At 71.6% G+C, this 57,304-nt stretch carries 50 protein-coding genes and 1 tRNA gene (2 of these 51 running past the window's edge); 33 read left to right on the top strand and 18 right to left on the bottom strand.

Annotation, left to right across the window (positions count from 1 at the left end):
* The 7 genes from ACFZBU_RS22095 to sucD form a co-directional block, all read left to right on the top strand.
* Window positions 1-433: the 3' portion of an AAA family ATPase gene (locus tag ACFZBU_RS22095; RefSeq protein ID WP_391585529.1), read on the top strand. The gene continues 644 nt to the left of window position 1, outside the view; only the last 433 of its 1,077 coding nucleotides appear in the window; its start codon lies off the left edge, out of view; it ends in the stop codon at window positions 431-433.
* Entirely contained in the window at window positions 433-2,736 is a 2,304-nt protein-coding gene (locus tag ACFZBU_RS22090; RefSeq protein WP_391585337.1) for a DUF5682 family protein, read from the top strand. The genes ACFZBU_RS22095 and ACFZBU_RS22090 overlap by 1 nt, the downstream gene beginning before the upstream one ends.
* Window positions 2,733-3,896, top strand: coding sequence for a VWA domain-containing protein (locus ACFZBU_RS22085; RefSeq protein WP_391585336.1), 1,164 nt, complete (start codon window positions 2,733-2,735; stop codon window positions 3,894-3,896). Before ACFZBU_RS22090 ends, ACFZBU_RS22085 begins: the two co-directional genes overlap by 4 nt.
* Window positions 3,897-3,936: 40 nt before the next feature.
* Entirely contained in the window at window positions 3,937-4,191 is a 255-nt protein-coding gene (locus ACFZBU_RS22080) for a hypothetical protein (protein ID WP_391585335.1), read from the top strand.
* On the top strand, window positions 4,188-4,538 hold the full coding sequence (locus ACFZBU_RS22075) for a type II toxin-antitoxin system PemK/MazF family toxin (protein WP_391585334.1): 351 nt from the start codon (window positions 4,188-4,190) through the stop codon (window positions 4,536-4,538). The genes ACFZBU_RS22080 and ACFZBU_RS22075 overlap by 4 nt, the downstream gene beginning before the upstream one ends.
* Before the next feature lie 326 nt (window positions 4,539-4,864).
* Window positions 4,865-6,040 (top strand): ADP-forming succinate--CoA ligase subunit beta, encoded by a 1,176-nt coding sequence (gene sucC / locus ACFZBU_RS22070; RefSeq protein WP_078975664.1) that lies wholly within the window; start codon window positions 4,865-4,867, stop codon window positions 6,038-6,040.
* A gap of 16 nt (window positions 6,041-6,056) precedes the next feature.
* Window positions 6,057-6,941: a succinate--CoA ligase subunit alpha gene (gene sucD / locus ACFZBU_RS22065; RefSeq protein WP_078975663.1), complete on the top strand. Its 885-nt coding sequence runs from the start codon at window positions 6,057-6,059 to the stop codon at window positions 6,939-6,941.
* A gap of 102 nt (window positions 6,942-7,043) precedes the next feature.
* Here sucD and ACFZBU_RS22060 read toward each other — a convergent pair whose 3' ends face one another.
* Complete coding sequence (locus ACFZBU_RS22060) at window positions 7,044-8,195, bottom strand: sigma factor-like helix-turn-helix DNA-binding protein (RefSeq protein WP_391585333.1); 1,152 nt, start codon at window positions 8,193-8,195, stop codon at window positions 7,044-7,046.
* Window positions 8,196-8,227: 32 nt separating this feature from the next.
* On the opposite strand from ACFZBU_RS22060, the gene ACFZBU_RS22055 reads away from it, so the two are divergent.
* A complete protein-coding gene (locus tag ACFZBU_RS22055; protein ID WP_391585332.1) occupies window positions 8,228-10,165 on the top strand; it encodes a DUF6350 family protein in 1,938 nt (645 codons plus the stop codon).
* A gap of 96 nt (window positions 10,166-10,261) precedes the next feature.
* On the opposite strand, the gene ACFZBU_RS22050 is transcribed toward ACFZBU_RS22055, so the two are convergent.
* Entirely contained in the window at window positions 10,262-10,924 is a 663-nt protein-coding gene (locus ACFZBU_RS22050) for a hypothetical protein (protein ID WP_391585331.1), read from the bottom strand.
* 311 nt (window positions 10,925-11,235) lie between these two features.
* Here ACFZBU_RS22050 and purN point away from each other — a divergent pair, with 311 nt between their 5' ends.
* Window positions 11,236-11,880: a phosphoribosylglycinamide formyltransferase gene (gene purN / locus ACFZBU_RS22045; RefSeq protein WP_391585330.1), complete on the top strand. Its 645-nt coding sequence runs from the start codon at window positions 11,236-11,238 to the stop codon at window positions 11,878-11,880.
* On the top strand, window positions 11,877-13,466 hold the full coding sequence (gene purH / locus ACFZBU_RS22040) for a bifunctional phosphoribosylaminoimidazolecarboxamide formyltransferase/IMP cyclohydrolase (RefSeq protein ID WP_391585329.1): 1,590 nt from the start codon (window positions 11,877-11,879) through the stop codon (window positions 13,464-13,466). The genes purN and purH overlap by 4 nt, the downstream gene beginning before the upstream one ends.
* Window positions 13,467-13,565: 99 nt before the next feature.
* Here purH and ACFZBU_RS22035 read toward each other — a convergent pair whose 3' ends face one another.
* Window positions 13,566-14,183: an RDD family protein gene (locus ACFZBU_RS22035; RefSeq protein ID WP_391585328.1), complete on the bottom strand. Its 618-nt coding sequence runs from the start codon at window positions 14,181-14,183 to the stop codon at window positions 13,566-13,568.
* Window positions 14,184-14,418: 235 nt separating this feature from the next.
* On the opposite strand from ACFZBU_RS22035, the gene ACFZBU_RS22030 reads away from it, so the two are divergent.
* The 3 genes from ACFZBU_RS22030 (at window position 14,419) to ACFZBU_RS22020 (ending at window position 17,979) form a co-directional block, all read left to right on the top strand.
* A complete protein-coding gene (locus tag ACFZBU_RS22030; protein ID WP_391585327.1) occupies window positions 14,419-16,608 on the top strand; it encodes an FUSC family protein in 2,190 nt (729 codons plus the stop codon).
* Window positions 16,605-17,462, top strand: coding sequence for a bifunctional methylenetetrahydrofolate dehydrogenase/methenyltetrahydrofolate cyclohydrolase (locus ACFZBU_RS22025; RefSeq protein WP_020554613.1), 858 nt, complete (start codon window positions 16,605-16,607; stop codon window positions 17,460-17,462). Before ACFZBU_RS22030 ends, ACFZBU_RS22025 begins: the two co-directional genes overlap by 4 nt.
* Window positions 17,463-17,583: 121 nt before the next feature.
* On the top strand, window positions 17,584-17,979 hold the full coding sequence (locus ACFZBU_RS22020; RefSeq protein WP_391585326.1) for a DUF3017 domain-containing protein: 396 nt from the start codon (window positions 17,584-17,586) through the stop codon (window positions 17,977-17,979).
* Between the two features lie 80 nt (window positions 17,980-18,059).
* Here ACFZBU_RS22020 and ACFZBU_RS22015 read toward each other — a convergent pair whose 3' ends face one another.
* Window positions 18,060-19,439, bottom strand: coding sequence for a glutamine synthetase (locus ACFZBU_RS22015; protein WP_391585325.1), 1,380 nt, complete (start codon window positions 19,437-19,439; stop codon window positions 18,060-18,062).
* A gap of 232 nt (window positions 19,440-19,671) precedes the next feature.
* Between ACFZBU_RS22015 and ACFZBU_RS22010 the strand changes: the two genes are divergently transcribed.
* Window positions 19,672-20,661, top strand: a complete 990-nt coding sequence (locus ACFZBU_RS22010) for a malate dehydrogenase (RefSeq protein WP_391585324.1) — start codon at window positions 19,672-19,674, stop codon at window positions 20,659-20,661.
* A gap of 214 nt (window positions 20,662-20,875) precedes the next feature.
* Here ACFZBU_RS22010 and ACFZBU_RS22005 read toward each other — a convergent pair whose 3' ends face one another.
* Window positions 20,876-21,835, bottom strand: coding sequence for an ADP-ribosylglycohydrolase family protein (locus ACFZBU_RS22005; protein ID WP_391585323.1), 960 nt, complete (start codon window positions 21,833-21,835; stop codon window positions 20,876-20,878).
* Between the two features lie 179 nt (window positions 21,836-22,014).
* Between ACFZBU_RS22005 and ACFZBU_RS22000 the strand changes: the two genes are divergently transcribed.
* Window positions 22,015-22,509: a MarR family winged helix-turn-helix transcriptional regulator gene (locus ACFZBU_RS22000; protein WP_391585322.1), complete on the top strand. Its 495-nt coding sequence runs from the start codon at window positions 22,015-22,017 to the stop codon at window positions 22,507-22,509.
* A gap of 695 nt (window positions 22,510-23,204) precedes the next feature.
* Here ACFZBU_RS22000 and ACFZBU_RS21995 read toward each other — a convergent pair.
* Both ACFZBU_RS21995 and ACFZBU_RS21990 read right to left on the bottom strand, forming a co-directional pair.
* Window positions 23,205-24,509, bottom strand: a complete 1,305-nt coding sequence (locus ACFZBU_RS21995) for a cytochrome P450 (protein WP_391585321.1) — start codon at window positions 24,507-24,509, stop codon at window positions 23,205-23,207.
* Complete coding sequence (locus tag ACFZBU_RS21990) at window positions 24,506-24,739, bottom strand: SCO4848 family membrane protein (RefSeq protein WP_391585320.1); 234 nt, start codon at window positions 24,737-24,739, stop codon at window positions 24,506-24,508. The genes ACFZBU_RS21995 and ACFZBU_RS21990 overlap by 4 nt, the downstream gene beginning before the upstream one ends.
* Before the next feature lie 106 nt (window positions 24,740-24,845).
* Here ACFZBU_RS21990 and ACFZBU_RS21985 point away from each other — a divergent pair, with 106 nt between their 5' ends.
* A complete protein-coding gene (locus ACFZBU_RS21985; protein ID WP_391585319.1) occupies window positions 24,846-26,060 on the top strand; it encodes a D-alanyl-D-alanine carboxypeptidase family protein in 1,215 nt (404 codons plus the stop codon).
* Between the two features lie 177 nt (window positions 26,061-26,237).
* Here the strand turns inward: ACFZBU_RS21985 and ACFZBU_RS21980 are convergent, their stop codons facing one another.
* Genes ACFZBU_RS21980 through trpS form a run of 3 tightly spaced genes read right to left on the bottom strand, consistent with a single transcriptional unit; the run spans window position 26,238 to window position 28,902 of the window.
* On the bottom strand, window positions 26,238-27,278 hold the full coding sequence (locus ACFZBU_RS21980) for a YihY/virulence factor BrkB family protein (protein ID WP_391585318.1): 1,041 nt from the start codon (window positions 27,276-27,278) through the stop codon (window positions 26,238-26,240).
* A gap of 42 nt (window positions 27,279-27,320) precedes the next feature.
* A complete protein-coding gene (locus tag ACFZBU_RS21975; RefSeq protein ID WP_391585317.1) occupies window positions 27,321-27,863 on the bottom strand; it encodes a 2'-5' RNA ligase family protein in 543 nt (180 codons plus the stop codon).
* A gap of 10 nt (window positions 27,864-27,873) precedes the next feature.
* The gene (gene trpS, locus ACFZBU_RS21970) at window positions 27,874-28,902 is read right to left on the bottom strand and encodes a tryptophan--tRNA ligase (protein WP_391585316.1); all 1,029 of its coding nucleotides are present in this window, start codon (window positions 28,900-28,902) and stop codon (window positions 27,874-27,876) included.
* Between the two features lie 334 nt (window positions 28,903-29,236).
* Here trpS and ACFZBU_RS21965 point away from each other — a divergent pair, with 334 nt between their 5' ends.
* A complete protein-coding gene (locus tag ACFZBU_RS21965; RefSeq protein WP_391585315.1) occupies window positions 29,237-30,193 on the top strand; it encodes a dimethylarginine dimethylaminohydrolase family protein in 957 nt (318 codons plus the stop codon).
* Window positions 30,194-30,372: 179 nt separating this feature from the next.
* Window positions 30,373-31,641, top strand: coding sequence for an ornithine--oxo-acid transaminase (gene rocD / locus ACFZBU_RS21960; RefSeq protein WP_391585314.1), 1,269 nt, complete (start codon window positions 30,373-30,375; stop codon window positions 31,639-31,641).
* Window positions 31,642-31,695: 54 nt separating this feature from the next.
* On the opposite strand, the gene ACFZBU_RS21955 is transcribed toward rocD, so the two are convergent.
* From ACFZBU_RS21955 to ACFZBU_RS21945, 3 genes are all read right to left on the bottom strand, one after another.
* The gene (locus tag ACFZBU_RS21955; protein WP_391585313.1) at window positions 31,696-33,117 is read right to left on the bottom strand and encodes an ATP-binding protein; all 1,422 of its coding nucleotides are present in this window, start codon (window positions 33,115-33,117) and stop codon (window positions 31,696-31,698) included.
* A gap of 120 nt (window positions 33,118-33,237) precedes the next feature.
* The gene (locus ACFZBU_RS21950; RefSeq protein WP_391585312.1) at window positions 33,238-33,840 is read right to left on the bottom strand and encodes a TetR family transcriptional regulator; all 603 of its coding nucleotides are present in this window, start codon (window positions 33,838-33,840) and stop codon (window positions 33,238-33,240) included.
* Between the two features lie 58 nt (window positions 33,841-33,898).
* The gene (locus tag ACFZBU_RS21945) at window positions 33,899-34,864 is read right to left on the bottom strand and encodes an acyl-CoA desaturase (protein ID WP_391585311.1); all 966 of its coding nucleotides are present in this window, start codon (window positions 34,862-34,864) and stop codon (window positions 33,899-33,901) included.
* Between the two features lie 344 nt (window positions 34,865-35,208).
* Here ACFZBU_RS21945 and ACFZBU_RS21940 point away from each other — a divergent pair.
* From ACFZBU_RS21940 to pth, 5 genes are all read left to right on the top strand, one after another.
* A tRNA-Gln gene (locus ACFZBU_RS21940) sits at window positions 35,209-35,281 on the top strand.
* A 172-nt stretch (window positions 35,282-35,453) separates the two neighbouring features.
* Window positions 35,454-36,992 carry a bifunctional UDP-N-acetylglucosamine diphosphorylase/glucosamine-1-phosphate N-acetyltransferase GlmU gene (gene glmU, locus ACFZBU_RS21935; RefSeq protein ID WP_391585310.1) on the top strand — a complete coding sequence of 513 codons (1,539 nt, stop codon included), beginning with the start codon at window positions 35,454-35,456 and terminating at the stop codon, window positions 36,990-36,992.
* Window positions 36,989-37,966: a ribose-phosphate diphosphokinase gene (locus ACFZBU_RS21930; protein ID WP_391585309.1), complete on the top strand. Its 978-nt coding sequence runs from the start codon at window positions 36,989-36,991 to the stop codon at window positions 37,964-37,966. The genes glmU and ACFZBU_RS21930 overlap by 4 nt, the downstream gene beginning before the upstream one ends.
* Before the next feature lie 412 nt (window positions 37,967-38,378).
* On the top strand, window positions 38,379-38,957 hold the full coding sequence (locus ACFZBU_RS21925; RefSeq protein ID WP_126637514.1) for a 50S ribosomal protein L25/general stress protein Ctc: 579 nt from the start codon (window positions 38,379-38,381) through the stop codon (window positions 38,955-38,957).
* A gap of 43 nt (window positions 38,958-39,000) precedes the next feature.
* The gene (gene pth / locus ACFZBU_RS21920) at window positions 39,001-39,597 is read left to right on the top strand and encodes an aminoacyl-tRNA hydrolase (protein WP_391585308.1); all 597 of its coding nucleotides are present in this window, start codon (window positions 39,001-39,003) and stop codon (window positions 39,595-39,597) included.
* Between the two features lie 72 nt (window positions 39,598-39,669).
* On the opposite strand, the gene ACFZBU_RS21915 is transcribed toward pth, so the two are convergent.
* Together ACFZBU_RS21915 and ACFZBU_RS21910 are read right to left on the bottom strand one after the other, a co-directional pair.
* Complete coding sequence (locus ACFZBU_RS21915; RefSeq protein ID WP_391585307.1) at window positions 39,670-40,152, bottom strand: SUKH-3 domain-containing protein; 483 nt, start codon at window positions 40,150-40,152, stop codon at window positions 39,670-39,672.
* Window position 40,153: 1 nt separating this feature from the next.
* Window positions 40,154-40,624: a YwqJ-related putative deaminase gene (locus ACFZBU_RS21910; RefSeq protein WP_391585306.1), complete on the bottom strand. Its 471-nt coding sequence runs from the start codon at window positions 40,622-40,624 to the stop codon at window positions 40,154-40,156.
* A 334-nt stretch (window positions 40,625-40,958) separates the two neighbouring features.
* Between ACFZBU_RS21910 and ACFZBU_RS21905 the strand changes: the two genes are divergently transcribed.
* From ACFZBU_RS21905 to ACFZBU_RS21875, 7 genes are all read left to right on the top strand, one after another.
* The gene (locus ACFZBU_RS21905) at window positions 40,959-42,017 is read left to right on the top strand and encodes a Gfo/Idh/MocA family protein (RefSeq protein WP_391585305.1); all 1,059 of its coding nucleotides are present in this window, start codon (window positions 40,959-40,961) and stop codon (window positions 42,015-42,017) included.
* Entirely contained in the window at window positions 42,017-42,982 is a 966-nt protein-coding gene (locus ACFZBU_RS21900; protein ID WP_391585304.1) for an NAD-dependent epimerase/dehydratase family protein, read from the top strand. Before ACFZBU_RS21905 ends, ACFZBU_RS21900 begins: the two co-directional genes overlap by 1 nt.
* 97 nt (window positions 42,983-43,079) lie before the next feature.
* Entirely contained in the window at window positions 43,080-44,243 is a 1,164-nt protein-coding gene (locus tag ACFZBU_RS21895) for a DegT/DnrJ/EryC1/StrS family aminotransferase (RefSeq protein WP_391585303.1), read from the top strand.
* On the top strand, window positions 44,243-44,953 hold the full coding sequence (locus tag ACFZBU_RS21890) for an acetyltransferase (protein ID WP_391585302.1): 711 nt from the start codon (window positions 44,243-44,245) through the stop codon (window positions 44,951-44,953). Before ACFZBU_RS21895 ends, ACFZBU_RS21890 begins: the two co-directional genes overlap by 1 nt.
* Window positions 44,943-46,079: a DegT/DnrJ/EryC1/StrS family aminotransferase gene (locus ACFZBU_RS21885; protein ID WP_391585301.1), complete on the top strand. Its 1,137-nt coding sequence runs from the start codon at window positions 44,943-44,945 to the stop codon at window positions 46,077-46,079. The genes ACFZBU_RS21890 and ACFZBU_RS21885 overlap by 11 nt, the downstream gene beginning before the upstream one ends.
* Complete coding sequence (locus ACFZBU_RS21880; protein WP_391585300.1) at window positions 46,076-47,599, top strand: Rieske 2Fe-2S domain-containing protein; 1,524 nt, start codon at window positions 46,076-46,078, stop codon at window positions 47,597-47,599. Before ACFZBU_RS21885 ends, ACFZBU_RS21880 begins: the two co-directional genes overlap by 4 nt.
* Window positions 47,600-47,969: 370 nt before the next feature.
* Complete coding sequence (locus tag ACFZBU_RS21875; protein ID WP_391585299.1) at window positions 47,970-48,125, top strand: hypothetical protein; 156 nt, start codon at window positions 47,970-47,972, stop codon at window positions 48,123-48,125.
* A 193-nt stretch (window positions 48,126-48,318) separates the two neighbouring features.
* On the opposite strand, the gene ACFZBU_RS21870 is transcribed toward ACFZBU_RS21875, so the two are convergent.
* From ACFZBU_RS21870 to ACFZBU_RS21860, 3 genes are all read right to left on the bottom strand, one after another.
* A complete protein-coding gene (locus ACFZBU_RS21870; protein ID WP_391585298.1) occupies window positions 48,319-49,575 on the bottom strand; it encodes a nucleotide sugar dehydrogenase in 1,257 nt (418 codons plus the stop codon).
* 56 nt (window positions 49,576-49,631) lie between these two features.
* A complete protein-coding gene (locus ACFZBU_RS21865; RefSeq protein ID WP_391585297.1) occupies window positions 49,632-50,261 on the bottom strand; it encodes a hypothetical protein in 630 nt (209 codons plus the stop codon).
* A gap of 201 nt (window positions 50,262-50,462) precedes the next feature.
* Window positions 50,463-51,929, bottom strand: a complete 1,467-nt coding sequence (locus ACFZBU_RS21860) for an aldehyde dehydrogenase family protein (protein WP_391585296.1) — start codon at window positions 51,927-51,929, stop codon at window positions 50,463-50,465.
* A 264-nt stretch (window positions 51,930-52,193) separates the two neighbouring features.
* Here ACFZBU_RS21860 and mfd point away from each other — a divergent pair, with 264 nt between their 5' ends.
* The 3 genes from mfd to ACFZBU_RS21845 form a co-directional block, all read left to right on the top strand.
* Window positions 52,194-55,751 (top strand): transcription-repair coupling factor, encoded by a 3,558-nt coding sequence (gene mfd / locus ACFZBU_RS21855; RefSeq protein ID WP_391585295.1) that lies wholly within the window; start codon window positions 52,194-52,196, stop codon window positions 55,749-55,751.
* Window positions 55,752-55,946: 195 nt separating this feature from the next.
* Window positions 55,947-56,666, top strand: a complete 720-nt coding sequence (locus ACFZBU_RS21850) for a SurA N-terminal domain-containing protein (RefSeq protein WP_391585294.1) — start codon at window positions 55,947-55,949, stop codon at window positions 56,664-56,666.
* Between the two features lie 21 nt (window positions 56,667-56,687).
* Window positions 56,688-57,304, top strand: the 5' portion of a protein-coding gene (locus tag ACFZBU_RS21845; protein WP_391585293.1) for a MazG family protein. The gene runs 436 nt beyond the window's last position; 617 of the gene's 1,053 nt are visible here — the first part of the coding sequence; it begins with the start codon at window positions 56,688-56,690; its stop codon lies off the right edge, out of view.

The following is a 57,304-nucleotide window of genomic DNA, read 5'->3' as shown; positions in this document are numbered from 1 at the left end:
CGTGGTGCTCCCGCTGCCGGCGACCGCCGACGCCGAGGTGGACATCGTCAGTCGCCGGGTGGCCCAGCTCGGCTCCTCGCTCGACCTGCCGCCGGTGGCCGCCGCCGAGGCCGAACTGCGGCGCGTGGTCACGGTGTTCCGCGAACTGCGGGCCGGCCTGACCGAGGACGGGCGGACCAAACTGAAGACCCCGTCCGGGACGTTGTCCACCGCGGAGGCGATCTCCGTGGTCACCGGCGGCCTCGCGCTGGCCGCCCACTTCGGCGACGGCGTGCTGCGCTCGGCGGACGTGGCCGCGGGCATCCTGGGCGCGGTGGTCAAGGACCCGGCGGCGGACACCCTGGTCTGGCGCGAATACCTGGAGACGGCGGTGCGTCCGCGGGCCGACTGGCAGGACTTCTACCGGGCCTGCCGCGACGCGGACCGGGCCTGATGGCGAACCCGCCGGTCGACCCGCCGATCCTGCTCGGCGTGCGGCACCACGGGCCGGGTTCGGCCCGGGCGGTGGCCGCCGCGCTCGCGCAGGTCGAGCCCGACATCGTGCTGATCGAGGGCCCGCCCGAGGCGGACGTGCTGCTGTCCTTCGCCGCCGACCCCGACATGCGCCCGCCCGTCGCACTGCTCGCGCACGCGGCCGACGATCCCGCGCAGGCGGGCTTTTGGCCGTACGCCGACTTCAGCCCCGAGTGGGTGGCGATCCGGTTCGCCGGCGCACACGGCGTCCCGATCCGCTTCGTCGACCTGCCGGTCGCGGTGTCCTTCACGCTCGACCGGGCCCGCAAGGAGCGCGCCGCGACCGCCCCGCCCGAGGACGAGGAGGCGGCGCCCGCGCCGCCGCGCGTCGACCCGATCGCGGAACTCGCCCGGCTGGCCGGTCAGGACGACCCGGAGCGCTGGTGGGAGGACGTGATCGAGCACCGGCTGCCCACCGGCGGCGATGCGCTGACCCCGTTCGCGGCGCTCGCCGACGCGATGGCCGCGCTGCGCGAGGACGAGCCCGAGCCCGACCCGACGACTGCACCGGGCGTCGAGCCCGACGTCGAGCGGCTGCGCGAGGCACACATGCGCCAGTGCATCCGGTCCGCCCGCCGCGCCGGCCACCGGCGGATCGCCGTGGTGTGCGGCGCCTGGCACCTGCCCGCCCTCTCCCGGCTCCCCTCGGCCGCCGCCGACCGGGCGCTGCTGGCGCCGCACCGGGCCAGGGTCAAGGTCGAGACCACCTGGGTGCCCTGGACGCACCGCCGGCTGGCGCAGAGCTCCGGCTACGGCGCGGGCGTCGCCTCGCCCGGGTGGTACCGACACCTGTACGCGAACACCGACGAACGCGAACTGTTGCCCCGCTGGTTCGTCCGGATCGCCTCGCTGCTGCGCGACGCGGGCCATCCGGTGTCCTCCGCACACGTGATCGAGGCCACCCGGCACGCGAGCGCCCTGGCCGCGCTGCGCGGTCGTCCGCTGGCCGGCCTGGACGAGACGATCGAGGCGGTCCGCGCGGTGATGTGCGACGGCGTCACCGGGCCGCTCGCACTGGTGCACGATGCCCTCGTGGTGGGCGACGTGATCGGCGAGGTGCCCGACACGGTGCCCGCCGTACCGCTCCAGCGCGACCTGTCCCGCGAGCAGCGCCGACTGCGCCTGAAGCCCGAGCCCTCGGCCCGCGAACTCGAACTCGACCTGCGCAAGGAGTCGCACGCCGACCGCAGCCGGCTGCTCAACCGACTCGCACTGCTGGACATCCCGTGGGGTGTGCCGGCCCGGGCCCGGGAGAGCAAGGGCACCTTCCGCGAGACCTGGCGCCTGGACTGGCAGCCCGAGTTGGCCATCCGGGTCGCCGAGGCCGGGGTGTGGGGGACCACCGTGCTCGCCGCCGCCGCGGCACGCACGGCCGATCTGGCGATCCGGGCCGAATCGCTGGCCGACGTCACCGACGTGGCCGAGCGCTGTCTGCGCGCCGACCTGCCCGACGCGCTGCCGCTGATCATGCGGGTCCTGGACCAGCGCGCCGCGCTGGACACCGACGTGGGCAAGCTCGCCGAGGCGCTGCCGGGCCTGGTGCGCGCGCTGCGCTACGGCGACGTGCGCGGCACCGACACCTCCGCGCTGGGCACCGTGGTGGCCGGCCTGGTGGTCCGGATCTGCGTCGGGCTGCTGCCGGCCTGCGCGGGTCTGGACGACGACGGCGCCAAGGCGATGCGCCGACACCTGGACGCCGTGCACGCGGCCGTACAACTGCTCGGCGACGAGCAACAGCAGGACTGGTACGCGACCCTGGACCGGCTCGCCGACCGGGAGAACCTGCCCGGCCTGCTCACCGGCCGGGCCACCCGACTGCTGCTCGACCTGGGCCGACTCGACCCGCAGGCGGCCGCTCCGCGCCTGGCCCGAGCACTGACCCGGGGTGTTCCGCACCGCGAATCGGCCGCCTGGATCGAGGGGTTCCTGGCCGGCGGCGGCATGCTGCTCGTGCACGACGAGCGGCTGATGGCCCTGGTCGACGAGTGGATCACCGACACCCCGGCCGATCTGTTCACCGAGATCCTGCCGCTGCTGCGACGCACCTTCGCCACCTTCGCGGCGGCCGAACGGCGCATGCTCGGCGAGCGGGTGCGCACCCCGGCACACCGCGCCGCCCCGGCCGCGAGCGCCGAGCTGTTCGACACCGGGCGCGCGGACGCCACGCTGCCGTTGCTGGCCGGGATCCTCGGCCTCGAACGCCGAAAGGTGACCACCCGATGAGCGAGAGCACGGCCGACGAACGCCTGCGCCGCTGGCGTCTGGTACTCGGCGGCGACGCGGACGGCACCGGCTACGGGCCCACCGGCGACGACATCCGGATCGACCGGGCCCTGGCCGCGCTGTACCGCCCGGAGACCCCGGCCCCGCGCGGCAGCAGACGCGGCACCGGCCCGCGGGCGGCCGGTCTGGGTGCCTCCGCGCCTTCGGTGGCCCGCTGGCTCGGCGACATCCGCGAGCACTTCCCGGCGGGCGTCGTACAGATCCTCCAGCAGGACGCGATCGAGCGGCTCGACCTGACCCGGCTGCTCCTGGAGCCGGAGATGCTGGCCGCCGTCGAACCCGACGTACATCTGGTCGGCACCCTGCTCGCGCTCAACAAGCTGATGCCCGAGGCCACCAAGGAGGCCGCCCGCGCGGTGGTCCGCACGGTCGTCGACGACCTGGAGCGCCGGGTCGCGCAGCGCACCACGAGCCTGGTCCAAGGCGCGCTGGACCGGGCGACCCGGATCAACCGCCCGCGTCACCACGACATCGACTGGAACGCCACGATCAAGGCCAACCTCAAGCACTACCAGGCCGAGCACCGCACGATCGTGCCGGAGCGCCTGGTCGGCTACGGGCGGCAGCGGCACGGGGTACGGAAGGACGTGATCCTGTGCATCGACCAGTCCGGCTCGATGGCGGCCTCGGTGGTCTACGCGTCGGTCTTCGGCGCGGTGCTGGGCTCGATGCGCTCGCTCGAGACCTCGCTGGTCGTCTTCGACACGAACGTGGTCGACCTGACCGAACAACTGAGCGATCCGGTGGACGTGCTGTTCGGCACCCAGCTCGGCGGCGGCACCGACATCAACCGCGCGCTCGCCTACTGCCAATCGTTGATCACTCGCCCGGCGGAGACGATCGTGGTGCTGATCAGCGACCTGTACGAGGGCGGCGTGCGGGACGAGATGTTGCGCCGTGCGGCGAGCATGCAGGCCGCCGGGACCTCGTTCGTCACCCTGCTGGCCCTCTCCGACGAGGGCGCCCCCGCGTACGACCACACCAACGCCGCGGCACTGGCCGCTCTGGGCAGCCCGGCCTTCGCCTGCACCCCCGACCTGTTCCCGGAGGTGATGGCAGCGGCGATCCAGGGTCTGCCGCTTCCGGTGCCGGAGCCGTAATGGTGTCCTGATCGGTAGACCGAGGAGTATGCTCTTTGGTATGCAGACAACGGTGAAGATAGACGCCAAACTGCGAGACCGGATCGCGCGCCTGGCGGAGCAACGGGAGATGTCGATGGGCGCGGTCATCGCCGCCGCCATAGAGCGCGAGGAACGGGCCGAACGATTCGCGGCGATCGAAGCGGCCATGGCCCGCTTGGAGGCGGATCCCGACGAGTGGCGCTCCTACCGGGCGGAGCAGGGCGAATGGGAAGCCACTCTGGCCGACGGTCTGGATGACGAGGCATCCGAGTGAGCCCTGCTCTTCGACCGCGCCAAGGCGACGTGTGGATGGTCGATCTGGAGCCCGTGGCCGGGCACGAACAGGGGCGGCGGCGGCCTTGCGTTGTCGTTTCGAGTGACGAGTACAACCGCGTGATGCGCGGGATGGCGATCGTGGTGCCGTTGACCAGTCGGGACCGCGGGTTGCCCCACCAGGTGAAGGTGTCAAGTTCGGCGTCCGGGCTCGGCAACGTGAGCTTCGCCAGGCCCGAGGATGTGCGAGCGGTCTCACACCTTCGGTTCGGCCGCCGTCTGGGTTTTGCGAGCGAGCTCGAGATGGCTGACATCCATGGTTGGTTGTCCGACTTCCTCGGCATGTGAGCAGCACTCCGCCGGCGGCGTCGGGTGGGATCGGCCACATCCACGCTGTCACGGTCCGTTTCGATGTGTTCCCTGTGTCACGGTGGAACAGGCGTAAACGGGCGGATCTCGACGTGCGGCCGGGCCGTGGGCGAGGGTCTCCCGGGGGGCGTGCCCAAGACCCCGTTTCGGACCTAGCACTCCTGCCCGATAACCTGCAAGGCGGATCAGCTACGCGTGCGGACGCCGTCCACCAGAACTGGGGGCGAGCCTGCCGGACCTGTGCGACGACGGACGCGGCTGCGCATGTTCCGCATATCCGATCGCGATCACAAGGACGGACCCGCGTGGACCTGTTCGAGTACCAGGCGAGGGATCTCTTCGCTAAGCACGGTGTGCCGGTTCTGCCCGGTGAAGTCGTCTTCACGCCGGAGGAGGCACGGGCCGCCGCCGAGCGCATGGGCGGCAAGGCCGTCGTCAAGGCGCAGGTGAAGGTCGGTGGCCGCGGCAAGGCCGGCGGCGTGAAGCTGGCCTTCAGCACCGACGAGGTCGTCGAGAAGACCGAGCAGATCCTCGGCCTCGACATCAAGGGCCACATCGTCAAGAAGGTCATGCTGGCCGGTCTGGCCAAGCCGGTGGACGAGTACTACGTCTCGTTCCTGCTCGACCGCACCAACCGCACCTTCCTCGCGATGGCGTCCGTCGAGGGTGGCGTCGAGATCGAGGTCGTCGCGGAGGAGAACCCCGACGCGCTCGCCAAGATCCCGGTCGACGCGATCGAGGGTGTGACCGAGGCCAAGGCCCGCGAGATCGTCGAGGCGGCGAAGTTCCCCGCCGAGCTGCACGACCAGATCGTCGCGACCCTCAAGACGTTGTGGACCGTCTTCGTCGAAGAGGACGCCACGCTCGTCGAGGTCAACCCGCTGATCAAGTCCGAAGAGGGCAAGATCATCGCGCTGGACGGCAAGGTCTCGCTCGACGAGAACGCCGACTTCCGGCACCCCGACCACGAGGCGCTCGAGGACAAGGACGCGGCCGACCCGCTGGAGGCGGCGGCCAAGGCCAAGGGTCTGAACTACGTCAAGCTCGACGGCTCGGTCGGCATCATCGGCAACGGCGCGGGTCTGGTCATGTCCACGCTCGACGTGGTCGCGTACGCCGGGGAGAACCACGGCGGCGTGAAGCCGGCCAACTTCCTCGACATCGGCGGCGGCGCGTCCGCCGAGGTGATGGCGAACGGCCTGGAGATCATCCTGGGCGACGCCGACGTCAAGTCGGTGTTCGTCAACGTCTTCGGCGGCATCACCGCGTGCGACGCGGTCGCGAACGGCATCGTGCAGGCGCTCGAACTGCTGAAGCAGAAGGGCGAGGCGGTCACCAAGCCGCTCGTCGTGCGTCTGGACGGGAACAACGCGGAGCTGGGTCGTCAGATCCTCACCGACGCGAACCACCCGCTGGTCCAGCAGGTGGACACCATGGATGGCGCGGCCGAGCGGGCCGCCGAGCTCGCTGCCGCGAAGTAAGGGAGACCGACCCAACATGGCTATCTTCCTGACCAAGGACAGCAAGGTCATCGTCCAGGGCATGACCGGCTCCGAGGGGATGAAGCACACCCACCGGATGCTCGCCTCCGGGACGAACATCGTCGGTGGCGTGAACCCGCGCAAGGCCGGCACCACGGTCGACGTGGACGGCACCGAGGTACCGGTATTCGGCACCGTGGCCGAGGCCATGGAGGCCACCGGCGCGGACGTCACCGTGGTCTTCGTGCCGCCGAAGTTCACCAAGGACGCCGTGGTCGAGGCCATCGAGGCCGAGATCGGCCTCGCCGTGGTCATCACCGAGGGCGTGCCGGTGCACGACACCGCGCAGTTCTGGGCGCTCGCCGGCGCCAAGGGCAACAAGACCCGGATCATCGGCCCGAACTGTCCCGGCCTGATCACCCCCGGCCAGTCCAACGCGGGCATCATCCCGGCGAGCATCACCAAGCCGGGCCGGATCGGTCTGGTGTCCAAGTCGGGCACGCTGACCTACCAGATGATGTACGAGCTGGCCGACATCGGCTTCTCGACCGCCGTCGGCATCGGTGGCGACCCGATCATCGGCACCACGCACATCGACTGCCTCCAGGCGTTCCAGGACGACCCGGACACCGACGCGATCGTGATGATCGGCGAGATCGGCGGCGACGCCGAGGAGCGTGCCGCGGCCTACATCGCCGAGCACATCACCAAGCCGGTCGTCGGCTACGTCGCGGGCTTCACCGCCCCCGAGGGCAAGACCATGGGCCACGCCGGCGCCATCGTCTCGGGCTCCTCGGGCACCGCGCAGGCCAAGCAGGACGCGCTCGAGGCCGTCGGCGTCAAGGTCGGCAAGACGCCGTCCGAGACGGCGCGCCTGATGCGCGAGATCATGGCGGGCTGACCCACCGGTCACCCGTGACCCACGACGCCCCGCGAGCCGCCTTCCAGGCGGTGCGCGGGGCGTCGTGGTTTCCGGGCGGGTCCGAGCGCACGTGTCGTCCGGTCAGTGCTGCGGCGCACGTCGCAGCCCGTTGTCCACGCAGCTCGTGTCCAGGGTGAATCCGGTCTCCGGAGCCAGTAGCGCGGCGGTGCCGCGCGCGGGCGGGGCGGGCGCGAACACCCGGGTCGAGGCCGGATCGGCCGGCCGCCCCGCGGTGGGCACCACGAGGTGCAACCGCGGGGTGGTCTGTTCGGCCGCGCCGGCGGGCTCCGGCGTGGGCGACTGCTCGGCGGGGGTCGGCTCCGGCTCCGGAGCCGCGGTCGTGGGCGCGGCGGGCTCCGGGGTGTCGGCCTCCGGGGCGGGCGGGGCGGCGGCGGGCGGCCGCGGGGCCGCGAGATCGGCGGGCACGGGCGGCAGCCTGCGGGCCGCCGCGGAGCCGGTGATCGCCGGGACCCGGTAGCCGCCCCGCGAGTCGCGCGAGGTGCCCGGAGCGAGCAGCGGCGGCAGCGAGGCGATCAGCAGGGCGAGGATCGCCGCCGCGACCACCGCGACGAGCAGCGAGGCCCGGGCCCTGCTGCCCACCCGGGACGCGTGCGGACCGGGTAGGCGGGGTTCGTGGCGGGCCGCGAGGTCACGGGTGATCGTGGTCAGGAAGTCGTGTGCCTCGGGGCAGTTCGGCGACGGGCCGGTCAGCGCGGGCACCAGCTCGGCGAGGTCCTCGTGCGCGTGCAGGAGCCGGATCCGGGTGGCCTCGGTGGTCGCCTCCGTCTCGACCGCGACCTGCTCCGGCGACATCCCGTACAGGTGGCGCAGCACGAACACCCGCCGACGGTGGCTCGGCACCCGCTGGAGCGCGCGCAGGAGCGCGATGTCCCGGTCGCGATGCGCGTCGTCCTCCGCGTGCGGGACGACCCGGTCGGTGCGGTCCGGATGCGGTACCAGTCGCCAGAGGGCGCGCCGCAGCAGGAACCGGTGACCGAGCGCGAGGTCACCCGCGAGGGTGCGGACACGGGCGGCATCGGCGGGGGTGTTTTCGACGTCCGGCAGGTCCCGCCAGACCCGGGCGAACACGTGCCGGGTCACGTACGCGGCCCGGGCGGGGCTCGCGGTCAGCAGATACGCGTAGCGCGCGATGTCGGGTGCGATCGCCGCATGCAGGGCGTCGAAGCCCGGGGCGCGCTCGTGCGGCTCGGTCCGCTCGTCGTCGATGCCCATGAGGGCGTGAGGTACCCGAGGGTCGATCGATAATGCATATTAACCAACTTCAATCGATCAAATGGGGTGTTCTGTCACGCCTCGTGGCCATATGCGGCTCGGATCGTGGCTGCGTGGGCAGCATGGGGGGCGTGACCGAAACGCCGGAAACCGAGCACGGCCCGTCGGCGCCCTGGACGGTGGCCGGCTCCACTCCGTGGGCGGGCGTCGAGTACCTTTCGGCTCCGCCGCCCAGGTCCCTCGGGGAGGCGCTCGGCCGCACACCCGAAACAACACCGGACCCGATCCCCGAGCCGCTGCCGGAACCGCTCCCGGAAGGGGCGCCGGGCCCCACGCCGGAAACGGCACCGGACGTGGGATCCGGGCCGCCCGACGAGCCCGCCCGGGCATCCGGACCGCCGGAGTCGTCGGAAGCCGCCGCGCACCCCGAGGCAGCCGACCCGCCGGCCCCGCCGGCCCCGCCGGACCCGGCGGAGCTGCCCGAGCCCGCCGAGCCCACCGATGCCGTCGACGCCCCCGGACCCACCGAGGCCCCCGCGTCGCCGCCCCCGCCGCCCCGTCCCCAGGCGCCGCCGCTCGTCGCCCCGCCCAGGCCGAACCGCCCGCCCGGCGCGCTGCCGGTGTCGACCCCCGTCGAGGCCCCCGGCGAGTCCGCGGCGTTCGGAGCGCAGCCGTGGGGCCCGCCGCCGCCCGGTCGGCCGCCGACCGCCGTCCTCCTCGGGCTGCCGGGCGTGGCCGCGGTGGCCGGCTTCGTCCGCCGCCGCCCCGACACGGCCCGGATCACGCAGGCCCTCGCCCGCGGGGTGGTGTCCGCCCTGCTCGCGGTCGGGGCGGGGCTCGGCACGGTGGGGGTGCTCGTGCTGATCGTGGCCACGTGCGGGGCCACCTCCGGCAGCTTCGATCACCCGCAGGCGCTGCTGCGCGTGATCGGCGGAATCTGGCTCGCGGCGCATCACGTCGGCTTCGAGTTCGTCGAGATCAGCCACACGGCGACCGGCTCGGTCGATCCGATCGTGACCGTCGTACCGCTGCGGCTGGCCCCGCTCGGCCTGACCGTGCCGCTGATCTGGCTGCTGTGTCGGCTGGGCCGCCGGCTTGCGGACGGCCTCGCCGGGACCGCGATCGTGCTGGCCTCCCAAGCGCTGGTGTACACCGGCTTGCTGTACGCGGTCGCCGCCGGCGTGGGTACGCCGAGCGTGCGGCCGGAGTCCGGCACCGTCGCGGTGGCCGCGCTCGGCGTCCTGGCGGCCGGACTGCTGGGCGCGTTCGGGCCCGCGCTGGTGCGGGTGCCGGCCGTGCGGGCCGGCCTGGCCTCGGCCGCCGTGCTCGCGGCGGGCGGCGCGCTCCTCGTGCTCGCGTGCCTGTTCGCGCACGCCGGCCAGGTCCGGATCGCGCTGGCGCTGACCACGCACGACGCGGTCGGCTTCGCGGCGCTGGCCGTGTTGTGCGCCGTGCTGGTGCCCAACGCGATCGTGTGGGCGGTGTCCTATGCGGCCGGCACCGGGTTCGCGCTCGGCGCGGCCACCACGCTCGCGCCCACCGGCAGCACCTTCGGCCCGCTGCCCACGCTGCCCCTGTTCGCCGCGCTGCCCGGCCCCACCACGGTGCCCTCCACCGCCTGGGCGCCCGCGGTGCTTCCGCTGCTCGCAGGCGTCGTGGCGGGCCTTTTCGCGGCCCGCGCCGAACCGCCGCGGGCCTGGCTCGCGGTCACCTCGCACGCTGCCGGGGCGGCCCTGGGCGTCGGCCTGCTCACCCTCGCCTCGACCCGACTGGCCTCCGGCACCGCGGGCCTGGCCAACCTCGCCGAACTGGGCCCGAACGTATGGCGCACCGCCGCCGCGCTGACCGTCGAGATCGCGCTGATCGCCGCCCCGACCGCACTGGTCACGACCTGGTGGCGTGGTCGGGAGAACCCGAAGGCCGCCCCCGCCGAAGCGGAGACGGCCTTCGGAACCGGCGGCCCGTCGTAGGCCCGCCGACCAGCCCTGCGGGTCGATGCAGCCGGGTCACGCCCGGGCCGTCCCGGGCGGAGCGGCCCGACCGAGCTTCGCCGGACAGGCAACCGCCTAGATCGTGCCGTCCACGAGGAAGTGGTAGCGCTCCGGCAGCTTGTCCAGGCAGCGCTGCTCGCCGGTCTTGGTGAGCGCGCTGTCCATGCAGTCGTAGTAGTCCTTGTTGACCGCCTCGAACGTCCACACGCCCAGCACGTAGACCACCGCGATCGCGCCGGTGACCAGGCCCGCGAGCGCGGCGCCGGAGCGGCTGCCCGCCGGTCGGCGCACCCGCGGCCGATGGGCGGGCCCGCCCGGGGCGTGCCCCGGGTGCCGAGCGGTGCCGCCCGGGCCCTCCTCGATCCGCGGCCCGGCCGTGGCCGGCGTCGTCCCGCGCACCGTCCGGATGCCGAGCACCAGGGCGACCACGCCCAGCACCACGCCGAGCACCAGGCCCAGGTCGGACGGCAGGAACAGCGCGAAGAACACCGCCCACACCCCCGACCACAGTGCCAGTCGGCCATTGCGGACCCGGATGTCCTTGGGGTCGGGCTGCTCGCGCGGTTCGCGCGGCGCCCGCTGCGGTCGGTCCTCGCGGCCGTGCCGATCGCCCCCGTTGCCGCCGTCCCCTCGCCCGTTGCCGGGCACGTTCCACGGGGCGGCCGGCGGGCGATCGGGCGTACCCTCCGGCGGCGGGGCGTAGGGATCCCGCTCGTCGGTCTCGTTGCCGGTACTCATCCTCTGCCTGCCCTCGTCGTGCCGGATCGCGGGATTCCCTTCCCAGGATCGTACGTGTGCGGGGTGCACCGTAGCCGGGCGGCGGCGCCGAGTGGCCCCAAGGCCCTGTCCCCGGCCCCGTCCTCGGCATCCCACCCCGCCGGTTCGGTACTGCCTACCCCCTGACGCTATCGTTGCCGACGTACGGGCGCCGCTCCGTGTTCCCGCCTCCTGTCGGGGAACGCCCGCCGGACCCGTGCGAGATCCCGGCGAGAGCCCGAATCCATTTGGTGCCCCTCCCGCCCTTCCCTTCCGGAAAGAGCCGAAAAGCAGTGGCCGTTCACGCCCCGCGCATCCCCGGGCCGGCCCGGCTCGTCGTTCTGGTCTCCGGCTCCGGCACCAACCTCCAGGCCCTGCTCGACGCGTGCGCGGATCCCGCGTACGGCGCGAGGGTGGTGGCCGTGGGCGCCGACCGCGAGCACATCGCCGGGCTGACCCGGGCCGAGCGGGCGGGCGTGCCCACCTTCGTCGAACGCGTGGCCGATCACCCGGACCGGGCGGGCTGGGACGCCGCGCTCGCCGACGCGGTCGCCGCGTACGAACCCGATCTGGTGATCTCGGCCGGCTTCATGAAGATCCTGGGCCCGCGCTTCCTGGCCCGCTTCGAGGGACGCACCGTCAACACCCACCCCGCACTGCTGCCCTCGTTCCCCGGCGCGCACGGCGTCCGGGACGCGCTCGCGTACGGCGCCAAGGTGACCGGTTGCACGGTTCACCTCGTGGACGCCGGCGTGGACACCGGGCCGATCATCGCTCAGGGCGTCGTCGCGGTCGAGGACGGCGATCACGCCGACGGCGGCGAGGCGTTGCACGAGCGCATCAAGACTGTCGAGCGCACCCTGCTCGTCGAGGTCGTGGGCCGGCTGGCCCGCGAGGGCTACCGCATCGAAGGAAGAAAGGTCCGGATCCCCGCATGACTTCCGCCGCCCCCACCCCCACCGCCGGCACCGAGGACGAGGCACGCCGCCCGATCCGTCGCGCGTTGATCAGCGTGTACGACAAGACCGGTCTGGAGGAACTGGCCCAGGGCCTGCACGCGGCCGGCGTCGAACTGGTCTCCACCGGCTCCACCGCCGCCCGAATCGCCGCCGCGGGCGTGCCCGTGACCAAGGTCGAGGAACTGACCGGCTTCCCGGAGTGCCTGGACGGCCGGGTCAAGACGCTGCACCCGCGCGTGCACGCCGGCATCCTGGCCGACCTGCGCCTGGAGTCGCACCGCGCGCAGCTCGAAGAGCTGGACGTACGGCCGTTCGACCTGGTCGTGGTCAACCTGTACCCGTTCACGCAGACCGTCGAGTCGGGCGCGACCGCGGACGAGTGCGTCGAGCAGATCGACATCGGCGGCCCCTCGATGGTCCGCGCCGCGGCCAAGAACCACCCCTCCGTCGCGGTGGTGACCAGCCCGGACCGCTACGCCGACGTGCTCGCCGCGCTCGGGGCGGGCGGCTTCGACCTCGCGCAGCGCAAGCGGCTCGCGGGCGAGGCGTTCGGGCACACCGCCGCGTACGACGTCGCGGTCGCCTCCTGGTTCTCGAACGGCTACGCGCCGGCCGACGAGGAGAGCTTCCCGGCCTTCCTCGGCTCGGTCCGCCGCCGGGAGAACGTGCTGCGCTACGGCGAGAACCCGCACCAGGCCGCGGCCCTGTACGTGGACGGCACCGGTGGCCTCGCGGGCGCCGAGCAGTTCCACGGCAAGGAGATGTCCTACAACAACTACATGGACACCGACGCGGCCCGGCGCGCCGCGTACGACCACGAGCAGCCCTGCGTGGCGATCATCAAGCACGCCAACCCGTGCGGGATCGCGATCGGCGAGAACGTCGCCGAGGCGCACCTGAAGGCGCACGCGAGCGACCCGGTGTCCGCCTACGGCGGCGTGATCGCGGTCAACCGGCCGGTGAGCGTGGCGATGGCCGAGCAGGTCGCGGAGATCTTCACCGAGGTGATCGTCGCGCCGGACTACGAGGACGGCGCGGTCGAGGTGCTCGCCCGCAAGAAGAACATTCGGGTGCTGCGCGCCCCCGAGGCGCCGCGCACGCCGGCCGAGTTCCGCCAGATCGACGGCGGGCTGCTGCTGCAGAACGCCGACCGCTACCAGGCGCCCGGCGACGACGCGGCGGCCTGGACGCTGGCCACCGGTGAGCCCGCCGACGCCGAGACGCTGCGCGACCTGGTGTTCGCCTGGCGTTCGGTGCGCGCGGTCAAGTCCAACGCGATCCTGCTCGCCTCCGGCGGCGCGACCGTGGGCGTGGGCATGGGCCAGGTCAACCGGGTCGACTCGGCCAAGCTGGCCGTGCAGCGGGCCGGGGAGCGGGCGGCCGGCTCGGTGGCCGCGTCCGACGCGTTCTTCCCGTTCGCCGACGGCCTGGAGGTGCTGATCGCGGGCGGCGTGCGGGCGGTGGTGCAGCCCGGTGGCTCGGTCCGCGACGAACAGGTGGTCGAGGCGGCGCGTGCGGCCGGCATCACCATGTACTTCACCGGTACCCGGCACTTCTTCCACTGAGCAGGTCGCACCGACCGGCCGGAACACGCACGAGGCGCGACCCCCGCGGGGTCGCGCCTCGTGCGCTCGGTGTGGGTGCCACCCACACCTCGCTCCCGCTCAGACCTTGACCACGACCGTCGAGCAGACCTTGTCCGCGAACGTCTGCTTCTTGTCGTCCCACAGCGGCCACAACCAGCCGACGTAGCACGCGATCGAGTCCAGGAAGTGTGCTATCTGGCGGACGAAGGCCATCCCGAAGCCGGTGGGCATCCCGTCGCTCTCGCGCAGCACCTTGATCCCGACCGCGCCCTTGCCGATGGTCTGGCCGGTCTTGCCCTGGCGGTAGAGCTGCCAGAGCCCGAAGCCGAGCAGCGCCAGGCCGCCGACGACCATCAGCACGATCGGGCCGGGCCCGCCGTCGTAGGTGGTCGTCTCGGTGCCGTCGAGGTGCTCGGTCACGGTGCTCTCGCTCCCGAACCACAGGAACCCACCGAGCATCGGGATCCCGACCAGTGCCCCGACCAGGCCGTCGAGCAGGGTCGCGCCCACGCGGCGGCCCCAACTCGCGCAGTAGTCGCCGATGTTCGGCGGCGGGCCGTAGCCGTAGGGCTGGCCATAGCCGGCCTGCGGGCCGGGCTGACCGTACGCCGGTTGACCGTAGGCGGGCTGACCATAGCCCTGGCCCTCGGCGCCATAGCCGGGCGTCGGGCCGTACGGACCCGGAGGTTGGGACATGCGGAACTCTCCCCTGAGAACGCGCGCACACGCGGCACGCGACGCCGATGGCTCCGGGGTCGTCGACGCGCGAGCGCCGTGAGGGGCCCGGCGTCGCCCCCACCACCCGGGAGCCTGTTGGAGGCGGCACGTTACACCGGGGCGGTTGGCGCCCGGTAGGTCTTTGTCGGCTCCGGTGATCGGGATCATGCGGTGGGACTTGGCATTCCCGGCGAAAGGTGCGTTGCATGGGAGGATGCAGGATCAGGCGACCCCCGGACCCCAGCCGCAACGCACACCACTCGCGTTGCCGCCCGGGCCCTCGGCGGCCTCCTCCGACCCGCCCACGCTGCCGCCGTTCCCGGCGCTGCACCCGCCCGAGCTGGGCCCACAGAACCAGATCAAGCCCCTCGTCACGCTCACCGGCAAAGGCTTCACCTGGGCGGCCGGGGCGCGCGCCGCGCTCGGCGTGGGCATCCCGTTCGCGATCGTCACCGCGGCCCTGGGCGTCGGCTACGGCACGTTCGCCGCGCTGGGCGGCTACACCGTGCTGTACGCGGCCAAGGAGCCGTATGCGCGCCGGGCGATCACCCTCGCGTTGGTCGGCCTGGGCCTGGCGCTGTCGCTGACCCTGGGCTCGCTCGCGGCCGGCACCGCGCTCCTGTACGTCCCGGTGATCACCCTGGTCGCCGCCGTCGCCACCTTCCTGTGCGGCGCGTTGCAGGTGGACCGCCCGGGCGGCTACATGTTCACCCTGGTCTGCGCGATGGGCGCCTTCCTGCCGCACCAACCCGACATGGTCCCCGAGCGGGCCGCGCTGGTGCTCGTGGGCGCCGCCGGGGCATGGCTGGTGTCGATGTCCGGGTGGCTGGTGCGTCCGCGCCACCCCGAGCACATGGCGCTCGCGGCCTGCTTCGACGCGCTCGCCGACTTCTTCGCCTCGATCGGCGACCAGCCCAGCGACGCCGCCCGACACCGCGCGTCCGAGACCGTACACAGCGCGTGGGTGAGCGTGTTGCGCGCCGACACCAAGCGCAATCGGCGCACCGGCGAGGCCCGTCGGCTGCGGGTGTTGTGCCGGCGCGCGCTCGACCTGTTCCAGGCCGCCCAACTGCTCGCCGTCGAGCGCACCCGGCCGCTGCCGCCGGAGATCACGGACACCGTGCGCGCACTGGCCGGCGCGGTCGGGCAGCCCAAGCTGGTCCCGGTGATGCCCGCGGTGCTCGCCGACACCGAGACCGCCGCCGAACGCTACCTGCGCACGGTGCTCCGGGCGGCCGCCGCCGCGGCCGGCCAACCGGCGGTCAAGGAGGGCGAGATCATCCCCGGCCGGCGGCCCACCGCCGGCGAGCGCATGCGCGCCGCGTTCGACCGCTCGTCCCTGGTCCCGCCGACCGCGCTGCGCACCGGACTGGGCGTCGGCTCGGCGACGCTGGCCGCCGCGCTGCTGCCGGTGGTGCACCCGGTGTGGGTGGCCATCGCGGCCGGCGCCGCGCTCCAGGGCGGCAACGTCGTGCTCGACTTCGGCCGGGTGCTGCAACGGGCGATCGGCACGCTCGTGGGCGTCGCGGTGATCGCGCTGTTCTTCCACGACCTGATGCCCAACCGCTGGCTCGTGGTGATCGCCGTCGCGCTGCTGTTCGGCGCGACGCAGACCGTGATCGCCCGCAACCTGGCCGTGGGTGCCGCGTGCGTGACCCCGGTCGGCCTTTTCCTGGCCGCCACCGGCCAACCCGACGCGCACGTGGGCGACCTGGCCGCCACCCGGCTCATCGACACCGTCCTGGGCCTGGCCGTCGGCCTGACCGCGAGCCTGGTGTTGTGGCCGCGCGCGTCCGCGACCCGATTGCCGCGCCAACTCGGCCGGACCATCCGGGCCGAGTCGATGCTGCTGCGGGCCACGGTCACCGGGCAGATCGTGGACGATCGTGCCTGGGGCAGCACCCGGCGGGCGGCCCGGCGCGAACTGCTCGACCTGTGGAGCGTGTACGAGGCGGCACTGGGCGAGTTCACCGGCCGCCGGCTGGATGTCGAGCGGTTGTGGCCCGCGATCGTGACCGCCCAACGGCTCGGCTATCGACTGATGACCGCCCCCGAGACCTACCGCACCGAACCACCCGAGCCGATTCCCGCCGACGACCTCGACCGGCTGGACGCCTACCTGGCCGAACTGGCCTCCGCCGCCGAGGAGCGGCGCCCCCCGACGCTGCCCGACCAGCCGGATCTGTGGGGGTATCCGGTGCTGCGCCAACACCTGAAACGACTGGGTCGCACCATCGCCCGGGCGAACGAACCACTGCCCGCCCGGCAGCTGCCCGAGTTCGTCCAGCGACGCATTCTGGCCCCGCCCGCCCGGCTCCTGCACGGGGCCCGCCGCGCGACCGACGCGGATACGGGACAATCGCAGCGACCGGCCCCAAACCGCGGACCAGGAGACAGAACTTGAAGGCGCAGATCCTCGACGGCAAGGCCACCGCCACCGCCATCAAAGCCGAACTGGCCGTTCGGGCCGAGGCACTGAAGGCCCGAGGCATCACGCCGGGTCTGGGCACCGTGCTCGTGGGTGACGACCCCGGCAGCCACTCGTACGTGCGCGGCAAGCACCGCGACTGCGCCCAGGTGGGCATCGCCAGCATCCAGCGCAACCTGCCCGCGGACGCGACGCAGGAGCAGGTCGAGGACGTGGTCCGCGAGCTCAACGCGGATCCGGCCTGTACCGGCTACATCGTGCAACTCCCGCTGCCCAGGCACCTGGACGCCAACCGGGTCCTGGAGCTGATGGACCCGGACAAGGACGCCGACGGCCTGCACCCGACGAACCTGGGCCGGCTGGTGCTGGGCCAGGAGGCGCCGCTGCCGTGCACCCCGCGCGGCATCGTCGAACTGTTGCGCCGGCACGACATCGAGATCAACGGTGCCGAGGTGTGCGTGATCGGCCGCGGCGTCACCGTCGGCCGCCCGATCGGGCTGCTGCTCACCCGACGCACCGAGAACGCCACGGTGACCCTGTGCCACACCGGCACCAAGGAACTGCCGTTCCACGTGCTCCAGGCGGACGTCGTCGTCGCCGCGGCCGGCGTGCCCGGCCTGATCAGCGCGGACATGGTCAAGCCCGGCGCGGTGCTGCTGGACGTGGGCATCACCCGCACCGAGCACGGTCTGGTCGGCGATGTGCACCCGGAGGCCTACGAGAAGGCCGCCTGGGTGGCCCCGATGCCCGGCGGGGTGGGTCCGATGACCCGCGCGATGTTGCTCACCAACGTCATCGAGGCCGCCGAGCGGCAGGTCACCAGCCTGTGATCGAACCGCGTCGGACCCTCGCCCCGGGCCGCGCGATCGCGGGTGCCCGCCCGCGACCGGCGGCCGCGGGGTGCGGGTCCGACGCGGTGTCGCTCACGCTCAGCGAGGAGAGGTGGGACCTGTGGCAACCGCTCGGGGGCGGCGCAAGGACGGCAGGAAGAAGGAGCCGGGCACCTACCTGCCCGAGGGTGGTGCCTCGCCGGCCGGACCCGGACCGCTGCGGGAGTGGCCCGCGATGGTGGTCTTCGGCTGCCTGATCGCAGCGCTGCTGACCGCCGCGCTCGACGGCTTCCGGATCGCCGCGATCCTGATCGCGGGCACCTTCCTGGTCGCCGCGATACTGCGGCTGTTCGTATCCGACGTGGGAGTCCTGGCGATTCGCAGCCGGTTCACCGACGTGGGTGTGCTGCTGTTCTTCGGCGCCGCGGTACTGCTCCTGGGGCTGAGCATCCCCGAGCCGCTCGTCGATCTGCCGTGGGTACCCAAGCGCACCGGTTCGAAGGGCCTGGGCCTGTAGACCACCCGCGGACCCCGCGGTTCCGCGACTGTGGGTGCACGGACCCTGTGGGCGCACGAACCCGCCGGGACCCGCGGACGTCAGTACAGCCGGCGCGCCTCGCCGGCGATCTCGCTCGGGGTCATCCCGGTGGAGCGGACGATCTCGGCCCGGCGGACCGCGGTGACCGCGTCGAACAGCGTCTCGCCCAGTGCCTCGCGCAGCACCGCGCTCGCCTCCAGGGCGGCCAGCGCGGCGGCCGGCGACTCCGGCAGCCGGGGCACGCCGTCCGCGGCCGACGGATCGCCGGGCACCTCCACCGGCAGTCGCAGCCCGTCCTCGATGCCGGCCAGCCCCGCCGCGATCACCGTGCCGACCACCAGGTACGGATTGGCCGTCGCGTCGAAGCACTTGAGTTCCGCGTTCGCCGTGTGTTGCCGCTCGCCCGCCATCCCGGTGACCAGCCGCAGCGCCGCCTCGCGATTCTCCAGACCCCAGCAGCGGTACACGCCCGCCCACTGCGCGGGCACCAGCCGCAGATGGCTGGCCGCGCTCGGGGCGCCGATCGCCAGCAGCGCGGGCAACTCGCGCAGGACACCCGCCAGGAACGCCTCGCCCTCGCGGGTCAGGCCCTGCGGCCCCTCGCCGCCGTGGCACAGGTTCATCCCGTCGCGCCACGGCGAGAAGTGCAGGTGGGCGCCGTTGCCCACCTCGCCGGGCAGCACGCACGGCGCGAAGGTGACCGTGTGCCCGTGCCGGGCGGCGACCGCGCGGATCGTCTCGCGCACCAGCACCGTGGTGTCCGCCGCGCCGACCGGATCCTCCGGTGCCACGGAGACCTCCAATTGGCCCGCCGCGTACTCCGGGTGGACCTGCAACACGCTCACGTCCTGGGCGGCGAGCGCGCGGATCAGCTCGCGCAGTTGGCCGGAGACCCGGACCACCCGGGTCATCCCGTAGGCCGCCTTGTGGAAGGCGGGTGCGAAGCGGCCGGCCGCGTCCTCGGTGCCGGTGATCCACTCGACCTCGAAGCCCATCCGCAGCGACAATCCGCGCAGCCCGGCGCGGGCGGCCATCCGTCGGGCGAAGGTGCGCTGGCAGCCCGCGTAGGGCACGCCGTCCTGGGTGTAGCGGTCGCCGGGCGCCCAGGCCCAGCCGGGTTGCGCGGCCAGCGGGCGCAGCGCCGCCAGGTCGGGGATCAGCCGGAGGTCGCCGGTCGGCCCGCCGACCAGCTTGCCGGCGGTGATCGAGTCGTCGGCGAGAAACACGTCGAACACGGGGGAGAAGCCCACTCCGTGCGTGGCGACCGCGTCCAGGCGGGCATAGGGGATCGTCTTGACCCGGGTGATGCCGGCGTTGTCCACCCAGCCGAGGGCGACCGCGTCGATCGGGTCCGGCGCGGCGGCATCGGCCGGCACCGATGCGCCCGGGAGGCCGGAGGCGGGTCCGCCGGCCGGCTCGGACGGGTCCGACGCGAACATGTGTCACCCTCCGGGATCGACCGACTCCGACGGGTGATGAACCTACCGGTCGGTTCCGTCGAAACGAAAACGCGGCGGGCGGAAACCGGTTCGGGGCGAACCTCACACCGGTGGTTGGCGGAGCGGCCCCGGGGGCCGGAGTAATGTGGCGGCGAAAAGTATCTCGATGCCGAGCTACCGGCGGACTGCCATCGGCGTCGGATCCCGCCGCAGCAGAGGAGACCCGCGCGCAATGTCCCGTACCCCCGTCAACGTCACCGTCACGGGCGCGGCCGGTCAGATCGGCTACGCGCTGCTGTTCCGCATCGCCTCCGGTCACCTGCTCGGCCCCGACACCCCCGTGCGCCTGCGCCTCCTGGAGATTCCGCAGGCGGTCAAGGCCGCCGAGGGCACCGCGATGGAGCTCGACGACTGTGCGTTCCCGCTGCTCGACGGGATCGACATCTTCGACAACCCGACCGACGGCTTCGCCGGTGCGAACGTGGCCCTGTTGGTCGGCGCCCGCCCGCGGACCAAGGGCATGGAGCGCGGCGACCTGCTGGCCGCCAACGGTGGCATCTTCAAGCCGCAGGGCGAGGCGATCAACGCCGGTGCCGCGGACGACATCAAGGTGCTCGTGGTCGGCAACCCGGCCAACACCAACGCGCTGATCGCGCAGCAGCACGCGCCGGACGTACCGGCCGAGCGCTTCACCGCGATGACCCGCCTGGACCACAACCGCGCGCTGACCCAGCTCGCGAAGAAGACCGGCGTCGCGGTCACCGACATCGCGAAGCTGACCATCTGGGGCAACCACTCGGCCACCCAGTACCCGGACGTCTTCCACGCGCAGATCGCCGGCAAGAACGCCGCCGAGGTGGTCGACGACCAGACCTGGCTCGCGGACACCTTCATCCCGACCGTCGCCAAGCGCGGCGCGGCGATCATCGAGGCGCGCGGCGCCTCCTCGGCGGCGTCCGCGGCCAACGCGGCGATCGACCACGTGCACACCTGGGTCAACGGCACCGCCGACGGCGACTGGACCTCGATGGGTGTCGTCTCGGACGGCTCCTACGGGGTGCCCGAGGGCCTCATCTCGTCCTTCCCGGTCGTCTGCAAGGACGGCAAGTGGGAGATCGTCCAGGGCCTGGACATCAACGAGTTCTCCCGCGGCCGGATCGACGCGTCGGTGCGGGAACTGGCCGAGGAGCGCGACGCGGTGCGCGAGCTGGGCCTGATCTGACCCCGAGCCGGGGCCGGGAACCGCTCGTCGGTTTCGCCGCCCCGGCGGCCGGTCGGTGGTGACCGAGGGCGGGCCGAACGGCCCGCCCTCGGTGTGTTCCGGGAGCCCGCTCGGCACGATCGTGATGCGGGTGCCGAGCACCGGGGGGTTCGCCCCGGAGCCGGCCCGGCAGCGGTGGGCCCGCCGACTTCGTTCGAGGTCGGCGGGCCCGCTTTCACGTCCGGCCCGCGGACGTTGCGCCGCCCGTGTCGACCCAGCCCGGGACGGGCTCGCGGGCCGTGAGCCAGGAGCTGTGGATGTCGGCCGAACCGGTGCGCGACGCCACCACGCCCGCCGTGATCGCGCACGTCGTGTCGACGTCGCCCATGCCCCGGGCCGTTTCCCACAGGGCGTCGTCCAGGGCGTCCAGGTGGTGGGCCGCCGTCCACAGGGCGAAGGGGACCGTGTCGGGAGCGCTGATCCGGGTTCCGTTGCCCAGCACGCTCACCGCGTTGCGGACCGAGGAGCCGGCCGGCAGCCGGGCTGCGGTGCGGATGCCGGAGGCCACGTCGCTCTCCGGCGTGTGCCGGGCCACCTCGGTCAGGAACGCGACCGGATCCTGGGCCGGTTCGTCCCGCCCGCGGGTCGCCAGGGCCGCCGCGATCGCCACCGCGACCGCGCCCGCAGCCGCCTCCGGGTGGGCGTGCGTGGTCGCGGCGGAGCGCTCGGCCTCGGCCGCGACGTGGGAGAGGTCCTCGTCCGCATGCCATGCGCCCAGCGGTGCGACCCGCATCGCGGCGCCGTTGCCCCACGAGCCCTGGCCCTCGAATTGACGGCGCGTCACCTCGCGCCACGGCTCGCCCTCGTGGATCGCGCGCAACACGCCGTGCATCGACGGGCCGTAGCCGCGATGCGGGTCGGCCGTGTAGGACGCGGCGAAGTGCGCGGCCAGTGCGTCCTGGTCGACGTCGTCGCGCAGGTGCAGGATGCGCAGCACGGACAGCGCCATCGCGGTGTCGTCGGTCCAGTGCCAGAGCTCGGCCTCCGGTGCGATCCGGCGGGCCTGACGCTCGGTCGCCTCGGTGCCCCGGTAGAAGAACCATTGTTGGCCGAAGGCGTCGCCGAGGGCGAGGCCATGCAGGGCGCGAGCGGCGTTGGCGACGCGCCGGGTACGGTCCGGACGGCTGGCGTTCATGCGCCTCACCCTGCCGGCCGGGTCCGACCCGGGCCAGGGATTTCCCGGGCGCCCGACGTCGTTCGAAGCCGCTCGAAGCCGGTCGGACTCGCTCGGATCCGAGGGAAAGTGTCGGATATTGCTCAGTCTTATCTCGATATCAAGAGGCTTGGCGTCGAACGACTCGCTAGAATGATCCCATGAAAGACGAGGTCGACCGGCTTGTCGCGGCATGGAAGCGGGAGCGCCCGGACCTCGACGTCGAACCCCTCGAAGTACTGAGCCGGGTCACCCGACTGGCGAGGCATCTGGACCGCGCCCGGCGTACCGCGTTCTCCGCGCGCGACCTCGAACCGTGGGAGTTCGACGTGCTCTCCGCGCTGCGCCGGGACGGCGCGCCGTATCAGCTCTCGCCCGGCCAGTTGCTCACCCAGACGCTGGTGACCTCCGGGACGATGACCAACCGGATCGACCGACTCGCCGCCAAGGGCCTGGTGTTGCGACTTCCCGATCCGGACGACCGGCGCGGCGTACTGGTCCGGTTGACCGACGACGGTCGTGATCGGGTCGACGCGGCGATGGCCGAGCTGCTCGGCCAGGAGCGAGCCATCCTGGCGGGCCTGACGGTCGATCAGCAGGCGGCTCTCGCCGGGCTTTTGCGTTCCCTTGTCGCGCCGTTCGACAACCACGCCTGAAACAAACCTCTTTGGCCATTTCGTGACCATGATTCACTCTTGGTGATCAAATGTGTCAAGCACCCGTTGTGTGTCGGGAACGCCTGCCTGTAGACAAGTCCCTGTTGGGAGCGGAACCGCAAGGGTTCGCCTCGGGGAACAGGAGCAGGGCATGAGGTGCAGCACTCGTCCGGTTGGCGGCACGCGTCGGGAGGGGCGCGTGGCATGCGCACGGAGCGACCGACCCACCCCCGCCGAACTCGCCGCACTGACCGGACACGACTAGCCGCGCCCCTCGGGGGAGGGGGAACGGACCCGCTCACGATCCGCGAAGGCGTCTTGGGGAAGTAACGCCGGAGCGATCGGAAGGCGGCGGCCGAGGAGCGAGACGCCGGGGGCGTGAGGGCAGGAAATGCGGGGGGACAGGTGGGGGGAATCGCGGGGGACGCGGGGGAATCGCGGGACGAGCACAGGGGAAGCGGGAAGGGACGCGGGGGACGTGGGGCGGGACGCGGGGGATGCGGGGCGGGGAAGCGCGCAGGGGGCGGTGGAAACGAGGGGGTCGGGGGGCGACTCGGGGAGAAGGATGGAGGGGTGGGCGGCGGCGGGCCGGTGGATGACGATCCACCGGCCCGGCGCCGCGTTCGTGCGCGGGCGGCGGAATTCGGCCCGGCCGCCCGGTCCCGAGCCGTGGTCGATCCGGCGGGTGGGCCGGCTCAGTTCGCCGGCGATCCCGTCGCCGCGGATCCCGCGTCCGGGGTGCGGGCCTCCGGCGTGAACGTCACCGGCAGCCGCTGCAATCCCCGCATGATCAGCCCGCCGCGCCACCGCAGTTCGTCCCTGGGCAGCGCCAGTCGTACGTCCGGCAGCCGGCTCAGCAGCGTGCCGATGGCGATCTGGCCTTCGAGCCGAGCCAGTGGTGCGCCGATGCAGTAGTGGATGCCGTGTCCGAACGCGAGGTGCTGGTTGTCCGCGCGGGCCGGATCGAGCAGATCGGGCTCGGCGAACCTGCGCGGGTCCCGGTCGGCCGCCGCGAGCACCACCAGCACCGGTTCGCCCGCCGGGATGCGTGTGCCGCCGATCTCCAGCTCGGTGGTGCTGAACCGCCACGTGGCCACCTCGACCGGCCCGTCGTAGCGCAGCAGTTCCTCGACCGTGGGGGCGAGCAGCGCCGGGTCGGCCTGCACCGCGAGTCGCTCGGCGTCGTGCGTGAGCAGCGTGAGCAGGCCGTTGCCGATCAGGTTGACGGTCGTCTCGAAGCCGGCGAAGAGCAGGATGAAGGCCATCGCCGCGGCCTCGTCCTCGGTCAGGTGCTCGCCGTGGTCGCTCGCCCGGATCAGCCCCGAGATCAGGTCGTCGTCCGCGTCGGTGAGGGTTGCGCGCTTGCGATGGATCAACTCGGCCAGGTACGTGCGCATGTGCCGCACCGCCCGGGCCACCCCGCCGCGCGGACCCGAGCCGTGCCGGATCATCATCCCGGCCCAGGTGCGGAAGTCCGCCTGGTCGTCCTCGGGCACGCCGAGCAGGTCGCAGATCGCGTAGATGGGCAGCGGGAACGCGAAGTCGTGGATCAGGTCGGCCTCGCCGGCGCGCGCGAAGTCGTCGAGCAGCCGGTCCGTCAGGGCCTGGATCCGAGGTCGGAACTCCTCGGCCCGGCGCGGCGTGAACGCCTTCGACACCAGCCGGCGCAGCCGGGTGTGGTCCGGTGGGTCGAGGTTGAGCAGGTGCGCGCCGACGCCGGAGCGCTGTTCGCCGGGCACCCCGACCTTGCCCTGCTTCCAGGCCGCCTCCGAGCGCCGCGGGTCCTTGCTCAACCGCTGGTCGGCGAGCGCCTGCTTGGCATCGGCGTACCGGGTGACCAGCCAGGCCTCGACCCCACTGGGCAGCGTGGTGCGGTGCACGGGCGCGTGCTCGCGCAGGTGTGCGTAGGCCGGATACGGATCGGCGATGAACTCGCGGGAGAACAACTCGGGTCCGGCGGGCACCGCGTGCGCCGGGCACCGGGCGGGATCGTCGGTCACGGCTGCGGGGTCCGCGCCGCCCGCAGGCCCTTGATGCCGAGCCAGCCGATCGCGTTGCCCGCCACGAACGAGACGATCGTCAGCGCCAGATGGATCAGGAAGAAGGTCGTCGCGCCGTCGTTCCAGGACCGGTCGTCGGCCCAGATGTTCTTGAGGAAGTTCGGCCACAGGATCCAGCTCCAGACGCCGAACAACACCAGACAGGTGGAAATACCTCGGCCGATCCTCAACGTGAAGCACCTGTTCCTCGGTCGAACCCCAGCAAATTTGTCCCGGTTCAGTATGCGGCGGCGCGGTCGGCGAACCGCAGCCGGGGGCCGCCAGTACGCTCATCACATGTCTGATTGGTTCCGGGCTTCTCGGAAGCCGGCCGTGTTCTGTGCTGCCTCGCTCGTTTTCGCGTTCGGTCTTGTCCCGGCCGCCCGGGCCGCCGGTCCCACCCAGGAACCACAGCCGCCCACGCCGATGTCCGATCTCGGCGGAGCACGCCTGGCCCAGCCCGGCGTACAGAGCGATCTGCCGCCCGGCACACCGCCGTTGCCCGCCGTCGAGGGCTGGGCGTGGGTGGTCGCGGACGCGGACACCGGCAAGATCCTGGCGGCGAAGAACCCGCACTGGAAGTTGCCGCCGGCCAGCACGCTCAAGATGTTGTTCGCCGACACGGTGCTGCCCAAGATCGACCGGAACACCACCCACCAGGTGACGCTCGCCGATCTGCAGGACCTGGGCGAGGGCAGCAGCCTGGTCGGGATAAAGGAGAACGAGACCTACAAGGTCGAGGACCTGTGGCGGGGCGTCTTCCTGCGCTCGGGCAACGACGCGGTACGCGTGTTGTGCGCGATGAACGGCGGCGTGCCCACGACGGTGCAACAGATGAACGAGCGGGCCAAGCAGCTTCAGGCGGGCGACACGAACGTGGTCTCGCCGGACGGGTACGACGCGCCCGGGCAGGTCTCCAGCGCGTACGACCTCGCGCTGTTCGCCCGCGAAGGACTCAAGAACAACGACTTCCGGTCGTACGCGAGTACGAAGGTCGCCGACTTCCCGGGTGTGGCGGGGGCCAAGTTCCAGATCCAGAACACCAATACGATGCTCGGCCAGTATCCCGGCATGATCGGCGTCAAGAACGGCTACACCACCAACGCGGGCAACACCTTCGTCGGCGGCGCGCAGCGCGGCGGCCACACGCTGCTGGTGAGCCTGATGCACGTCGAGGGCAAGGGCAAGACCTACGAGGACACCGGGAAGCTGCTCGACTGGGGCTTCGCGGCGCTGGCCCAGGCGAAGCCGATCGGCACACTCGTCGAGCCGCTCTCGTCGCCGGGCGGGAAGAAGGACAAGGACAAGGGCTCGAAGCCGACCGACGCCAAGGCGGGCGAGTCCAAGACCGCGCAGGCGGCGTCCTCTTCCGAGGACAAGGGCTTCAACTGGGGGCTGTGGGCGGGGCTCGGAGTGCCGGCGGCGCTCGTGCTGGGGGGTGGCGTGCTGTTCGCCCTTCGGCGGCGCGAGGGGGATTCGGGGGTTCGGTTCGAGGACGACATCCTGCCGTAGGGGGTGCGGGTGCCGGTTGGCTGGGAGGGTGGCCTCGAGCGCCGGCCGGGCTGGAGGGTGGCCTCAAGCGCCGGCCGGGCTGTCGGGTTGCTTGGCCGGGCTTGGAGGGTGGCGTCGAGCGCCGCCGGGGCTGTCGGGTTGCTTGGTGAGGCTGAAGGGTGGCCTCGAGGGTCGGGCTCAGGGGCGGTTTCGGGTGAAGCGTTCCAGAAGGATGCCCAGGGTGGCGGTGCCGGCGATGGCCAGGCCGTAGGTGCGGGCCGGGTGGGAGCGTTTCGCGGGGTAGCGGGACAGGTCCAGCGGTGGTTCGGCCGCCGCCTTCTCCGCCGCCGCGTCGGCGTTCTCCTCGGCCTCCGCCGCCTCTTGCGCGTTGGCCGTCCACGACGCGCAGAACAGCAGCAGTCGGATCACGAAGTAGATCCACAGGAGCAGTGCGACCGGCACGCCGAATGCGCCGTACGCGCTCTTCCCCGCGACGCCCGCGATGTATCCGGACACCAACAGCTTGAGCACCTCGAAGCCGACCGCGCCGATCAGCGCGCCCTTGACCGCGACCGCGCGGTGCATGGTCAGCCGAGGCAGGCCGACCAGCAGGTAGAGGAACAGCACCACGCTCGCGCCGACCGCGACCGCGAACGCGGCGATCTGGAGCAGGATCCGGCCGACCGGCTGGTGTTCGAGCCCGATCGAGTCGGAGATCTCGCGGATCACGATGGTCGCGAACGCGGACGCGCCCACCGACAACATGAGGGCGAGGCCGAGACCGATCAGCACACCCACGTCGGCGATCTTGCGCACGACCACATTGCCCGGCTCCTCCTCCACGTCCCAGATCGCCCGGATGGACGAGCGGGTCGCGTCCACCCATCCGGTCCCGGACATCAGCAGCAGCACGCCGCCGATCGCGCCGACCGCGCCCGCGTTGCGCACCAGTGCGTCCAGGTCGAGCTTGTCCGCGATGCCGGGGATCTGTTCGGAGATCTTGTTCTGCATGCGTTGGACCTGGGACGCGTCCAAAGCCGCGGCCACCACCGCCGCCGCGAGCGTGATCAGCGGGAACATCGACAGGAAGCCGTAGTAGGTCACCGCCGCGGCAAGCCGATTGCCCTGTCGGTCGCCGTACCGCGAATACGCCCGCCACGTCGGGCCGATGACCGGGATCCTCGCCAGTCGTTCCTTGATCGCCACGGCTGACTGCTGCCCCTCCGAGGTCCGGCCCACACGCGACTCCACTCTGCGACCTTCGGTGTGGCCACGACGGCGTCACACGGGCAGGGGGCCCGGCAACGACTGGCCGAACGCGAAGTCACGTTGCGGACGCCACACTCCGTCGGCGCCGTGCTCGTACAGACTGAAGCCCCAGATCGGGAAGACCGCGTCGTAGTCCACGAGTTCGGCGAACGCGAGGTCGAGCATATGGTCCGGCAGGTGGTGCGCGACGGTCACATGCGGGTGGTACGGGAAGTGCAACTCGCGCTCCAGCGGCCCGGATCGCACCGCGGCCTCGATCCGCTCACACTCCGGGATGCCGCGCGCGACCTGGACGAACACCACCGGCGAGGTCGGCCGGAAGGTGCCGGTGCTGCGCAGGTGTATGTCGAACGGCGCCTCGCCGGCGGCGACCGCGCGTAGATGTTCCTCGACCTCGGCCATCGCCTCGTCGGCCACCTCGGTGGGTGGCAGGAGGGTCACGTGGGTCGGGATGGCGTTCGCGAGCGGATCCCCGAACCCGGCGCGACGAGCCTGGAGCTCACTGCCGTAGGGCTCTGGGATCGCAATCGACACCCCGATGGTGCGCTTCGCCATGTGCTGCGCCTCAGACTCCCGTCCGGCCGGTCACCGGGGGCAGGAAGCCGACACGGTCGTACGTCTTGGCCAGCGTCTCGGACGCCACCGCGCGGGCCTTCTCCGCGCCCCGGGCGAGCACCCTGTCCAGCTCGTCCGGGTCGTCCAGGTAGGTGCGCACGCGGTCCTGGAAGGGCTCCACGAATTCGACGAGCACCTCGGCCACCTCCTTCTTCAGATCGCCGTAGCCCCTGCCCGCGAATCGCTCCTCCAACGCGGCGATCGAGGTGCCGGACAGCGCCGAGTGGATGGTGAGCAGGTTGGACACGCCCGGCTTCCCGGTCTCGTCGAAGCGCACCTCGGTGCCGGTGTCGGTGACCGCGCTGCGGATCTTCTTCGCGCTGACCTTGGGGTCGTCGAGCAGATTGACGATGCCCTTGGGCGCCGAGGCCGACTTGCTCATCTTGATCGTCGGGTCCTGGAGGTCGACGATTTTGGCCGTCTCCTTGACGATGAACGGCTTGGGGACGACGTAGGTCTCACCGAAGGTGGAGTTGAAGCGCTGCGCGATGTCGCGGGTCAGCTCCAGGTGCTGGCGCTGGTCCTCGCCGACCGGCACCGCGTCCGCCTGGTAGAGCAGGATGTCCGCGACCTGGAGCACCGGGTAGGTGAACAGGCCGACCGTGGTGCGGTCGCTGCCCTGCTTCGCCGACTTGTCCTTGAACTGGGTCATCCGCGCGGCCTCGCCGAAGCCGGTCACGCAGTTCATGATCCAGGCGAGCTGCGCGTGCTCGGGCACGTGGCTCTGCACGAACAGGGTGCAGCGTTCGGGGTCGAGGCCGGCCGCGAGCAGCTGCGCGGCGGACGTCCGGGTGCGGGTGCGCAGTTCCTTCGGATCCTGCGGAACCGTGATCGCGTGCAGGTCGACCACACAGTAGAAGGCATCGTGGCTGTCCTGGAGCGGCACCCACTGGCGGATCGCACCCAGGTAGTTGCCCAGGTGGAACGAATCCGCGGTGGGCTGGATTCCGGACAGAACACGGGGACGCGTCGATGCCATGACGCCATTCTCTCAGGCGTGTGGGGCGGATCCGGTCAGGGGAGCCACGCGACCCCCGCGCCGGGCGCACAACAAAGCGCGTGGGCGCCCCGGGGAAGACGCAACGATCGTGCGGCAGTGCACAACGCAGGCGGCTTTACCGCCCCTTCGAACGCAACCTAGGCTGTGCAGGGCCGATACACAGGGTCGTCGACCGCATATCCACGGTGACGACCGCATCCGGCCCCGGCCTGCCGCCATGCACGGCTACACCAACGGCACGGCAGATCGGTGTGGGTTCGCGGAAATCCCGTGCGCCCGTGCGCTGCCGCCGTCCGCGAGAAGGGGATATCGCGTGCGCCTCACCTCGTGCTGCGGTCGATCGGGCCGCGCCGCGCTGCGGTCGGAGCGCATATCGCCCGGAGTCGAGCGGCCGCGGGCGCCTCGACAGCGGCGCCGAGGGTTCGTCGCACCGCGGGCGGCCGAGGCACGGCACTACGTGATGTGCCCGCCGGTGTTCCTGGACGCGCCCGCGACCGACCGTTCGCCGGCCCGGCCGGATGTGCGGGGGCTGTCGGCGGAGACCGGCTTCCCGGCGCGGACGAGCGCCGCGATGGGTCAGTGGGAGCGGCTGCGCGGGACACTGATCGCGCTGGGGCATCGGGTGAGCCTGGTGTCCGGGCGACCGGGGCTGCCCGGCATGGTGTTCGCCGCGCGGGCCGCGACCGTGGTGGGTGGACGGGTGCTGGGCGCGCGGCCTCGTGCGGCGGATCGCTCCGCCGAGACCCCGGTCTACCTGGAGTGGTTCGACCGGCACGGCTTCCGGACGAGCCTGGAACCGGTGTTCGCGCACGAGGGCGAGAGCGACCTGATCCCGGCCGGACCGCGACTGCTGGCCGCGGCCGGACCGCTGACCGAGCCGGCCGCGCATGCCGAGGCGGAGGCGTTCTTCGGCCTGCCGGTGCTCCCGCTCGAACTCGCCGACCCGCGCTTCGGCCGGCTCGGCTCGGCGCTGACCGTGCTCGGCGAGCACACCGCGGCCTACTACCCCGGGGCGTTCACGCCGCGGGCGCAGCGCCGGCTGGCCAGGATCTTCCCGGAGCGGATCGAGGTCGACGAGGCGGACGCGCTCGCGCTCGGCCTGGACGCGGTCTCCGACGGACGCAGCGTGCTGCTGGGCGATGCGACACCCGCGCTTGCGGCCCGGCTCGCGGGCCGGGGGTTCCGTACGATCGAATTGGACATGTCGGCATTTGCGGCCCACGGCGCGAGCGTGCGCAGTTGCGTACTGGAACTGCGCGCCGATCGTTGATCGCACGTCTTCGCGGGGTATCCCGTCTGTGCGCACTCGGGTGAGTTTCATCCTTCTTGCCGCCGTTGTGCGCTTTCCTCTTTTCGTACCGTCATCCGCCGTCGTAACGCCACCCGCCTTCGTAGCCGTCCCCACCGATCCACACCGCGTATCGAATTCCACCGTTGCGAAAGGACGTCATGAGCACGCAGCACTCGCCCGTCCCCTCCTCCGAGCACACGTCCGGTGTCGGCCGCACCGCCGGCCCGGGAGCCGAGAGCACCCGACTGATCGAGCTGGCCGAGGACGTCAGCGCGCACAACTACCACCCGCTGCCGATCGTGGTGGCCGAGGCGCACGGTGCGTGGATGACCGATGTCGAGGGCCGGCGCTACCTGGACATGCTGGCCGGGTATTCCGCACTCAACTTCGGGCACGGCAACGCGCGCCTGATCGACGCGGCCAAGCGTCAGCTGGACCGAGTCACGCTGACCAGCCGCGCTTTCCACAACGACCGCTTCGCGCCGTTCTGCGAGCAGCTCGCGCAGCTGGCCGGCATGGAGATGGTGCTGGTGATGAACACCGGCGCGGAGGCGGTGGAGACCGCGGTCAAGACGGCGCGCAAGTGGGGCTACGAGGTCAAGGGTGTGCCGGACGGGCAGGCGAGGATCGTGGTCGCCGCCGGCAACTTCCACGGCCGCACCACCACGATCGTGAGCTTCTCCACCGACGAGGAGGCGCGTCGGCACTTCGGCCCGTACACCCCGGGCTTCGACGTGGTGCCCTACGGCGACGCGGCGGCGCTGCGCGCGGCGATCACCGACGACACGGTGGCGGTGTTGATCGAGCCGATCCAGGGCGAGGCCGGCGTGCTGGTCCCGCCGCCCGGCTACCTGGCCGAGGTGCGCCGGGTCACCGCGGAGCGCAACGTCCTGTTCGTCGCCGACGAGATCCAGTCCGGGCTCGGGCGCACCGGCCGCACCTTCGCGTGCGAGCACGAGGGCGTGGTGCCGGACATGTACATCCTGGGCAAGGCGCTCGGCGGTGGCATCCTGCCGATCTCGGCCGTGGTGTCCTCGCGCGCGGTGCTCGGTGTCTTCGCGCCCGGCGAGCACGGCTCGACCTTCGGCGGGAATCCGCTGGCGTGCGCAGTGGGCCTGGAGGTGCTGGAGATCCTGCGCTCCGGCGAGTTCCAGCAGCGCTCCGCCGACCTCGGCGACCACCTGCACCGCGAACTCGCCACCCTGGTCGGCCACTCGGTGACCGCCGTCCGCGGTCGCGGCCTGTGGGCCGGCGTCGACATCGATCCGGCGCACGGCACCGCCCGCGAGGTCTCCCAGGCCCTGATGGACCGCGGCGTCCTGGTCAAGGACACCCACGGTCAGACGATCCGCATCGCCCCGCCCCTGGTCATCTCCAAGGACGACCTGGACTGGTCCCTGGACCGACTGCGCGCCGTCCTGGCGTAACCCCCGGACGGGAACGGCCGCCGCACCCCACCTCAGCGGCCGTTCCCCCGCGCGTCACCCGGCTCGCCATGCCTCCAACAGATCCGCCGGCCCGAACGCGGCTTGCAGACCGGGAGAATCGACACCGCTCCGCGAGACCGCGACCAATGGAATCGGGTCCTCCGTGAGCATCGCCCGGTGTTTGTGCAGCGCGGCCAGGTCGTGGGCGTCGAACGGGGAGGCTTCGAGCCACTTGATCGAGCCGAGGAACAACAACCGCTCGGCCACGGGCTGCCGGTCGGCTCCGACCAGGTCGATCTCGACGTCGTTGCTCCGAGTCCAGTAGCCACCGACGGCGGGCGCGGCGGGCAGGCCGCCGGCGGGCAGGATCCGGGCCAGGGACTCGCGGACCAACGGCTCGACGGCGCGCCCTCGCCAGCCGGTCCACCCGCTTCCGATTCGGGTCAAGGTGAGGTCGCCGCGCATGCGCTCGATCTCCGCCATGTGGGGATCGAGGAAGGCCAGCCAGAAGCGCAGGTAGGGATCGGCCACCCGATAGCGGCGCTCCTTGGAGGGGCGCAGCGAGAGTGGCAGTTCGGTTGCCACGACCTGTTTGTCGATCAGCAAGTCGGCTGCTCGGGTGAGAGTGCTGTGCGCTATCCCACCGGCGGCTCGCGCGATGTTGCTGAAGGTGCGCTCGCCGGTACCGATCGCGCGCAGTACCTCTCGGCCCATCGCCTGTGCTGGGAACTCCGCCGCGAGCGAGCGTTCGGCCGAGACCAGGAGTGCGGAGATCGGGTTCTCCAACGCCGTCTCCAGGAATTCCCACATCGACGCTCCGGGGCGCCACTCCCGGCAGATCAGCGGCAACCCGCCGGTGATCAGCGCGGCGTCGAAGGCTTCGGCGGGTGCCAGGTCCAGCATGTCGCCGAGGTCGGCCGGGTTCAGCGGACCCACGACCATCTCACGCCCGCGCTGGTGGAAGGGCCGCTCGTGACTGTCGAGGGCCCGCATCATCGACGGGTCGCTTCCGACCAGCAGCAGCAGGACGGGCTTGCGGGAGAGCAATCGGTCCCAGGCGCGTTGCAGCATGCCCTCGAAGGCGTCGACGCGTTCCATCAGGTACGGGACCTCGTCGATCACCACGACGCTCGGGGTGTCGTCGGGCAGGATCTCGGCCAGCAGCCGAAAGGCCGCGTTCCACTGGGTCGGGGCTTCCTCGGCGAAGACCGAGTGGTCGGGCAGGGTGGATTGCTTCATCGCGTCGAGCAGCTCGGCCAACTCGTCCTCGGCCGAGCCGCCGCCGGCGGTGAAGAACAGGTACGGGACGGCCGCCTGCCGAAGAAACTCCTCGACCAACGTGGACTTGCCCACGCGGCGCCTGCCCCGCATGAGCACACACTGCCCGGGCCGCGCCGCGCCGACGGCGGACCGCACCTCGTCGAGCGTGTTCCGCAAGGTGTGCAGTTCCCGTTTCCGGCCGATGAAACGAGGCACGAGCAGTCCAAGTGGGCTGGGCGATGTACCGGCGAGCCGGTAGTAGCTCCCCGGATACTATCGCCGGCGATAGTATCCGTCGCCCTAGCTCTCATCGGCGTGTGTGCGAAGGCACGGCGTTCACGAGCTTCGGCGGCCCACCAGCCTCGGTTTGGGTTCGATGCCGGACAGGCCGTTCCAGGCCAGGTTGACCAGGTGCGCCGCGACGTCGGCCTTCTTCGGGCGGCGTACGTCCAGCCACCACTGGCCGGTGAGGGCGACCATGCCGACCAGCATCTGGGCGTACATCGGGGCGAGCTTCGGGTCGTAGCCGCGCGACTTGAACTCCAGCCCGAGAACGTCCTCGACCTGGGAGGCGATGTCGCTGATCAGCGACGCGAAGGTGCCGGTGGATTGGGCCACCGGCGAGTCCCGGACCAGGATCCGGAAGCCGTCGGTGTTCTGGTCGATGTAGTCCAGGAGGGCGAAGGCGGCCTGTTCGAGGAGCTCCCTCGGGTGCCCGCCGGTCAGGGCGCCGGTCACCATGTCCAACAATGCGCTGGTCTCGCGGTCCACGACGACGGCGTACAGACCTTCCTTGCCCCCGAAGTGTTCGTAGACCACCGGCTTCGAGACGCCCGCCTTGTGGGCGATCTCCTCGACGCTCGTCGCGTCGTAGCCACGCTCCGCGAACAGTGTTCGACCGATGTCGATCAACTGCTCGCGACGCTCTTTCCCGGTCATGCGCACACGACCGCCGCCGCGCGGTGCACTCCGCCTGCTGCTCTCGGTCACTGGCCCATCATGCCGCGCGGCGAGCCGCGACCCGTTCCCGGTCCGGCCAACGTACGTCCCAGACCCAGCCGAGCTTCTCCATCCAGCGGATCGCCCGGGCGCTGCTGTCGAGCTGGCCACGCAGTACGCCGTGCCGTGCGCTGGTCTGATCCGCGTGGTGCAGGTTGTGCCAGGACTCGCCCATCGAGGGGATCGCGAGCCACCACACGTTGCCCGAACGGTCGCGGGACTTGAACGGATGGTCGCCGACCGCGTGGCAGATCGAGTTGATCGACCAGGTCACGTGGTGCAGCAGCCCGACCCGGACCAGGCCGGCCCAGAAGAACGCGGTCAGCGCGCCCTGCCACGACCACGCCCACAGGCCGCCGACCAGCGCGGGAGCGGCCAGCGAGACCGCGACCCACAGCGGGAACTGGCGGGAGACCCGGATCATGTCGCGGTCCTTGAGCAGGTCGGGCGCGTACTTCTCCTGCGAGGTCTGCTCCACGTCGAACAGCCACCCCATGTGCGCCCACCACAGGCCCTTGGCCAGCGCGCCCACGCCGGTGCCGTAACGCCACGGCGAGTGCGGGTCGCCCTCCTTGTCGGAGAACCTGTGGTGCTTGCGGTGGTCGGCGACCCACCGCACCAGCGGCCCCTGCACGGCCATGTTGCCCGCGATCGCCAGGGCGATCCGGACCGGGCGCTTGGCCTTGAACGATCCGTGGGTGAAGTAGCGATGGAATCCGATGGTGATCCCGTGGCCGGTGATGGCGTACATCACGACCGCGATCACCACGTCGTGCCAGGACAGGCCCCACCCCCAGGCCACCGGCACCGCTGCCACCAGCGCGAGGAACGGGATGCCGATGAAGAGCGCCAAGGCGACCTGCTCGGCGAAGTGCTTGCGCTCGCCGCCGAGCGTGCCGCGCTGGGCGGAGTCGGTGGCGGACTTCCGTTCTTCGAGCACGCTGGTGCCGGGGGAAGGGGTCATAGGGATTCCCTCAGGTCGGGGGCGGCGATGCTACGGCGACGTAACCTACGGAGCCGTAAGTTCCGCCAGTATGGCAGGTCATGAGCGGAAAGTGAGGTGTCTGCCCGACCTCCGATTTTTCCGCCGCGCGAATGGCAAAACCCTTGTGTCGAACGGCTTCCCGGCCCGGCCGCAGGCATGCGTGGGGCGCCGGAGCGGCTTGTCGGGCCCGTCGCGCCGCGGTCTTCCGCGATGTTCCGTCGGGTCTACGGGGGGTTATTCGCGCACGAAGCGCCGAGGGGCCGGCATAGTGGGTGCCGTGAAAACGGGATGAGCCCGCCTGCCAAGCGGAATGCCCGATTCATTCCGCTATGGTGTAACTCGGCAGCACACGGGGTTTTGGTCCCCATGGTCCAGGTTCAAATCCTGGTAGCGGAGCCTCTCGGCAGTGCCGGCCGCAGCGGCGCGTGGAGCCTTCTCCCGACGGCGCTATCCTCATAGGGCCCGGTTTGTTCGGCTCGGCTTCGTCGTGCCGTCATTTCGTTTCTCCGAGGTCGGCCTTCGGAGTCGTCGGGCATCCCCCGCCAGCGATGCCGAGGAGCCTTGCTCTGTGAGCCCCATCCGCCCGGCTGCCGTCGTCGTACTTGCTGCGGGTGAAGGCACCCGCATGCGTTCCAAGACCACTCCGAAGGTGTTGCACGCCCTGGCCGGTCGGGCCATGGTCGGGCACGTGGTCGAGGCCGCTCGACGGCTGGATCCCGAAGACCTGATCGTCGTCGTCGGCCACGGCCGCGACAAGGTCGCGAGCTACCTGTCCGCGTTGGACCCGGCCGCCCGGGTGGTCGTCCAGGAACAGCAGAACGGCACCGGTCACGCCGTGCGCGTCGCCCTGGACGGGCTCGCCGAGAGCAACCGGGAGCCGGACGGCGTGGTCCTGGTCACGTGCGGGGACACCCCGCTGTTGACCGCGGACAGCCTGGCCGCACTGGTCGCGACCCACGAGAGCGAGGGCAACGCCGTCACCGTGCTCTCCGCGGTCGTGCCCGACCCGGCCGGCTACGGCCGGATCGTCCGGGAGAACACCCCCGACGGGCGCGGCGCCGTCACCGCGATCGTCGAGCACAAGGACGCCTCCGCCGCCCAGCGCGCGATCGCCGAGATCAACTCCGGCGTGTACGCGTTCGACGGCAAGCTGCTGCGCGAGGCGCTCGGCCAGATCACCCCGCACAACAGCCAGGGTGAGGAATACCTCACCGACACGCTGCACGTGCTGCGCGAGGCCGGGCACCGGGTGGGCGCCGCCGCGGCCGTGGACCACCGGGAGATCCTGGGCGTCAACGACCGGGTGCAGCTCGCCGAGGCACGGCGGGTGTTCAACGACCGCCTGCTCGAAGCCGCGATGCGTGCCGGGGTCACCGTGGTCGACCCCGCGACCACCTGGATCGACGTGGACGTCACGTTCGAACCGGATGCCGTACTCCACCCCAACACCCAGCTGCACGGCGCGACCGCCATCGCCGCCGAGGCCGTGGTGGGCCCCAACTGCACGCTGCGCGACACCGTCGTCGGCGAGCGGGCCCACGTGTACAACGCCACGAGCGACGGCGCCGAGATCGGCCCCGAGGCGACCGTGGGTCCGTACACCTACCTGCGACCGGGCACCCGGCTCGCGCAGGGGGCCAAGGTCGGCGGCTTCGTGGAGATGAAGAACGCCGTGGTGGGCCCCGGATCCAAGGTGCCGCATCTGTCGTATGTCGGAGATGCGACCATCGGGGTGGGCACCAATATCGGTGCGGCCACGATCTTCGTGAACTACGACGGCGTGAACAAGCACCACACGGTGGTCGGGGACCACGTGCGGGTGGGCAGCGACACCATGCTGGTCGCCCCGATCGAGATCGGCGACGGTGCCTACACGGCCGCCGGATCGGTGATCACAGAAGATGTCCCGCCCGGTGCGATGGCGGTGGCGCGGGGGCGCCAGCGCAACATCGACGGGTGGGTTGCACGCAAACGCGCGGGTACGGCCTCGGCGCAGGCCGCCGAACGCGCGCTCGCGGCCACGCAGGGGGACGCGGGCGACGTGCACACAACGGCCGGGCCGAACGACGGTTCTGCCGAGGCGAATGGCAAGGAGACGGTGCTGTGAGCGGGATCAAGGTGACGCCTGAGCGCAAGCTCATGCTCTTCACGGGCAGGGCCCACCCCGAACTTGCGAAGGAGGTGGCCTCGGAGCTCGGTGCGGATCTCGTTCCCACCAAGGCCTTCGAGTTCGCCAACGGGGAGATCTACGTACGTTTCGAGGATTCCGTACGAGGTGCCGACGCGTTCGTGATCCAGAGCCACACGGCTCCGATCAACACGTGGATCATGGAACAGCTGATCATGATCGACGCGCTCAAGCGGGCCTCCGCCAAGCGCATCACGGTCATCGTGCCGTTCTACGGCTACGCCCGTCAGGACAAGAAGCACCGCGGTCGCGAGCCGATCTCGGCCCGCCTGATGGCGGACCTGTTCAAGACCGCGGGTGCCGACCGGCTGATGGCCGTGGACCTGCACACGTCGCAGATCCAGGGCTTCTTCGACGGCCCGGTGGACCACCTGTTCGCGCTGCCGCTGCTGGCCGACCACGTCGGCAAGCGGGTGGACCGCGAGCGGCTCACCGTGGTCTCCCCGGACGCCGGCCGGGTCCGGGTGGCCGACCAGTGGACGGACCGCCTCGGCGCGCCGCTGGCGATCATCCACAAGCGTCGCGACCCCAACATCGCCAACGAGGTCACCGTGCACGAGGTGGTCGGTGACGTCACCGGCCGCACGTGTGTGCTGGTCGACGACATGATCGACACGGGTGGCACGATCTGCGCCGCCGCCGACGCGCTGTACGACAACGGCGCCGCCGACGTGATCGTGGCCGCCACCCACGCGGTGCTGTCCGGTCCGGCCGTGGACCGGCTGAAGAACTCGCGGATCAGCGAGGTCATCGTGACCAACTCGCTGCCGATCGAGGAGGAGCGTCAGTTCGACAAGCTGACCATCCTGTCGATCGCCCCGATGGTGGGTCGTGCGATCCGCGAGGTCTTCGAGGACGGTTCGGTCACGAGCCTGTTCGACGGCCACAGCTGACCCCACGGCACCGTCGACGGCGGCCCCCTTTGGGCCGTCGAGCCGTAACTCACGTACGCCGCCCGGTCGTTCGGCCGGGCGGCGTACGTGTGCCCATCTGCTTTTCGAGGTATCTTGCGTCGAATGGGGGGCGCGCTGTCACTCGTTCGAGTGGCGTTCGCCGCGACCCGATTTCGGGGTGACCGAGAAGAGCGGGTAGGCTAACGGGGTTGCCCGGCGAGGGATGCGCGCTACTTGCTCCGTGATCGACGCGGTAGTTGTGTGTCGTGTACTCCTCCAAGGCTTTTGCAGGGGACCCGGTGCCACTCGGGCACCTACGAACCGACTCCGGCCATCACCGTCCGCAGTCGATCCGCACCATGGGGACCCCGCCCCCGCCATCCGCCACCGCGTCGTTCGAGGAGTACCCGTCGTGTCCGAGGTCCGTATCGTCGCCGAGCCGCGTTCCGAGTTCGGCAAGGGTGCCGCCCGTCGCGCCCGTCGCGCGGGTAAGGTGCCGGCCGTCCTCTACGGTCACGGCTCCGCTCCGCTCCACCTTGCGCTTCCGGGCCACGAGCTCATGCTCGCGCTCAAGACCCCCAACGTCCTGTTCTCGCTGGACATCGACGGCAAGGCGCAGCTGGCCCTGCCCAAGGATGTACAGCGCCACCCGATCAAGCGTCACCTGGAGCACGTCGACCTCCTGATCGTCCAGAAGGGCGAGACGGTCACGGTCGAGGTTCCGGTCAGCACGGTCGGCGAGATCGCCCCGGGCGGTCTGCTCGAGACCGTCGTGCCGGCGCTTCCCGTCGAGGCCGACGCCACCGCGCTTCCCGGCACCATCGAGATCGACGTGACCGGCCTGGAGCCGGGCGCCTCGGTGCACGCCAAGGACATCAAGCTGCCGAAGGGCACCGCGCTCGCGGGCGACCCCGAAGCGGTCATCCTGCACATCCTCACCCCGTCGGCTCCGGAGCCGACCGCCGAGGAGACCGCGGCCGACGAGGCCTGATCCGGTCTCGTTGTCGTAGGACGAACGCGGGGACGACAACATCATGAGTGAGTCGCAGGCCCACGCCGGCACGGAGAACAGTCCGTGGTTGGTCGTGGGCCTCGGCAATCCCGGGCCCGAGTACGCCGGGAATCGCCACAACGTCGGGTTCATGGTCGTCGATCTGCTCGCCGAGCGGGATCGGTCGAGGTTCAAGGCGCACAAGTCGCGCGCCCAGGTGGTGGAGACCCGGATCGGCCCGCACCGGGTGGTGCTGGCCAAGCCGATGTCGTTCATGAACCTGTCCGGCGGTCCGGTGACCGCGCTGCGTGACTTCTACAAGATCCCGGTCGCGAACATCATCGCGGTCCACGACGAGTTGGACGTCGACTTCGGCGTGCTGCGGCTCAAGCGCGGTGGCGGCGACAACGGGCACAACGGCCTGAAGTCGATCACCAAGTCGCTCGGACCCGACTACCTGCGGGTGCGGTTCGGCATCGGCCGCCCGCCCGGGCGGATGGACGTCGCGGCGTTCGTGCTCAAGGACTTCTCCGCGACCGAGCGCAAGGAACTCGCGTTCGAGGTGGACCGAGCGGCCGACGCGTGCGAGGCACTGGTCCGCGAGGGCCTGGAGCGGGCGCAGAACGAGTTCAACACCTGACCGTGGCGGGTCGCGTGACGGACGAGCGAGGGCGGGCCCCACGGGGACCCGCCCTCGGCCGTGTCCGGGCGGCTACCAGCGGCCGTCGTCGCGGATGCGCACCGGCGCCAGCCCCAGGACCAGCGTGCTGATCGCGGAGTCCATCGACGAGCCGATGAACCATTCGCCGGTGTGGTCCAGGCCGAACACCCGACCGCTCGGATCGATCGCCAGGTAGCTGCTGCCGTCGTCCTCGTCGCCCAGCGGGGCCAGCGGGGTGCCCAGCGCGCGACCCACGTCGGTGAGCGTGCGCGGCAGGTGCAGCCCGCGGGTGGGGTCGATGGTGAACGGGCGGCGGAGTACGTCCTTGCCCGCGCCGCCGATGGCGAAGTGCAGCGTGCCGAATTCGGCCCAGGCCACCAGCGCCGCCGGGAACACGCTGTGCCGGTGCCCGTCGGGCGACTCGTGGTCGCTGATCTGCCGGGCCCACGTCTCGGCCTGGGTCAGCCGGCGCCGACCCACCGTCCAGCCGGCCCGCTTGAGTTCGTGCACCACGTCGGTGGAGAAGCGGGACACGTCAGCCGCTTTCCGTCGACGTGACGCCGAAGTGTTCGAGCATCGGTGCGCAGGACCGGCACGGCGGTTGATACGTGTCGTGTCGTGGGTCGCCGTCCTCGCGGATCCGGCGCAGGGTCAGCTTGGCCCCCTTGAGCGAGCGTCGTGCCTCCTGCACGGTGAACGGTCGCCGGGCCGCCCGCTTGGTGCGCGCCGCCTCGGCCTCGAAGAGATGCTCGGACACCAGCTCGACCTCGGGACAGCGGCCCCGCCAGCGCTCGCGTGCCTCGACCGGGAGGGCCATCAGGAAGTCCCGGACCAGCGGATGCGCCGTCGGCACGGTGTCGCCCTTGGCGCCGGCCCGGGTGCGGATGCGCTTGCCGACGAACAGCGCCGCCGCCACGGCCGGCAGGATGCTCTCCCGGGTGCCCCCCGGGGCGACCCGCTCGCGCGGGTCGGGATCCACCGGTTCGAGCTCCGGATCAACTTCCACCGTACGTTCCTTCGCCAGTGTCGTCGTCGGAGTACCCGCGGCCACGTGGCGTTCCCTTCTCGTTCATGTGCTGCTTCGGCCGAGGCGGCTTGTGTCGACGGATCGATCATGCCGGCGCCCGGATCGGTGACTGTGCGTGCAACAGCGTGCCAAACGTATCGGCGACCCGTGTAACCGGGACTCCCGGAAAGATCTTTGCAGTTCGGTCCGACCCGCGGATTTCCCGGTTGACCCGCGGCGGAGCGGATCGGGCGCTAGCTTCGTTCGGGTGGGGGTGCCGTGCGGCGGCTGGGCCCGCGCGGCCGGGGGGTTGCAGGGGAGTTGACGTTCCGTCATGTCGAATTCCGGGTCTGGGCGAGCCATCGGGCTCGCCGTCATAGGGGCCGGCTATTGGGGGCCCAATCTGGTGCGCAACGCGCAGGCCACACCGGCTCTGCGGGTGGAGTGGCTGTGTGATCTGGACGAGGCACGGGCCCGTGCGGTCCTGGGGGATTACAGCACGGTCCGGGTGAGCACGTCGTATCAGGAAGTGCTGGCCGACCCCGCGGTGCACGCGGTGGCGATCGCGACGCCGGCCGCGACGCACTTCGGGCTGGTCGCGGCGGCGCTGGAGGCGGGCAAGCACGTCCTGGTCGAGAAGCCGATCACGGCCGATCACTCGGACGCGGTCAAACTGGTCGAACTGGCCGAGCGCAACGGGCTGACGCTGATGTGCGATCACACGTTCTGCTACATGCCGGTGGTCCGACACATCCGCGATCTGATCCACAGCGGCGAACTGGGCGACATCCGTTTCTTCGACTCGGTGCGGATCAATCTGGGTCTGGTCCAGCCGGACGTGGACGTGGTGTGGGACCTCGCACCGCACGATCTGTCCATCCTGGACTTCATCCTGCCGCCGGGGGTGCGCCCGGTTTCGGTGGCGGCCCACGGCGCGGACCCGCTCGGCACCGGCCGGGCCTGCCTGGCCTACCTGGTGGTGCGGCTGAGCAACGAGGCGATCGCACACGTGCACGTGAACTGGCTCTCGCCGACCAAGGTGCGCACCACCATCATCGGCGGCTCCCGACGCACCCTGGTGTGGGACGACACCAATCCCGCGGCCCGACTCCAGGTGCACGACAAGGGCATCGACCTCGCCGAGGACGCCGCGCTCAGCCGGGAGGCCCGGCGGGAGAAGCTGATCTCCTACCGGGTGGGCGACGTGGTCTCGCCCGCGCTGCCCGAGCGGGAGGCGCTGCGCGCGGTGATGGCCGAATTCGCCGACGCGATCGGCACGTCCCGGCCGGCGCTGACCGACGGTCGCGCCGGTCTGCGGGTCCTGGAACTACTGGAGGCGGCCTCGCGCAGCCTGGAACTGGGCGGCGTCACCGTCGCGCTGGGAGAACTCTGATGGCTGTCGAAATCGCCGGTTCGCGTTGCGTGGTCACCGGCGGCGCGGGGACCATCGGGTCCACGATCGTCGACCGGCTGCTCGCCGCCGGGGCCGCGCAGGTGGTCGTGCTGGACAACCTGACCCGAGGGCACCGGGGCAACCTGGCCGGAGCGCTGACCGACGAGCGGTTCGAGCTGGTCGACGGCGACATCCGCGACCGGCCGCTGCTGGCCCGGCTGATGCCCGGCACCGACGTGCTGTTCCACCTCGCCGCGATCCGGATCACGCAATGCGTGGAGGAACCCCGGCTCGCGCTGGAGGTGCTCGTGGACGGCACCTACGACGTCATGGAGGCGGCGGTCGCCGCCGACGTGCGCAAGGTGGTCACCTCCTCCTCGGCGTCGGTCTACGGGCTCGCCGAGGAGTTCCCGACCACCGAGCTGCACCACCCGTACGACAACGACACGCTCTACGGCGCGGCCAAGCTGTTCAACGAGGGCCTGCTGCGCAGCTTCCGGACGATGTACGGCCTCGACTACGTGGCGCTGCGCTACTTCAACGTCTACGGCCCGCGCATGGACGTGCACGGCCTGTACACCGAGGTGCTGATCCGCTGGATGGAGCGGATCGGCAAGGGGGAACCCCCGTTGATCTTCGGCGACGGCCTGCAGACCATGGACTTCGTGTACACCGAGGACATCGCCCGCGCCAACCTCCTTGCCGCGCAGGCCGATGCCGCCGGTGAGGTGTTCAACATCGCGTCCGGGAGCGAGACTTCGCTGCGCGGACTGGCCGAGCGACTGTTGGCGGTGATGGGTGCGGAGGGGCTGGGCATCGAGTACGGCCCGGCCCGATCGACCGGCGGGGTGACCCGGCGGCTGGCCGATACCACCAAGGCCGCACGGGAGTTGGGCTTCACCGCGGAGGTGGACATCGACGAGGGACTGCGCCGACTGGTGGCGTGGTGGCGGGACGCGGTCTGATCCGATCGGGGCACCGAGGGGGTTCGGTGGGCACCGGGTGCGGGGCGGACGCGGCTGGGACGGGCATGGGCGGGCGACCGGGCTGGGGGAAGGCACGATGAGCATGGAACGAATTCCGGTGATGCGGCCCTGGATGGGCGAGGAGGAGGCCGCCGCCGCGGCGGAGGCGGTGCGCTCCGGGTGGGTGGCCCAGGGACCTCGGGTGGCCGCCTTCGAGCGGGCGTTCGCGGAGTACGTCGAGGTGCCCGCGGCGATCGCGGTGTCCTCGTGCACCACCGCGCTGCACCTGGCGCTGATCAACGCGGGGGTGGGGCCGGGCGACGAGGTCGTGGTGCCCTCGCTGTCCTTCGTGGCCACCGCCAACGCGGTGCGCTACGTGGGTGCGCGCCCGGTGTTCGCCGATGTCGAACTCGCCACCGGGAACCTGACTCCGGAGACGATCGAACCGGTGCTCACCGCCGCGACGCGCGCGGTGATCCTGGTCGATCAGGGCGGCATTCCGGCCGATCTGGACGGGGTACGGGCGCTGGTGGACGCCCGCGGCATCGTGGTGGTGGAGGACGCGGCATGCGCGGCGGGCTCGACCTACAAGGGGCGACCGGTGGGCGCCGGCGCGATGTCCGCGACGTTCTCCTTCCATCCGCGCAAGCTGCTGACCACCGGCGAGGGCGGCATGCTCACGCTCGCGCGCGAGAGCGCGGCACCGCGGTTGCGTCGGTTGCGCGAGCACGGGATGAGCGTCAGCGCGGCCGACCGGGACGCCGCGGACCGCGCGGGCGGGGCGCCGGTGGTGGAGAGTTACGACGAACTCGGCTTCAACTACCGGATGACCGACATCCAGGCGGCGATCGGCCTGGTGCAACTGGGCCGACTGCCCGCGATGGTCGCCCGGCGCCGGGAACTGGCCTCCCGCTACCGAGAGGTGCTCGCCGGGGTGGCCGGGCTGGAGACGGCGGCCGATCCGGCGTACGGGCTGACCAACTATCAGGCGTTCTGGGTGCTGCTGCCCGAGGACTTCCCCGTCTCGCGCGACGACCTGCTCGGGGAACTGGCCCGGGCCGGCATCTCGGCGCGGCGCGGGATCATGGCCGCGCATCTGGAACCGGCCTACGCGGACGTCGAACACGTACCGCTGCCCGCCACCGAGCGGTTGACCCGGGACTCGCTGATCCTGCCGCTGTTCCACGACCTGACCGAGGACGAGCAGGACCGGGTGGTCGCCGCGGTGCGGGCGGCGGCCGGCGTCCGGGCGGCGGTCTAGTGTCCTTTCGCGATCTGCTGTTGGTCGGCGCCGGCGGGTTCGCCCGCGAGGTCGCCGCGGCGATCCCGGACTTTCGTGCCCCGCGCGGGAGTTCGGGGTGGCGGCTGCTCGGCTTCCTGGACGACGATCCGGCCCGCCTGGACACCGAGGTGGACGGCTTCCCGGTGCTCGGCGGTGCCGACGCGGTGCACACGTGGTCGGATGCGCTGGTGGTGGTGTGCGTCGGGAGTCCGACGAACTGGTGGAGTCGCTCGCGGGTGGTGGCCCGGCTGGGCCTGCCGGACTCGCGCTGGGCCACGCTCGTGCACGTGAGTGCGGTGGTTCCGCGGACGTGCGAGGTCGGGCCGGGCGCGGTGCTGATGGCACAGACGGTGCTGACCACCTCGGTCCGGGTGGGCGCCCACGCGCACACCATGCCGCACGTGGTGCTGACCCACGACGACGACGTGGGCGATTTCGCCACGCTGGCCGCGGGAGTGCGGTTGGCGGGCGCGGTGACGGTGGGCCGGGAGGCGTACCTGGGAGCCGGTGCGCTGGTGCGCGAGCGCCGCACCATCGGTGCCCGGTCGCTGGTGGGGATGGGCTCGGTCGTGACGCGGGACGTGCCGCCGGCCGAGGTGTGGGCGGGGGTGCCGGCCCGCCGACTGCGGTCGGCGCCGACCCCCGCCGCCGTGGGGATTTCACGAGGGGGAGATGCGAATGAGTGCTGACCGGGACCGGATTCCGTTGGTGGACCTGGCCGCCGCGCACGCCGAGGTGGCCGGCGAGGTCGAGGCCGGCATCGCCCGGGTGCTGGCCACCTGCGCGTTCGTGGGCGGCCCGGACGTCGCGGGCTTCGAGGCCGAGTACGCCGAGTTCACCGGCGTCGCGCACTGCGTCGGGGTGGCCAACGGCACGGACGCCGTGGAACTGGCGCTGCGGGTGCTGGAGGTGGGCGCGGGAGCGGGCGTGGTGATGCCCGCGAACACGTTCGTGGCGACCGCGGAGGCGGCGGTCCGGGCGGGCGCCCGGCCGGTGTTCGCGGACGTGGACGACGAGTTCCTGCTGCTGGATCCGCAGCGGGCCGCCGAGGCGCTCGGCGGCCCGGTCGAGGCCCACGCCGTGGTCCCGGTACACCTGAACGGCCAACTGGCGCCGATGGGCGCGTTGCGGGCGTTGGCGCAGGCCCGCGGCGTGTTCCTGGTCGAGGATGCCGCGCAGTGCCAGGGCGCGACCCAGGACGGCACCGCACCCGGCGGGTGGGGGCCCGACTCCATCGCGGCGACCAGCTTCTACCCGGGCAAGAACCTGGGCGCCTACGGCGACGGCGGCGCGGTGGTGACCGGCAACGAGGCATACGCGGCCGCGGTGCGCGAGATGCGCGACCACGGGTCGTCGCGCAAGTACGTGCACACGCGCCTGGGCTTCAACTCGCGCCTGGACACCATCCAGGCCGTGGTGCTGCGCGCCAAGCTGCGCCGACTCGCCGACTGGAACGTGCGGCGGCGGGCGGCGGCGGCCCGCTACGACGCGCTGCTCGCCGGGGTCGAGGGCGTGCGGGTGCCGGGCACCGCGCCGGGCAACGAGCACGTATGGCACCTGTACGCGGTTCGGGTGCCCGAGCGGGACAAGGTGCTCGCGCTGCTGAACGAGGCGGGCGTGGGTGCCGGTGTGCACTATCCCGTGCCGGTGCACCTGCAACCCGCCTTCGCCGAACTGGGTTACGCACGTGGTGACTTCCCGGTCGCCGAGCGGGCCGCCGAGCAGATCCTGACGCTGCCGCTGTACCCGCAGCTGACCGTGTCGCAGCAGGAGCGCGTCGTGGAGGTGCTCGCGGGAGCGCTGAGCCGGCTGTGAGGCCCGGGCCCGACGACGGACCGGCGTGCCTGCCCGCGCCCGGCACGATCCGCCATCTCGGCCACGCCGGTTTCGTGGTCGCCCACGCGGGCGTCTCGCTGCTGATCGACCCGTGGTTCCACCCCGCCTTCCTCGGCGCGTGGTTCCCGTTCCCGGACAATCGCGCGTTGTTGCCCGAGGTGCTCGCCGGCGGATACGACCTGCTCTATCTCTCGCACCTGCACGAGGACCACTTCGACGAGCGGGTGCTGGAGCGACTCGACCGCGGCATCACCGTGGTGTTGCCCCGGTACCGGTCCAAGTCCCTGGTCGGGCGGATGAGTGCGCTGGGTTTCCACGAGCAGGTCGTGCTCGGCCATCGCGAGTCGTTCACGCCCGCGCCGGGACTGACCCTGACCATGCTGCTGGACACCAGCCACAAGGAGGACAGCGGCCTGCTCGTCGACCTGGACGGCTACCGCTTCCTGGACCTCAACGACTGCAACACCCCGCTCGGCGAACTCCCGGGCGACGTCGACCTGTTGTCCGCACAGTTCTCCGGTGCGATGTGGTACCCGAACGCGTACGCGTATCCGGAGGAGACCCAGCGCAAGAAGACCGCCGAGGTGCGCTCGGACCTGTTCGACACACTGGTGCGCAAGGTTCGCCTGACCGGTGCGCGCGCCTACCTGCCGTCGGCCGGCCCGCCGGTGTTCCTGGATCCCGAACTCGCCCGGTACAACGACCGGGACGAGACGATCTTCCCGCTGTGGGACGCGTTCGCCGACGACTTCGCGGCGGCCTGTCCGCAGGTGCGGGTGATCGAGGCGGCACCGGGCGACGACCTCGGCGCGCCGACCGGCCCGGTGGCGCACTGGCGCACCGAGGCCTACCTGAGCGCCTATCGGGACCGCCGCGAGGCCGAGTGGCGGGCCTATGCCGAGCCGGCGTTCGAGCCGGTCGGGCCGGCCGAACTGGACGCCTATCTGGCCCGGTTGCAGAGCTGGAACAAGCGCTTCCTGGGCGACTGGCGCAAGGATGTGCGATTGACCTCGGACGGGTCTTCCTGGTCGGTGCGGCTGGGCCGGATCGCGGGCGACATCGTGTTCGAGGAGGAGCCGGTCGACCCCGCCTACACGATCGAGGTTCCGCAGCGGGTGTTGCGCGCGATCGTGGACGGTGCGGTGGGGTGGGAGGAGGCGCTGCTGTCCATGCGCCTGGGCCTGGCCCGTGATCCGGACGTGTTCGACCTGACCCTGATGAGCCTGCTGCGCTACGGCGAGCACCCGGCGCAGACCATGCAGATGGTCCGCGAGCGCGAATCGGCCGCGCACGGCGAGTCGATCGAGCGGTGCGGGGTGCGGATGCAGCGGTTCTGTCCGCATGCCGGCGAGGACCTGTCGCACGCGGACATCGCGGACGGCGTGCTGGAGTGTCCGCGCCATCACTGGAAGTGGCGCCTGGACACCGGCGAGTGCGTGGCGGGCGGGACCGTGCCGCTGCGGGTCGAGCCGATCGCCGACGACGTCCCGGATCGGTGACGATCGCCGCCGATCGCTCGGGACATGCGTTCGAGCGTACGGCGGTTGACATAACGTCCTGCTCCGGATCGACGGCCGCCCTGCTCGTCCGGCGCGCCGTCACCCCTGCGAGCGAGTCCGCGCCACTCGTTCGCCCTATTCGTCAGAAAAGATGATTGATCGCGATATTGCATCCTTTGTATGTCGGTAAAGACGCGTTAGGCATTCAAAACGAAAACGTTTTTCTCCGAAACGTCCGGGTTCCGTCACGAGCGTGTCATGGCGCGTCGAGTGGCGACCACGCGGCGGCCGCAAGTGCTGCGGTGTGGCCGTCCAGGTCATTCGCGTCCCTCGGGACGGGAGTGGCGCCCGTGATGTCTGGAGGTTGTCCATGAGCACCTGGGGATGGGTCTGCCAGGAGAACGCCTGTCCGTCGAAGTCCGACGGCGCCCGCCAGCGGTACCGATCGAAGGACGCGGCACAGGTGGCGGCCAAGGCGCACACGAAGGCCACCGGGCACAAGACGAGGATCATCGAGTACAGGTAGCCGACCGGTCACGGCCGCCCGGGGACACGCGGGAAACAGGCGGGCACGAGTGGGAACGGGCGCACCCGCGTAGGAACGGGCGGGCACCAGTGGGAAAAGGCCGGCACGAGTAGGAACGGGTGGGCACGGATCGAAGCCGCGCCCGGTGGTCGACACTTGCGACCACCGGGCGCCCGAAGGAGCCGGAACGGCCCTACAGCACCTCGATGTTGGGCCCCGCGCCGAGCACCCGACGACAGTCGAGCACGTAGTCGGCGGTGCGCAGCAGATCCAGATCGACGTCGTCGTGGTCGACGAGCAGCACCACCGCGTCCGCGGCGGCCACCGTCTGCGCGGTCAACTCCACCCGTCGCAACCGGGCGTCCACGACCTGGGCGAGGTCCACGTGCGGGTCCGCGGCGGTGACCTCCGCACCCAGGTTCAGCAACAACCGGGCCACGTGCGTGGACGGCGACTCCCGGGCGTCGCCGGTGTTCTTCTTGTACGCGAGCCCCACCAGCAACACCCGGGAGCCGTTGACCGATCGACGCCGGGTGTTGAACGCGGCGGTGAGCCGGCGGATCACGTAGTCCGGCATGTGGTTGTTGACGTCGTTGGCCAACTCCACGAAACGGAAGCTCTGGCCGAGCGCACGCTGCACCCGCCAGGACAGGTACGACGGGTCGATCGGCAGGCAGTGCCCACCGACACCCGGCCCCGGGGTGAAGCGCAGGAAGCCGAACGGCTTGGTCGAGCAGGCGTCGATCGCCTCCCACACGTCGATGCCCAGGTCGTGGGCGAACATCGCGACCTCGTTGACGAGCGCGATGTTCACGTGCCGGAAGGTGTTCTCGATCAACTTGACCAATTCGGCCTCCTTCGGCGAGGAGACCGGCACGACGCGGTCGATCAGCGAACCGTAGAAACCCTCCACGACCGCCAACGAGGCGGCGTCCACCCCGGAGACCACCTTGGGCGTGTTGACCAGGTTCCAGGTCGGGTTGCCCGGGTCGATCCGCTCCGGGCTGTAGCCCAGGTGGAAGTCCCGGCCCACGGTCAGACCCGAGCCCTCCTCCAGGATCGGGCCGACCAGTTCCTCGGTGGTGCCCGGATAGGTGGTCGATTCGAGCACCACGCACGCGCCGGGCCGCAGATAGCGGGCCAGCGTGCGGGCGCACTCCTCGATGTAGCTCAGATCCGGGACGCCCTCGCGCAGCGGCGTGGGCACGGTGATCACCGCGATGTCGTAGCCGCCCAGATCACGCGGCTCGGCGGTGGCGCGGTAGCTGCCCGCGTCCAGGATCGCCCGCACGTGCGCGGACGGGATGTCCTCGACGTACGACTCGCCCGCCGCGAGCCGCTTGATCCGCCCCTCGTCGACGTCGTAGCCGACCACCTCGTGGCCCACCTGTGCGGCCCGAACCGCCAGCGGCAGCCCCACATAGCCCTGACCGGCGATGACAACACGCATCCGAGACTCCCCCTCCTCGCGCAACCGCCCACCCCCGAGCGGCTGGTGATGCAACGTCAGGGGCGGCCGGGCACGTGATCGGCACGCGGCTTGGCCACCACCCACGACGACACGAGCCCGGCCACGCGTTCGCCGCGCACCACCGCTCCGGGAAAGCGCGAGACCAATTCGGTACGCCGGGCCGGGAACACCCGAGGCGCCGATCCGCCGATCCGCGACCGCAGATGACCGGGCATCAGATGCAGCGCGGGCAACGAGGTCTGCGGATCGAGCGGATGCTCCCGGGCGGCGGTGCGCAGCCAGTAGCGCTCCGCGCAGGCGTGCACGACATCGGCCAGCCGGGCCCGGGCGGTCGGCGCGGCCAGCCGATCGAGCAGACCGTCGCACACCACCAGGTCGCAACTCCCGGACCACTCCAGCGGATCGGCCGCCTCATGGACCAACCACGAGGCCGACCCGGCGGTTTGGCCCGCGGCCTCGACCACGCGCACGTGCGCGGGCCGCACCGGGGCGTGCCACCAGAACTCGGCCGAGCCGCCCAAGTCCACCACCCGCAGCCGCTCGATGTCCGGGAACGCCTCGCGAAACCACAACCATCGTCGCGCCCGCGCCCCGGCTTCCACCTGGGTGCGCGCGGCTGCCGCGCGCACCGACCAGGCCCGGACCAGGCGTTGCGGTTGTGCCATCGTGCGTGATCCCCCCTGACGAGCCCGCGGCCGAGCGCCGCGGACCGCCCATCAGGCTATGGGCACAACCGCACTCCCATGCGGGAAACCGGCGAACCCGAGGCGTCCCGGATCCGAACATGCGGACGGCCCCGGGGAAGGATCCCGGGGCCGTCCGCGGTCGTGGGCGAGCCGGTCGGGCGCAAGCCCGGACCGGTTCGGTCAGGCGCTGGGCCAGACGATGCTCTGGATCTCGCTGTAGGCGGCCAGCCCGTACGAGCCGCCGTCCCGGCCGACGCCGGACTGCTTGAAGCCGCCGAACGCCGCCTCCATGTTGCGGCCCACGGTGTTCACCCCGACACCGCCCGAGCGCAGCCGGCGGGCGATGCCGTAGGCGCGCGTGGTGTCGCCCGCGAACACGTAGGAGAGCAGGCCGTAGTCCGAGTCGTTGGCGAGCCGGATCGCCTCCTCCTCGTCCCCGTCGAACGGGATCACCGTGACCACGGGGCCGAAGAACTCCTCGCGCGCGATGGTCATCTCGTTGGTCGCGTCCGCGAACAGCGTGGGCGCGACGTAGAAGCCCTTCTCGAAGTCGGGACGCTCGCCGCCGACCACCAGCCGGGCACCCTCCTCGCGGCCCTTGGCGATCAGCGCCTCCACCCGGCCGCGCTGCACCGCCGAGATGACCGGGGTGACCTGCGTCGCCGGGTCCAGCGGGCTGCCCACCTTCAGGCCGCGCGCGTGCTCCGCGAGCCGCTCCACCAACCGGTCGTAGATGCCGCGCTGGGCGATCACCCGGGTCGGCGCGGTGCAGATCTGGCCCGCGTAGAAGCTCCACACCGTGCCGATGCCGTGCACGGCCGCGTCCAGGTCCGCGTCGTCGAGCACGATGCACGCGCCCTTGCCGCCGAGTTCCATCAGCTGGCGCTTGAACGTGCGGCCCGCGACCTCGGCGATCCGCGAGCCGATCAGGGTCGAGCCGGTGAAGCTGATCATGTCCACGTGCGGCGAGGCCACCGTCGCCTCGGAGACGTCCACTCCCGAGCCGGTGATGATGTTCAGCACGCCGGCGGGCAGCCCGGCCTCGGCCAGCGCCTCGGCCATCCGGTACACCGCCAGCGGGTCCTGCGGCGCGGGCTTGACCACGACCGTGTTGCCCATCGCCAGGGCCGGCGCGACCTTGCCCGCGCTGTTCGCGAGCGGGTTGTTGTACGACGTGATGCAGGTGACCACGCCGACCGGCTGGCGGATCTCCTGCGCACCGAAGATGCCCGCCCGGCTCAGCGCGGTCTCCGGGGTCGCCTGCGGGTTGAGGGCGAACTCGGTCGGCTCCAGCGCGCCCTTGGCGTAGCGCTTGAAGCGCGAGTACGTGGTGCCCAGCTGCATCATGCCCGCGACCGCCAGGGTCGCGCCGGTCTCGGCGGAGGCGAGCGGGACCACCTCGCCGCCCATCTTCAGGAACAGGTCCGCGGCCCGGTCCAGGATGCCGGCGCGCTCCTCGGGCGTGGTCCGCGACCAGGTGCCGAACGCCTCCGCCGCCGCCGCCGTGGCCGCGTTCGCCTGCTCCACCGACGCCTCGGGCGCCAGGCCCACGACCTCCTCGGTCGCCGGGTTGATCACTTCGTAGTGACCGCGCTCCGGCTCGACCCATTCGCCGCCGATGTAGAGCTTCTGCTGCGCGCTGCTCATCGTGTCCGTCGTCTCCCCTGGTCCAGCCGCTGCCCCGGACTCCCGACGGTCCGCCGGAAATCCGACGACCCGTCAGATTCCTCTTCGCAGGCCATTGGACCCCCTAACAGTCGCATTGCCAAGAGGGAGAGGTGGGCGGTACTGGTCACAGTCACACGTTGTCATCACGGGCGACACCGACCCCTTCGGGCGTAGGGTTGTCGGGGAACCCCGGTCCTTTTCCAAGGTCGGGGCCGTTCGCGTTGCGGAGGATCCAACCGGCCCATGAGCCTGACCGGTCTGCTAGACATCGTCGTCCAGGACCCCGCCGTCGCCGAGGCGGTGCGGGCCGCGTCCGAGGGCCGCGGTACCGCCCTCGACCTCGTCGGACCACCGGCACTGCGCCCGTTCGTGGTGGCCGCCATCGCGGCCCGCGCGGACCGGCCGGTGCTCGCGGTCACCGCCACCACCCGCGAATGCGAGGACCTGGTGGCCGCGCTCGGGTCGCTGCTGCCCGAGGACTCCGTCGTGGAGTACCCCTCGTGGGAGACGCTGCCGCACGAGCGGCTCTCCCCGCGCTCGGACACCGTCGGGCGCCGACTCGCGGTGCTGCGCAGACTCGCGCACCCGACCTCGGGCGGCCTCGCCGACTCCGGCACCGGCACCCTCAAGGTCGTCGTCGCCCCGATTCGCAGCGTGCTCCAACCCCAGGTCAAGGGGCTCGGCGACCTGGAGCCGGTGGCGCTGACCGCCGGGCAGGACATCGCCCTGGACACTGTCGTCGAACAGCTCGCCGCCGCCGCCTACTCCCGGGTCGACCTGGTGGAGAAGCGCGGCGAGTTCGCGGTGCGCGGCGGGATCCTGGACGTTTTCCCGCCGACCGAGGAGCATCCGCTCCGGGTCGAGTTCTGGGGCGACCAGGTCGAGGAGATCCGCTGGTTCAAGGTCGCCGACCAGCGTTCCCTGGAGACCGCCGAGCACGGCCTGTGGGCACCGCCCTGCCGCGAACTGCTGCTCACCGACCAGGTGCGCGAGCGGGCCCGCGAGCTGCTCGTGGAGCACCCCGGGCTGGTCGAGATGCTCGGCCGGATCGCCGAGGGCATCGCCGTCGAGGGCATGGAGTCGCTCGCGCCGGCCCTGGTCGACGACATGGAGCTGCTCCTGGACGTGCTCCCGGCCGGAAGCCACGTGCTGGTCTGCGACCCGGAGCGGGTGCGCACCCGCTCGGCGGACCTGGTGGCGACCAGCCGCGAGTTCCTGGACGCCTCCTGGGCCGCCGCGGCGGGCGGCGGGGAGAGCCCGATCGACCTGGGCGCCGCATCCCTGTGGAGCCTGGCGGACGTACGCGAGCACGCCGCCGAGATCGGCGTGCCGTGGTGGTCGCTCAGCCCGTTCAGCGCGGACGCCGACGACACGGGCACCGGGATCGGCGCGGTCGAGGCCGAGGCCTACCGCGGCGACGCGCAGCGGGTGCTGGCCGAGATCAAGGGCCGGCTCGCCGAGGACTGGCGGGTGGTGCTGGTCACCGAGGGCCACGGCCCGGCCGCACGATTCGTCGAGACGTTGTCCGGTGAGGGGGTCGCCGCCCGGCTGGACGCCGACCTGGCGCAGGTGCCGGACACCGGCATCGTGCACGTGACCACGGGCTGCATCGGCCACGGCTTCAGCTCCGAGCCGCTGCGCACCCTCGTGCTCACCGAGGAGGACGTCTCCGGTCAGCGCACCTCCACCAAGGACATGCGCCGGCTGCCCAGCCGGCGGCGCAACATGGTCGACCCGCTCCAGCTCAAGCCCGGCGACTTCGTCGTGCACGAGTCGCACGGCGTGGGCCGCTACGTCGAGATGCTCCAGCGCACCGTGCAGGGCGCGCAGCGCGAGTACCTGGTCCTGGAGTACGCGCCGGCCAAGCGCGGCCAACCCGGCGACCGCCTGTTCGTGCCCACCGACCAGCTCGAGCAGGTGACCAAGTACGTCGGCGGCGAGAGCCCGTCGCTGCACCGGCTCGGCGGCGCCGACTGGGCCAAGACCAAGGCCAAGGCCAAGAAGGCGATCAAGGAGATCGCCGGCGACCTGATCAAGCTCTACTCGGCCCGGATGGCCGCGCCCGGACACGCGTTCGGACCGGACACCCCGTGGCAGCGCGAGCTGGAGGACGCCTTCCCCTACATCGAGACGCCCGACCAGCTCTCCTCGATCGAGGAGGTCAAGGGCGACATGGAGAAGCCGATCCCGATGGACCGGCTGATCTGCGGCGACGTCGGCTACGGCAAGACCGAGATCGCCGTGCGCGCGGCCTTCAAGGCGGTGCAGGACGGCAAGCAGGTGGCCGTCCTGGTGCCCACCACGCTGCTCGTCCAGCAGCACTTCTCCACGTTCTCCGAGCGCTACGCGCAGTTCCCGGTCGTGGTGAAGTCGCTGTCCCGGTTCCAGACCGAGACCGAGGCCAAGGCGGTCCTGGAGGGCCTGCGCGAGGGTTCGATCGACATCGTGATCGGCACCCACCGGCTGTTCTCGGCCGAGACGAAGTTCAAGGACCTCGGCCTGGTCATCGTCGACGAGGAACAGCGCTTCGGCGTCGAACACAAGGAGCAGCTGAAGAAGCTGCGTGCGAACGTGGACGTGCTGACCATGTCCGCGACGCCGATCCCGCGCACCCTGGAGATGGCGGTCACCGGCATCCGCGAGATGTCCACGATCACCACGCCGCCCGAGGAGCGGCACCCGGTGCTGACCTTCGTCGGACCGTACGAGGAGAAGCAGATGGGCGCCGCGATCCGGCGCGAGCTGCTGCGCGAGGGTCAGGTCTTCTACATCCACAACCGGGTCGAGTCGATCGACCGCGCGGCCGCGCGGATCCGCGAGCTGGTGCCCGAGGCCCGGGTGGCGATCGCGCACGGACAGATGCACGAGAACGCGCTCGAACAGGTGGTCGTGGACTTCTGGGAGAAGGAGTTCGATGTCCTGGTCTGCACCACGATCGTCGAGTCCGGGATCGACATCTCCAACGCGAACACGCTGATCGTCGAGCGGGCCGACAACTTCGGCCTGTCCCAGCTGCACCAGCTGCGCGGCCGGGTCGGCCGCGGGCGCGAACGCGCGTACGCGTACTTCCTGTACCCGCCGGAGAAGCCGCTGACCGAGACCGCGCACGAGCGGCTCGCCACCATCGCCCAGCACACCGAGATGGGCGCGGGCATGTTCGTGGCGATGAAGGACCTGGAGATCCGCGGCGCGGGCAACCTGCTCGGCGGCGAGCAGTCCGGACACATCGCGGGCGTCGGATTCGACCTGTACGTGCGGATGGTCGGGGAGGCGGTCAACCAGTACAAGGAGCTCGCGGCGGGCGGCGAGGGCGCCGAGGAGATCTCGGAGATCCGGGTCGAGCTGCCCATCGACGCGCACGTCCCGCACGACTACGTGCCCGGCGAACGGCTGCGCCTGGAGGCGTACCGGCGGATCGCGGCGATCACCTGCGAATCGGACATCGACGCGGTGCGGGCCGAACTGGTGGACCGCTACGGGCCGTTGCCGCAGCCGGTGGAGAACCTTCTGGAGGTGGCCCGATTCCGCGCGCATGTGCGCGGCGCGGGCCTGGCCGACGTCACCCTCCAGGGCAACTTCGTCCGGTTCGGCCCGGTCGACCTGCGCGAGTCGCAGCAGTTGCGGCTCCAGCGGCTCTACCCGAAGACCCTGGTCAAGACGGCCACCCACCAGATTCTGGTGCCCAAGCCGATGACCGCCCGGATCGGCGGCCAACCGCTGCGCGACGTCGCGCTGCTGGCCTGGGCGCGCGACCTGGTGGACGCGATCCTGCTGGAGCCGATCGGCGCGGCGAAGAAGTAGCCGCGGTTCCCGGGCCGGCGCGGTGCGCCGGCCCGGGAAAGCCGAGGCGGTCCGCCGATCGGCCCGGATGATCTTGCCGAATATGCGGACTTCGAGCGTGCCCACCCGTATCTTTGATCGTTGGTCATGGGTCGCACGCCTGCCGTGGCCGACAGTCGTACCGCCGTACAGCGCCATCGAGCCCCGGGAGTTCGTGTGAGTCGCACGTCGCGTTCCGTCCCTGTCGATTCCGCGCACCGCCGGCGGCGATCCGCGGCCCGGACCCGGGTGGCCGCGCTGGGCCTGGTGCTTGTCACCGGCTTCGCGCTCGCCGGCTGCTCGGATTCCAAGGCCGGCGCCGCCGCCACGGTCGGCGGGGACCGGATCGAGATCTCCACCCTGAATGCCAAGGTCGACAAGCTCGAGCAGGCGTTCACCCGAAACAACCTGTCGCTGGCCGGTACGAGCGCCCAACTGGAGGCCAACCAGGCCGAGTTGGTGCAGCTGATCTCGCGTCGGGTGGTCGACGAGGCGGCCCGACGCAACCACGTCGCGCTGAATGCGACCCAGGTGCTCCAGGCCCGGCGCGCGCTGGAGACCAGGCTCGGCAGCCCGGAGGCGCTCCAGGTCCGGCTGCTGCAGACGGGAGTGCTGCCCGGCGAGGTGGACGAATTCGTACGCACCGAGGCGCTCAAGCGGGAGATCGCCAAGGCACGGGGGATCCAGCTCGACTCGGCCGAGGCCCAGGCCCAGCTGAACGGCTACCTGAGCGACGTGGCGAGCTCGATGAAGATCACCGTGAACCCGCGCTACGGCGCCTGGGACTCGGCGAAGCTGAGCACCACGCCCGCCACGTACTCGTGGCTCGCCGCGGGCACCCAGCCCGCCGCACCCGGCCTCGTGGAGGTCCCGCCCGGCGCGGAGAGCGGCACCTGACCCGGACCGTAGGCTGGCCGGGTGAGTGACTCGCCTGCTTCCGCGCCGCCCGCCCGCCTCGTCCTGCTCGCCGGGACCCATCGGGTCGCACCCGGTCTGCTGAGCTGGCCCGCGTGGCACACGCTGCGCGAGGCGGCCGGTACGCCGACCGGGTGCGTGCTGACCGCGGACGCCGACCATCCGCAGCTGCCGTATCTGCGCGAGGCGGGCGTCGAGGTCGAGACGGTCGACCTCGACGCGGGCCCGCGCGCGCTCGCCCGCCGGTTGCTGGAGCGGGCCCGGACCGGGCTGGTGGTCTGGCTCGCGGCCACCGACGACGACCCGGGCCTGGGTCCGGCGCTCGCACAGGTCGCCGCGGGCGGCGAGGACGCCGAGCCGATCCCGGAGATCGAACTACTGCCCGGCGCGTGGGACCTGCCGGGTGCGCGACTGCTCGACCTGGTCGCGGTGATGGACCGGCTGCGCTCGCCGGGTGGTTGCCCGTGGGACGCGAAGCAGACCCACGAGTCGCTCGCGCGGTACCTGGTCGAGGAGACCTACGAGCTGGTCGACGCGATCGACTCGGGGGACCGGGACCACCTGCGCGAGGAACTCGGCGACGTGCTGATGCAGGTGTTCTTCCACGCCAGGGTGGCCCA

Origin of the sequence: Embleya sp. NPDC008237 (genome assembly GCF_042956465.1) — a bacterium.
In the GTDB taxonomy this organism is placed as follows: Bacteria; Actinomycetota; Actinomycetes; order Streptomycetales; family Streptomycetaceae; genus Embleya.
The sequence above is the reverse complement of the archived record's forward strand: the minus strand, read 5'-3'. Positions and strand labels throughout refer to the sequence as shown.

Coding starts and splice junctions, on each gene's coding strand:
- ACFZBU_RS22035 (WP_391585328.1), bottom strand. CDS start 14,183: ATGTCCCAACCTCCGGGTCCGTACGGCCCGACGCCCGGCTATGGCGCC.
- pth (WP_391585308.1), top strand. CDS start 39,001: ATGAGTGAGTCGCAGGCCCACGCCGGCACGGAGAACAGTCCGTGGTTG.
- ACFZBU_RS21885 (WP_391585301.1), top strand. CDS start 44,943: ATGAGTGCTGACCGGGACCGGATTCCGTTGGTGGACCTGGCCGCCGCG.
- ACFZBU_RS21860 (WP_391585296.1), bottom strand. CDS start 51,929: ATGAGCAGCGCGCAGCAGAAGCTCTACATCGGCGGCGAATGGGTCGAG.
- ACFZBU_RS21895 (WP_391585303.1), top strand. CDS start 43,080: ATGAGCATGGAACGAATTCCGGTGATGCGGCCCTGGATGGGCGAGGAG.
- ACFZBU_RS21865 (WP_391585297.1), bottom strand. CDS start 50,261: ATGGCACAACCGCAACGCCTGGTCCGGGCCTGGTCGGTGCGCGCGGCA.
- mfd (WP_391585295.1), top strand. CDS start 52,194: ATGAGCCTGACCGGTCTGCTAGACATCGTCGTCCAGGACCCCGCCGTC.
- ACFZBU_RS22010 (WP_391585324.1), top strand. CDS start 19,672: ATGTCCCGTACCCCCGTCAACGTCACCGTCACGGGCGCGGCCGGTCAG.
- ACFZBU_RS22000 (WP_391585322.1), top strand. CDS start 22,015: ATGAAAGACGAGGTCGACCGGCTTGTCGCGGCATGGAAGCGGGAGCGC.
- rocD (WP_391585314.1), top strand. CDS start 30,373: ATGAGCACGCAGCACTCGCCCGTCCCCTCCTCCGAGCACACGTCCGGT.
- ACFZBU_RS22005 (WP_391585323.1), bottom strand. CDS start 21,835: ATGAACGCCAGCCGTCCGGACCGTACCCGGCGCGTCGCCAACGCCGCT.
- ACFZBU_RS22080 (WP_391585335.1), top strand. CDS start 3,937: ATGCAGACAACGGTGAAGATAGACGCCAAACTGCGAGACCGGATCGCG.
- ACFZBU_RS21905 (WP_391585305.1), top strand. CDS start 40,959: ATGTCGAATTCCGGGTCTGGGCGAGCCATCGGGCTCGCCGTCATAGGG.
- ACFZBU_RS21950 (WP_391585312.1), bottom strand. CDS start 33,840: ATGACCGGGAAAGAGCGTCGCGAGCAGTTGATCGACATCGGTCGAACA.
- ACFZBU_RS22085 (WP_391585336.1), top strand. CDS start 2,733: ATGAGCGAGAGCACGGCCGACGAACGCCTGCGCCGCTGGCGTCTGGTA.
- sucD (WP_078975663.1), top strand. CDS start 6,057: ATGGCTATCTTCCTGACCAAGGACAGCAAGGTCATCGTCCAGGGCATG.
- ACFZBU_RS22015 (WP_391585325.1), bottom strand. CDS start 19,439: ATGTTCGCGTCGGACCCGTCCGAGCCGGCCGGCGGACCCGCCTCCGGC.
- ACFZBU_RS21900 (WP_391585304.1), top strand. CDS start 42,017: ATGGCTGTCGAAATCGCCGGTTCGCGTTGCGTGGTCACCGGCGGCGCG.
- ACFZBU_RS21945 (WP_391585311.1), bottom strand. CDS start 34,864: ATGACCCCTTCCCCCGGCACCAGCGTGCTCGAAGAACGGAAGTCCGCC.
- ACFZBU_RS21870 (WP_391585298.1), bottom strand. CDS start 49,575: ATGCGTGTTGTCATCGCCGGTCAGGGCTATGTGGGGCTGCCGCTGGCG.
- purH (WP_391585329.1), top strand. CDS start 11,877: ATGACTTCCGCCGCCCCCACCCCCACCGCCGGCACCGAGGACGAGGCA.
- ACFZBU_RS22090 (WP_391585337.1), top strand. CDS start 433: ATGGCGAACCCGCCGGTCGACCCGCCGATCCTGCTCGGCGTGCGGCAC.
- ACFZBU_RS21875 (WP_391585299.1), top strand. CDS start 47,970: ATGAGCACCTGGGGATGGGTCTGCCAGGAGAACGCCTGTCCGTCGAAG.
- ACFZBU_RS22060 (WP_391585333.1), bottom strand. CDS start 8,195: ATGGGCATCGACGACGAGCGGACCGAGCCGCACGAGCGCGCCCCGGGC.
- ACFZBU_RS22030 (WP_391585327.1), top strand. CDS start 14,419: ATGCAGGATCAGGCGACCCCCGGACCCCAGCCGCAACGCACACCACTC.
- ACFZBU_RS22055 (WP_391585332.1), top strand. CDS start 8,228: ATGCATATTAACCAACTTCAATCGATCAAATGGGGTGTTCTGTCACGC.
- ACFZBU_RS21985 (WP_391585319.1), top strand. CDS start 24,846: ATGTCTGATTGGTTCCGGGCTTCTCGGAAGCCGGCCGTGTTCTGTGCT.
- trpS (WP_391585316.1), bottom strand. CDS start 28,902: ATGGCATCGACGCGTCCCCGTGTTCTGTCCGGAATCCAGCCCACCGCG.
- ACFZBU_RS21975 (WP_391585317.1), bottom strand. CDS start 27,863: ATGGCGAAGCGCACCATCGGGGTGTCGATTGCGATCCCAGAGCCCTAC.
- ACFZBU_RS22050 (WP_391585331.1), bottom strand. CDS start 10,924: ATGAGTACCGGCAACGAGACCGACGAGCGGGATCCCTACGCCCCGCCG.